Below are 57,671 nucleotides of genomic sequence, written 5' to 3' on the forward strand. Positions count from 1 at the left end.
GTATCTGGCGATCATGTTCTTCATTCACTATGTACGCATTTATCTAAACGAGAGAAGCGGATATTTGTTCAGGGGAGTTCGCTGGTTTTCCTATGTGTATCTGGTTTTACTGATTGGGTTTCCCAATGATCACCTTTTGTATCTGTTGTGGCCTGGCGTATTTTTGCAGATAGTGGCCTTCGGGTTTATCTTTGCTTCAATTTTTCGCAATCGCCATCACGGGGTCAGAATTTACTATATTTTGCTTGGTGTGTTCTTTTTGATTATTAGTTGGATTTTCGCACTGACCCGTTATCAATTGGCGCTGGACAGCCCGTATTACATCATCGTTACGCTACTGCTAGTCGTGTTGTCGCAATCATTCCTGATGGGGGACCGGATTCGTGAGGCTCTCCTGCGCAGTGAACGCCTGGCTGATCAATTGCTTATCTATGACCGGCAAAAAGATGAGTTTCTGGCCAAAACGTCGCATGAGCTTCGCACGCCTTTACATGGTATCATCAATCTGTCTGAAGCCCTGCTGGAGAATAAAGAAGCACCGCTTGCAGCGGAGCATCGTGAGAACGTCAGGTTGCTTCACCTGATCGGAAGGCGACTTGCCGGACTGGTGAATGACATCCTTGATATGAATCGGATTCGGTACGGTCAACTCTCCGTGCAAACGAAACCTGTAGACCTTTACATATCAACCGATTTTGTTATGGAGACCTTATCGATCTCGCCCGTTAAGAGCGGAGTCAGGCTTGTAAATGAGCTGCCTCCCAATCTACCTCTTATCATGGCTGATGAGAACCGGCTTCGGCAGATTTTGCATAATTTGTTGGAGAACGGATTGAAGTATACGGATCGTGGAACGGTCTCCATCTCAGCGGAGAGAAGGGCTAATATGCTGGCGATATCCGTTAGCGACACCGGAAGGGGTATTCCTCCGGAGATCATGGACGACCTGTTTCAGACGTTCTTTCAATATAATGAGCAGGGTGCGCATTCGCGGGGCGGTATTGGACTGGGGCTTGGCATATCGAAGCAACTTGTCGAGTTGCAGAGCGGACATATGCAGATAGAGTCTGAGGTCGGCAAAGGTTCCAGGTTTACATTCATGTTACCAATTGCACGGCGCGGGGAGAACCAGGTGGCGGCCACTATTGAATACGCTGGACATACCGAGTTTAAGAATTATACGGAGTGTGAGGCACATATCAAGCCTGAAGAGAACCCAGCGCTGCTCCCTAGGGTTCAGCTAGCTGTGGAGGTGCCAGATGAGGCGCTCCATATTCTGATTGTCGACGATGAACCCTCCAATCTGAAGGTCGCCATGGACGTGGCAGCTTCCATGGGGTACACGTATACGGCTGTGGGAGGCGGCGAAGAGGCACTGGGGGTGTTAAGGCGCAAGAAGCCGGACCTTGTTCTACTCGACCTGATGATGCCCGGCGTATCGGGATTGGACATCTGTAAGGACATCCGGTCGATTCACGGGCTGGCTGAGCTTCCGGTGCTGATGCTGACCGCTTCGGGGCAGACGGGGGATATTCTGGCAGCCTTTGCAGCAGGGGCCAATGATATTGTGCAGAAGCCTTTTGAGCTGGCAGAACTTAGAGCACGAGTGCAATCGCTTCTGGCGATGAAAAGCTCCTCTGAGCAGGCGGTACGCCGGGAGATGGACTTTTTGCAGGCCCAGATTCCGCCGCATTTTCTGTACAATAGCCTGAATGCACTAGTTGGGCTCAGCTATAAGGACGTGGACAAGCTGCGGGAAACGATCCACCATTTGACCACCTATCTCCGCTCCAAGTTCACATTTATCTTCCAGGGTGATGCAGTACCGTTAGAGAGGGAACTGGAATTGGTACGCGCCTACCTTGCCATTGAGCAGCTTCGCTTCGGTCAACGGCTGAACGTGAGCTACACAATCGATGAAGATGCGCACGGTATGGTGCCCCCACTTACCCTCCAGCCTATAGTCGAAAATGCCGTCCGTCACGGGATCGGACAGAAGCCTGAAGGAGGGACCGTGAACATTATTGTCACCCGTAGCATTAACGGTGTGGAGATCGTTGTCGAGGATGACGGGGGTGGAATGGACGAACAAACGCTAAGATTACTGGAGCAAGGCAAGACTGGGGGAATCGGCATTGGTAATGTGAACCGCAGGCTACAAATGAGATACGGGCGGACTCTGGAGATTCATAGTCGCTTGGGCGAAGGAACCCGAATTACAATTTACTTGACGGAGGAGCCTTATGTGGAAAGTCATTCTGATCGATGATGAAGAGATCGCGCTTGACGTCATGGATATTATGCTGGCCGAAGTTGGCGGTGTGAAGGTTGTCGGCAGGTTTCAGCTGGTCGCCGAAGCGCTCGAACAATGTGGCGCGCTGCAGCCGGATTTAATCTTTTTGGATATCGAAATGCCTGGAGTAAGCGGGCTGGAGGTTGCGGAGGAGATCACTGCGTGCTTTCCCTTTGCTAAGATCGTTTTTGTAACGGCACATGATCAGTATGCGATTGATGCGTATGACACCGACGCCATCGGATATTTGCTTAAACCGGTCGCCAAGGACAAGCTGGCCAGGACACTGCACCGTTATTCCAATCTCCAGGCCAAAAATCGGATTCTAAGTAGCAGTCCTCTAGATCTTGACAGGGGAGTTGCCAACGTTGGTTCAAGCGAATTGGACACTGTCGTTGAAGGTAAGGTATTGCTTTCGCTTAAAGTACTAGGCAGCATGGAGCTGTATGCTGCAAACGGAAGGCTATTAACGTGGAGGACCAAGAAAACGAAGGAGTTATTCGCATTCCTCTGGCATCATCGCGGACAGCCCGTTTACAAATACGCCATATTGGAAAACTTATGGCCGAATGATGCGCCGGAGCGCGGGCAAAAATTGTTGCACACTTCCCTGTATTATTTGCGGAGTCTGTTTAAGTCGGTGGGCTATGGCGAAGTAGTAAGGTACGGCGACGAGCGCTACTGGATTAATCCGGTGTTTATCCGAAGCGATCTTGAAGAGTTGCTTGGTCGAATGAAGAGGGGAGTTGCCGGAACCGAAGCCAAGGACATGCTTCATCTATATAGCGGCAATTACTTCGAGATGGAGCATTATGAATGGGCGGATACTTACCGAATCGAGTTGCGTTCCATCCTGATGTCCTACTTGACGAATGCTCTGAATGGGGCGACGAACGAGCCACGGATAGCGATGCTTCGAAAGCTGATCGATCTGGAGCCCAGTCGGGAGGGTTACTACGATCTACTCATTGACTCCTTGAGGCATGCGGGAGATCTGGGCGGAGTCGGAAATGTGCAGGCTTTGAAGAAGCGAATGCTGCTGGAGGAAAATTAGAGTGTGACAAAACCGATCACAAAAAAAGTATGGGTCTTAAGGTTTACGCCTTTAGCCCCTTTTTTTGTCGTTTTATGGGTGGAATGTTGTGAAAATGTTGAGAAGTAATTTGCTAGACTAATGCTGTTGATTGATAGATATCGGACAGCGGTCAACGGATTTGGGATGGGAGCAAAATGAGGGGGAGTGAAAGAAAAAATGATGACATTCAGAAAATGGATCTCGGTGATATTAGCGTTCCTAATAGTAGGAATGCTGGTTCCGCAGTATGCAATAGCCGAGTCGTCCGCATGGGAACTTCGAAGTCCTCTGCCGACGTCTCAGACGATGAACACGGTGGCCTATGGAAATAACATCTTCGTGGCAGTGGGCGAGTATGGAACGATTGTTACTTCCACAGACGGTGTAAGCTGGGCGAGTCCCAAGAGCAATACGTTATTCACTTTGTATAGCGTTGTATATGGCAATGGGAGATTTGTGGCAGTGGGAAGCAGTGGAACGGTTCTCACCTCAACCGATGGAGTGACCTGGCAAAGTCAAAAGGTGGGGAATACCAATATGTTGAGTGTTACTTTTGGTGCCGGCAAATTTGTGGCAGTAGGAGAAGCGGGATTAATACTGCTGTCAAGTGATGGTTCCACCTGGGTTAGCCAAACCAGTAGCGCAACGGGCTATCTCTGGGACGTAACCTATGGTGGAAACTGGTTTGTTGCTGTTGGTTTATCTGGTACGAGGATTGTCTCGAAAGATGGAGTGTCCTGGAAGGCGTACAACAGCACCAATGGAGATTCATATATCGGCGTGACTTATGGGAACAACCGCTTCGTGGCAGTTGATAACCAGGGAGCTATCGTATATTCGCAATCTATCTCGGATTCATCATGGACCTGGGCAATAGGCAAAAATAAAGGTAGTTCCGCTTCAGAGGGCTTTTCTGATGTCAGCTATGGCAACGGAAAGTTCGTGGCGGTAGGACATGGTGGTAAGGTGTACACTTCTTCCGATTCAGCCAGTAGCTGGCAAGTGCAGACTAGCGGCACGGGCAATAATCTTAACGGTGTTGTCTATGGCAGCAACAAATTTGTGGCAGTGGGCATTCGGGGAGCCCTCTTTAGCTCGGCAGATGGGACGATATGGACGAATCGGCTTCAAGGCTCCAGGCAAGCCATCAGAGAAATTAGTTTCATTAATAACCATTTTGTAGCGGTCGGTCCTTACGGAGAGTTGTTTTCCTCTACAGACGGTACATTCTGGGACAGAAAATTGATCGACTCCTCCGTTGGTTTAACAAATATCGAGTATGGTAATGACACTTACGTAGGGGTGGGGTTTAATGGGGCACTCCTTACTTCGACGGACGGAACAGTCTGGGCAAACAGGGCGTCAACCTGGACAGATGCTATATATGGCTTGAGTTATGGGGCTGGGAAGTTTGTAGCGACAGGTAATGCCGGTAAAGTTTGGACTTCGGCTGACGGAGTAATCTGGGCCTCCATTACGAGTCCTACATCGAATACGCTAAATGATACGATATACGCACATGATCGGTTTGTGGCGGTGGGGGTGGGAGGAACGATTATAACTTCGCCTGACGGGGAGAACTGGACGCTCCAAACGAGCGGTTCCCAGGTGAATCTGAAAAAATTAAGCTACGGAAGTGGAAAGTTTGTGGCAGTTGGTGAGTCCGGGACAATCCTGACTTCTGTCAACGGAATGGATTGGGTCGTGCAAGCAAGCGGGACAGCGAACACGCTTAATGGCGTGGGTTACGGCAATGGAACTTTTATAGCGGCAGGAAAAAGTGGGTTACTCTTAACATCAACGAATGGTACGAATTGGACAACTCAAGCGAGCGACAGGCAGGAAGAGCTTAACAGTGTAGGCTATGGTAACAATACCTTTGTGGTGGTTGGGCAAGATGGCATTATATTAAAGAAAATAGTAGAAGCAAACAGCATGATCAATCCGTTGGAGGAAAACTTCGACAAAAATACTACATCAGCGGGTTATGTCAATGTGAATGTTACGCTGACGTTGAACGGAAACATGTTAACCGGTATTGATAATCAGGCATCCTTATTGACTGCAGGCGAGGACTACACAGTTAGCGGTAATATAGTTACCATCAAAAAGGCGTATCTAGCGACACAAGTAGTAGGGACGACAAGTCTGAATTTCACGTTCAGCGCAGGAACATCCCAGACGCTGGACATTTCAATTCGTGATACGACACCGCAAGTTGCTACTGTCAGCTACGGATCAGGCGCTCATGGCACGATCAGCGGAACGAGTGAACAGGTGACAATTGGTGGGCATCCGGTGGCAGTTCCAACAGTGACGCCTGCAAGCGGCTACCGATTTGCAGGATGGAGCAGTGACGGTGGAGTTACGAAGTTCAGCAGTCAGCAGGTAGCGGCTACTAAGATAACTGCGGATGTTACCTACACGGCGCATTACACGTCGTTTGTCATGGGTGACGCGGATGGGGATGGTGTAGTTACGCCTGCTGATGCGCTGTTGTTGACAATGCATATTAAGGGCAAGATCACGCTGACGCCGGAGCAGTTGCAAGCGCTCGATATGAATGGCGACGGACAATGGGACGAAGCGGATATAAAAGCGATTCTCGCCATTGCCGCAGGAAAGGGCTGATTTTATGCTTTGGAAGAGATTAATATCGATTTTACTGACGGTTAGTATGATCTTGCCTTTTGGTACGTTTGTCAGCGCTGGTGCACCAGCTTCTAACTCGATGAAGGTGAGTGGTGGTGAAGGCTACCCTGGAGATACCGTTGACGTGGAGGTATACCTGATACCGAATCTTATCATCAACGAATACGATATTTCGATTGGTTTTGACACTTCTTCGTTGGAACTTGTGACTGGAAATGAAATTACGAATAATCTAGGTGTGAGTTCAAATGGAGATAGCTTCAATACGGATTTCTCCAGTGATGGGACTATCAATGTACAAGCTGATCTGGTGAACTACTCGATTTTTGATGAAGCGAAGGTATTCACTCTTCATTTCAAGATCAAGGATACCGCACAGCCTGGGGAACTGACGCTGAGTGTACCTACGCACAATCTCTATGAAGGGGGGACACTTTCGTCGACAACGGTTGAAATGGGCAAAATTCAGGTTAATGCTGTAAAGCATACTGTGGCGTTTGATGCACAGGGAGGTAGCGCCGTTGGCAGCATTACAGATGTAAGCAGCGGCACAACGATCAGTGAGCCGCCAGCGCCGACAAAGGCCGGTTATACCTTCGCAGGCTGGTTCAAGGAGGAAGCAGGCACGAATGTCTGGAACTTCGCAACAGATAGGGTAACGTCCGATGTGACGCTATACGCAACATGGACGGCTGTTCAGTTGGCACAATATACCGTTACGTTCGATTCAAAGGGAGGCAGCGTTATTGACAGCACTGCCAATGTGAGTAGTGGAACGACGATTAGCGAACCGCCAGCGCCGACGAAGGCCGGTTATACCTTTGCAGGCTGGTTCAAAGAAGAAGCAGGCACAAATTCCTGGAACTTCGAAACGGATATGGTAACGTCCGATGTGATGCTATACGCAACATGGAAGCGTCATGCAGCAGAGATTCAGATCGGCTCGGTGAGCGGAACGCCCGGAACTACGGTAAAAGTACCTGTCTCCGTAGCCAACTCAACATATGGAATCGGAGCCTATGGAATACAAATTGATTTTGATACAGAAGCGTTGGAAGTAACGAAGATTGAAGGGGAAACGGGCAATAACTTCGACTCCAACTTCGATAACGTAGCAGGTTGGTTGAAAGCGATGTGGGCAGACAGCGATGCAGGTGACACACCGATTGCATCGGGAGAAAAACTGTTCACCGTCAGCTTCAAGATCAAAAGTGGAGCAACAACAGGGAGCAAGAAATTAACAGTAGAAACGGAAGAATTGAGCCATTTCTCCATAGCTAACTCGTTCGCGGTTGGAATGGAAAAAACACTGATGCCTGGTAAGGTTACGGTTAATGATGGACCGGTGCAATACACAGTGACGTATGATTCGCAGGGAGGTAGCACAGTTCCTGGGCTTACCCAGGTGAACAGTGGCACCACGATAAGTGCTCCGACAGAACCAACAAAGGTTGGCTTTATGTTTGCGGGATGGTATAAGGAAGTAGCGGTAACGAATGTGTGGAACTTCGCAACGGATAAAGTAATATCTGATGTGACGTTATACGCAAAGTGGACGAGTAGTACTTCCAACAATTCAAATAACTCTGGTGCGCCTTCAACAAACTCAAGCACAACAACAGTTGAGAAACCTGCTGGTCTGCAAATCATCGTCGATGGTGTCTTGAAAGATCAGATTGCGACAGGTTCCCTCACTAAAGAGAACGGTAAGACTGTACTGAGGGTCACAGTCGATCAAGCCAAACTGGTTGATCAGCTGAAGCAAGCAGCAGACAAGTCCACCGTAGTCATTCCCGTGACTACTAATGTGGAAAAGGTATCGGTGGTATTGACTGGCGATGCTGTGAAGAGCATGGAAACCAAGCAAGCCGTTTTGGAGGTTCAAACGCCAGGCGGAATCTACAAACTTCCTGCAGGGCAAATAGCCATCGACAAGATTTCCTCGACACTTGGGATACAGGTCAAACTGTCCGACATTGTCGTTCGTGTAGAGATTGCCAAGAGTGATGAGGCTACGGTCCTTCTTGCAGAGAAGGCAGCTGTTCAAGGAAACTATGCTGTTGTAGCTCCACCAGTCACTTTTAATGTAACGGCTTCCTACAATGGCAAAACGGTAAACGTAGAACAATTCAGCAGTTATGTGGAACGAGAAATTCCACTTCCCGCAGGTCTTAATCCAAGCAGGGTGACAACGGCTACGGTGCTCAATCCAGACGGCAGTGTTCGTCATGTGCCTACGTTCATCACGACTAGAGAAGGGAAATATTATGCGGTCGTGAACAGCCTTACCAATAGCGACTACTCGCTGATTTGGCATCCAAAGACATTCGCGGATGTAGAAGGTCATTGGTCGAAACAGGCTGTAAACGATATGGCTTCACGAATGATCATCAAGGGGATAGATGAGAATCATTACAATCCGAATGCGGTCATTACACGGGCGGAATTCGCAGCGATTATGGTGCGCGCGCTGGGATTGGCCGACAATGGAAGCCAAACCACATTCATAGATGTGAAGTCCAGCGAATGGTATGCAGGAGCTGTTGCGAAGGCTGTGGAATACGGTTTGATCGAAGGCTACCAGAACCAGACATTTGCGCCTGCTCAGACGATTAGTCGTCAGGAAGCATTGGTGATTATGTCCCGGGCAATGAAACTCACATCGATTGAAACGGAAGGGGCAGATGTGGAGTCTGTGCTATCTCCGTTTGCAGATCAGACGGCGATTTCTTCTTGGGCCAAGTCGGCAGTAGCCTCAGCTGTGAATAACGGACTTGTGGAGGGCTCAGAAGAAGGTTTGATGCCGACAGGCAAGCTTACTCGGGCCGAAACTGCGGCGATTGTTCAGAGACTTTTGATCAAGGCCAAGTTGATCAATAACGGCGATTCTATCTAAAGTTAATCGAAAAAATTAAGACAGTTCAAAACCAGCCTCTTTTCCGATTAAGGTGGAAGTGAGAGCTGGTTTTGTCTGTTTATCGATGAATGGCATTCTGATTAGGAAAGGGACAAAGCATTAGACTCGGAGAAGGCCGTTATCTGGAAATCATCTTCCTGTGGGTGACCCGATATTTTCTTGCCTAATTCGACAACTTCATATACTATTTTCACATTACATAGTGCTTCAAGCATGTAGTTTTTGGGTAGTCGTAGTCGAAAAGGCTTACATACAGGTGTGAGAGGAAGAGGATTGGATGGTCGTTTTTTTCAAGAAACGTTTGGTTGTTCGCATTGTTGCCATTGTTACATTGGTCATTGTGATTATATCTGCGGGAAGCATGCTGCTTCAGCTGGCGAATATGAAGCTAGCCGCGCAGGAGGCCATATCGAGTTATAATATTCAAATTGCCGAGAGTTATGTGAAACAGCTGGATGCAGAGCCGTATGTGGAATTTGCCAAAGATCCCAAGGAAAATGACGCGTTCTTGAAGATTCGTAATGAGCTGGATGATTTTCGTGTGAGCATCGGTGCGATGTATGTGTATTTTGTAAAAATAGATGATACAGGCACACCTCTCATTATGGTGGACGGCATGAAAGATGCAGATAAAGCATCACCGATCAATGAAGTGACGGATATCCCAGGTGATGCAGTCCAAAAGCTCCTGCAAGGGAAAACAGCCAGTTCCCCTATCATTCATAATGAGGAGTATGGTGAATATATTTCCTCATACGCTCCGATTTTGGACAGTAATGGAGCTTTGACAGGTGTGATTGGAATTGATACGGCTGTGTCGGTCATTGGAAGTATTGAGTCAGATATTATGAAATCCAGCATTCCGCTGTATGCCCTGTTATTATTCATTACGCTTGCAGGCATCGCGGTTGTATTGTGGTTCATCGTAAGAGGCCTGCGACCGCTGAAACCGTTGAAGGCAAGCGTCGAACAAATGGCGCAAGGTGAGCTGGCGGAAGCTAACCGAATCCTGACAGCCTATCGGCTGCAGAGTGAGGATGAGATTGGCAGCACATTCAAGGCGATGATTCATATGTCTGGGGACTTAAATAAAATGATCGGCGACATGGTCGCGGGTGTTTCGGTAACCACTGATATTCTCGCGGAATCAACGGAGCAATTCAATCGTGATGCAGAAGACATGCTTGAGATGAATAAGAGCGTTGACCAGTCCGTGCAGCAGATCAGACAGGGAGCACATACCCAGAAGCAAGGTGCTAGCGACAGCGCTAATGCGATGGAAGAGATCGCAAAAGGCATTACCGATATTTCAGAGTCCTCTACAGCCGTGTCCGACGCTGCAACAACTGCACTTGCTACGGCACAATCAGGTAAGCAGAGCATGACGCAAATGAAGAAACAGATGGAGAGCATTTCGGCTGTATCTGCTGAAGTTGTAGCCATGGTCCAAGTGCTTAACAACTTCTCGCAGCAAATCGGCGGTGCGCTTTATACGGTGCGGGATTTTGCGAGTCAGACTAAGCTGCTGGCGCTGAATGCTTCAATTGAAGCCGCTCATGCAGGAGAACATGGAAAGGGATTTGCCGTTGTAGCGGATGAAGTACGAAAATTGGCGGAGGCTTCAGGCACATCTGTGCAGACAATATCGGATTTGTTAATCGGTATTCAGCAGGAGTCACAGCATATCGGATTACAGATGGATGTTACCTCGCAAGAGATCGGCCAGGGGGTGACGAGCACAGCAGAAGCAGAGCTTGCCTTCACGCATATGGTTGAGGCGTTTCGTGTGGTGACACGTCGTATCCAGGAGGTTTCCGCAGCAGCGGAAGAGATATCGGCGGGTTCCGAGGAAGCGGCAGCATCGGTCAACACCATCTCGCAAATTTCATCCGGCGTTTCAGATCATTCAGATGACATTTATCGCTTAACAGGGGAGCAGTCGAGCATGTTCCAGAAGGTGGCACAAACGTCCACGCTGCTGAGGCAGCAAACGATTGAGATGAGCGAAGCTGTAAGAAAAGTAAAGGTATGACCGACAAGAGCCATGCAAAAATTCTGGTGGAAATCGGCTGTTAATAGTGTGGAAAATGGAGCGAATAGCATTTGCTGCTCGATTCCGATTCTTTAGATTAGAATAACGCTAAAAAGGGATACCCTCGGTCGTATTAATGACTTATGGGCATCCCTTTTTGTGTTATCCACGCTTATTACCATTTGCGAGAATTATGAATCATAACGGTAGCAGATCGCTTTGCCTCCACCACTCTCGGAACTGAATTCCGGGTCTTCTACAAAACCGAAACGTTCGTATAATCGGATCGCGTTGACCATCTGGCCGCCCGTATATAAATACACCGTATTTTTGCCCATGTCTTTGGCAGATTCAACACATTGTTGAAGCAGTTCTCTGGCAATGCCGTGACCTCTCCATTTGGGATCAACACCCAACAGTCGAATAAACGGATAATCAATAGGCAACTCGAAGTTCGGGTAAGCCTTATGCGCGGTCTCAAACAATTGCACCGTTCCGACAATCTGATTATCAATTTTGGCAATCCATAATTGCTTAATATAAGGATTGCTCGGCGATTCCCGAATGTCCTTCAAATAATGTTCCCATTGTTCCTGTGTTTGGAACGTGTCCCGGTACTCGGAGTAACTTTCAATGAGAATATGTACAATTTCTTCATGGTCAGCTTCTGTAGCGGGATGAATCTTTACTGCCGTTGTCATCTCAAGTTCTCCTTCTGATCTTGGTTTGATAAGAGATATAGTTGACTTGAATTGTATCACACCCAATGGTACTGGATTAATTCAAATTTTCTATATATGACTCATGAAATTCTATGAGTTGGTATAATCCGCACAAGCACATCCAAGGTTCGCACGTATAAGGTTCATTATAGGCGATTGAGCTGTGTGGAATACAAATTATTGCGATATTCGGTGGGGGTATTGCCTTCGTATTGTTTGAACATGCGCAGGAAAAGTTTGTAATCCGAAAAACCGCATTGCCCAGCAATTTCTTTCACACTGGCATTGGTATTGAGCAGCATCTGCTTGGCCCGGCGAATCCGTTCCGTGAGGATATAGGTTTTGAGCCCAATGCCTTTCTCACGTTTCACCATTTTGGAAATATAGTCCTTGTTAAAATTAAAAGTCTCGGCAATCTTACCAACCGTAATGTCGGTATGCAGATGAATATCCACCCACTTGCAGATGTGGTCAACGATTGCATTGTGCGGTCGATAACCCGCCTGTGTATTGCGTTCCAGTTCTTTGAGCAGCAGCAGCAATGCCGCGTCTGCTTCTTCTGGTGAGAACGATGAACTATGCAGCAATTGCTTGAACAGCTGATTGGCGGTGGACGGAACCTGAATAGTCGCATGGGTGGGATACTGGTCGAACTCTTTCTCAATCGAATCATAATGAACCCAGTAAAAGCTGACGGGAGCATCGCTAACCTGATAGCCGTAATGGGTGCGTCCAGCTCTCAGAAACAGCAGATCATTTGCACGAACCACGAACTGCTCGTCCTCCTCCGCAATGTACATCTCGCCTTCCAACATCAAAATGACCTCGTGAACAGGCATGCTGCGCTTCATGTGGCTCCAATTACCTTCGGTTATGAACTTGCCGCACAGGTAATGTTCCAATGGCTTTTGCATAGGACGGATTTCTCCACCTTTTCTTGGATTATGAGTCTGATGTAGTTGTATTTTATTTGATAATATGAGGATATTCAAGGCCTATATGAAGAAAGTTCGTAAAGGACACATGAATTTCAACACGGATTTTACCCTTTGTACAATTATATAAGTACTTCTAAATATCCACTACATACCGAGGAGGAGCGAGCAGAATGATTGAAACCAAAAAGGGTTTTCTGGGACCGGAGCATGTAGATCTGTTAAATGGCGTTTTTCAAACGTCACAGGAAGTTGGAGAAAAGTATTTGTTATCACTGGACATTGATCGTTTTCTGGCACCATGTTTTGAGGCCCATGGGCTACCGGTGAAAAAGGATCGATACGCGGGTTGGGAGGCGCGCTCGATTAGTGGGCATTCCCTTGGACACTATCTGTCTGCCTTGGCAGTGACCTATCAGGCGACAGGTAATGAAACGTTAAAGCAAACGCTGGACTACGCGGTCAGCGAGCTTGCATCCATTCAACAGCATACAGGCAGCGGGTATGTCGGCGGCCTGTCCGAAGAAGCTTTCCGTATTGCATTTCGGGCAGAGCATATTGGTGGTTTTAACATCGGCGAATACTGGGTGCCTTGGTACAGTGTGCACAAAATCTATCGTGGTCTGATTGACGCTTACAAATTAACGGGCAATCAACAGGCTCTTGAGGTGGTAACACGGTTTGCGGATTGGGCGGTAGAAGGTCTAAGCCCGATGACAGAAGAACAGATGCAGGTCATGCTTCTATGTGAACACGGCGGTATGAACGAAGTGTTTGCACATTTGTATGGAATCACCGGGAAGTCTGTATACCTTGAGATAGCCAACAAATTCACACATCAATTAATCCTCGAACCGTTGGAGCACAAGCAGGACGATCTTCAGGGCAAACATGCGAATACGCAGATTCCGAAAGTCATCGGTGCAGCCGAAATATACAATCAGGATCATAATCACGAGAGCTACCGGACAGCGGCGGAGTTTTTCTGGGATACCACGATCCATCATCGGTCTTATGTATTTGGTGCAACGAGCATTTCGGAGCATTATGAAGCGAAAGGCATGGAGAGTCTGGGCATTAAAACCGGAGAGAGTTGCTGTACCCACAACATGATGCATCTGACGAAGCAGCTCTACACCTGGAATCCCGACAGCGCATACATGGACTATTATGAAAATGCGATCTACAACCATATCCTGGGCACACAGGACCCGGACACAGGCAACAAAACGTATTTTGCATCAACACTGCAAGGTCACTACAAAATCTACGGTACTCACGATACCGCCTGGTGGTGCTGTACAGGATCTGGCATGGAGAACCCGGGCAAATACGCCGAGGCGATCTATTTCGAGGATGAGCAGGATCTGTACGTTAACCTGTATATTGCTTCCCAGTTGGACTGGAGATCCCAAGGCATGTCGCTGAAGCTCGAAACTGACTTTCCTTATTCGGAAAAGGTAACCCTTACGATCACCGAAGGCAGCGCCTCGGCCAATCTTAGACTACGTGTGCCCTCATGGCTACAGGAGCCAATGACGGCAACGGTCAACGGGGATACGGCCCATCCGCATACCCGGATGGAACCCGGATACCTCGACATCGAGCGCACATGGACCGCTGGCGATGTCATCATCATCACGCTGCCGATGTCGCTCCACCAATACACGTCCAGGGACGATGCACACAAAGTGGCATTCCTGTACGGTCCGATTGTGCTGGCAGGGGCTTTGGGAAGCGAAGGGCTGCCCGAGGATACCATCGTGGACGAAACGGCACTGAATCCCAAAACCGCACCTGTACCTGTGATCTGGACAGAGCAGGAGGATGTGCAAGAGTGGATCAAGGTTGTAGACGTGAGTACGTTGACGTTTGAGATCAGCAAGGACGTCACCTCGGACGGCAACCCGGTGAAACTGATTCCGTTCTATGATGTGCATCATGAGTTCTATACGGTCTATTGGCCGTTTAACGATGAAGGGGATGCACTGGAGAAGGAATTGAATGATATCACCATCGACAGGGTGCAGCCTGACGGTCAGCAGGATGAGATTGGACATCATCTGGATAGCAATTGCCGTGCAGAACAGCATAACGGTTCATATACAGACAGCCGCAACAAGCTGCATATGTGGCGAGAAGCATATGGTGTCAGCGGGGCTTACTTCAGCTACCAGCTGGCGGTGGATGGTTCTGCACCGAACTATGTATGCGTGGCATACTGGGGCGGGGATCATTCTCCTTTTGAACGGGAAGGAACACGGCATGAAAGAATATTTAGTATCGCCGTCGATGGAAATGTGGTCGGTGAACAGCGGATTCATATGAACAAGATCGGTGAAGTGTTCTTCGTTACCTATGATATCCCTCAGACGGTTACGTCAGGTAAAGACAGTGTGCGAGTTGCATTCCAAGCGTTGGACGACAACGGATGTGCTGGAAAAGTGGTGGAGGTACGTACAACGCGCAGCAAACCGGAATCTATCTTTTCGTAAAAGAGGCATTGTATGAAATTGGGCAAACACAATGGTATAATAATAGTAAAATGCTGATTAGGTAAAAGAGGAGGATGGAAGTGTGGCAAAACCGGATAATAAAGGCATCTATAGTTTTCAGGATTGGTTAACTTGGGAGGGGACTTGGGAGTTAATTAACGGCAAAGCGTTCAATATGTCTCCAGCCCCCACCTCATTACACCAGTTTATTGTAGGTGAACTGCACTTCTCCTTGCGTACTTTTTTTCAGAATCGGAAATGTATCGTCTTTGTTGCTCCCTTTGACGTGTATTTCAGCGAGAATGAACAGTATGACGTACCTGATCATGTTGTCCAACCGGATTTATCGGTGGTTTGTTCCAAAGACCAAATAACCAAAAACGGCTGTCAAGGTGCGCCGTCTCTAATCATAGAAGTACTTTCTCCTTCAACTGCGCTGAAGGATTTTAACGAGAAGTTTAATCTGTATCAGAAATACGGTGTGAATGAATACTGGATTGTTGACCCTGGCAATCAGACCGTTCATGTGTACACATTGGAAGAAGGCAGTTACCAGAACCGTCATCTGTACACGGAGCAAGAAACGATTCAATCGGTGTTATATCCGGAACTGGAAATTCCGCTTCGGAATTTATTCAAGCTGAATTAGATTAGACAACAACAACATCATCACTCCGGCGCTGGCGTCGGGGTGTTTTTTTTGATTTTTATCGTATCGAATAAGCCCTATATAAAAAATGACACGCACAGCAAATTTCCACGTATTACCTGATAACATTTCTTTTTCCGCCACCGATTGTTCAAGGGTATCAGGCTCATTTCCCAGAGGTTACAAAATCTTATCCACGTTGTCCCTCTAAAGATGAAATGGGATAAGCCCAAGCCACGTATATTATGAATATCCATATTAATCCACCCGAGTGCGGCAACATCATGTACAATGAAATAAAGTTCCAATGGTAAATATCGACATAAAGGTCCAACATATAGCGCGAAAGGAGGTCTGATGATTTACATGATAAAGTACATAAAACTGCTGGGGCTGATCTTCGGCGTTGTGGTCATGAATGTTCTATTGTTCTCACCCGGATTCATCGGACTGGAGTTTGGCGGGGGAGCATTTACAACAGCGCTCTCGGTGACATTTCTGTTCGGTAGCGTGATGGCTCTTTTCTATGGAAGCTACACTTTATTGTTCAGACAGCCGGTAGTCTTGCCTGTGAAGAATATCGAAACCCATGAAGATTATGTGGAAGCGTTATCCTTTTATCGACGAATTAAAGTACTTGAGGAAGATATCACACTGGGATTATCTCAACTAAGCCGCATGAAGAAAAAGAAAGAAACCCTCCTGAACGTGCTGAATCAGCGATTTGATCCGGGAGAACTGAGTTACAAGAAATTTGCTTCGGTCACCCTCGAAGTGGAGAAGCTGTTATACCTCAACATCCGAAGTGTACTTAACCGACTCAATGTGTTCGATGAAGCGGAGTACGCCAGCCTGATGAAGTCCAAATCCGCAACACTTCCCCAGAAGCTTTTTCAAGAAAAGACCAAAGTATATAACGACTATCTGAGCTATGTGAAAAACTCGCTTCATACCAATGAGGAAATTCTTTTGAAGCTTGACCAATTGATGCTGGAAATCTCCCGCTTGGACAGCTTTGAAGCAGGAGATATTGAACAAATGCCATGTATGCAAGAAATTGACCAATTAATCAAGCACACCAAATTATACAGACAGTGAGGGGTTGTACGTATGGCTAAGAAGGGAAAGTTTTTTTTCATATCGATCGTGATGCTGGTACTCGTGTTTGGCCTCGTATATGCAGGGATTACGCTGACGTCGAACGTTGGTAAATCCAGCACACAGGTAACGACAGAGAATGCAGGCAAAGAGTTAGGCAAGCTGTATGCGGACATTGCGCCGGCAACGGCTGAACCCGTGAAGGGACAGATTGATCTCGACCCAGTGGATGTGGCTGAATCACTGCCGGACATCTCCAAATTCCCGATCACGGTCGAGAATACAACGAATGATTATGTAGAGATCTTTTCTTCCATCGAGAAGGCGGGAACCGGAGCGGATGGCTGGTTAACCGAAGTAACCGAAGAGTTCAACAAGGCTAACATTACCGTTGGCGGCAAACAGGTTTCAGTGAAATTACGTAATATCGCATCCGGTACGGCTGCTGATTATATTAAGTCTGGTAAATATGTGCCTGATGCGTTTACCCCTTCGAATGAGTTATGGGGCGAGATGGTGGCCGCGAGCGGTGTAAAGACAGATCTCGTATCCAAAAGACTGGTGGGGAACGTTCCCGGTATCGTGATCTCCAAAGCCAAATATGATGCACTGGTCGACACGTACGGCTCAGTTAATGTAAAAACCGTGACCGAAGCGATTGCCAACAATGAGCTCGCGATGGGGTACACGGATCCATTTGCCAGTTCCACGGGCCTAAACTTTCTCGTGACGGCACTCAACACATACGACAGCTCCAATCCGCTTGGTGAGAAAGCGATTGAGGGTTTTGAGAAGTTCCAAGCGAACGTACCGTTTACGGCGTCCACAACCATTCAGATGCGTGAGGCAGCCAAGTCAGGCCGACTGGACGCATTTGTACTGGAGTACCAGACTTACGTAAACACCGCAGATCTGAAAAGTGGATACGTCTTTACCCCTTTTGGCGTAAGACATGACAGCCCGCTGTATGCACTGGGGCAACTGCCGCAGAACAAGCAAGAGATCATTAAGAAGTATGCAGAATTCGTAACCCAAGCGAAGTATCAGCAATCGGCTGAGGAATTCGGCTTCAACGGCTTGCAGGACTACAAGTCTGAATTGAACACAGTGGATGGTGGCACCTTGTTGTCCGCTCAGAAAGTATGGAAAGAGAAAAAGAACGGCAGTAAACCGATTGCCGCCGTATTTGTAACCGACGTATCCGGGAGTATGGACGGCGAACCGCTGAACCGACTCAAGGAATCATTGCGCAAAGGCCAGAAGTTCCTTGGCGCAGATAACAGCATCGGCCTCGTCTCCTACTCTAGTGGAGTAACGGTGAATCTGCCAATTGCCAAGTATGATACGAATCAGCAGTCGATGTTTGTTGGTACGGTGGATAGCCTGCAAGCGGGTGGCGGTACGGCAACCTTTGATGGGATCGTCGTGGCGATGAAGATGCTTGAAGATTATATGGCTACCAATCCAAATGTGAAACCACTGATCTTTGTCCTAAGTGATGGAGAGACCAATGAGGGTCATACACTGAAGGATATTCGTGATCTGGTTGAGACGTACAAAGTGCCAATCTACACGATTGGTTATAACGCGGACATCAAAGCTTTGGAGAGCATCTCCAGCATTAACGAAGCGGCGAGCATTAACGCGGATACAGACGATGTTGTATACAAAATCGGTAACCTGTTCAACGTGCAGATGTAGCACGGGGATTGCACTCAAATTGACCTAATGTAAGGTACATTATTCCATTTTGTATAGTACGTAATTGAAGGGGGAACTTGGATGTCGTTTTCGATGGAGATACCTAGCCAGAAGGAAATTCAGAAGGTGATTGAGGAGGAAATAAAGCCCGTACCTGCCGAGGTGGCGGAGCTGCAGCAAGTCGCAAATGCCAACGTGGAGATGATCATGACACTGGATCTCGAATCGTTGGAGAAACGCAAGGAGATTCTGCAATCCATTGATGGCTTTGGCATGAATACGATGAGATCCTCTTCCGAGAAAAACGCGTTGCTTCAAGTCTCCGTTGGACATCTGTCCAAGACGGGAGACGAGGGCGGTCAGGTCGCCAAAGGCTTGACCGAGCTGCATATGCAACTGAAGGATCTAGACCCCAGCGTGGTCGATTTCGCCAAGACCGGATTTCTCGGCAAATTGTTTAATCCGCTGCGGGCGTATTTCCTGAAATACCAGAAGGCTGACGCGGTCATCGCCGATATTGTGACCTCGCTGGATAAAGGCAGAGCGACCTTGAGAAACGACAATACAACACTGGAAATTGAACAGCAAAATCTTCGGGAGCTCACCAAACGACTGCAAAAGGAAATTCAGCTTGGGGTGCTGATGGATGAGTCGATTGACGCACAGATCGAAGCCGCCAAGGTGCGTAATGAGGACCCGGAGAAAGTTCGCTTCATTACCGAAGAAGTGCTGTTCCCGCTACGTCAGCGGGTCATGGATTTACAGCAAATGCTGGTGGTGAACCAGCAGGGCATCATGGCGATTGAAGTTGTCATCCGCAATAACAAGGAATTGATCCGCGGTGTGGATCGGGCCAAAAATGTAACGATCTCGGCATTGAAAATTGCCGTCACCGTTGCGAGTGCACTGTACAATCAGAAGATTGTATTGCAGAAAATTGAACTGCTTAACCGGACGACCAACGACCTGATCGCAGGTACGTCCAAAATGCTGAAAGATCAGGGCATTGCCATCCAGAAGCAAGCTTATGAGGCCAGCATTTCCGTGGATACGATGAAGCAGGCCTTCACAGATGTGCTTTCCGCGCTCGACTCCATCAGTCTCTATAAGCAGGAGGCTTTGCCACGGATGCGGGAAACTATTAATCAATTCCGTGAACTGGCGGATACCGGGGAGCAGCAGATTCAGCGGTTGGAGAAAGGGCAGAAGCTGGGGCTGTAGTTTGAAAGGCAGTTAGAAGAACACAAGGAGGTTCCATGCATGACCTCAAAAAACGGTTGAACTCAGATAAGATCTGGTTCGACCGTTTTTTTTTGCCTTTCTGCTGCTTAGGTCAAATCACGTTGAACATGGAGGACGTAGGGGATCAGCAGAAGAAGCAGAGCCAGTGAAGCTATCAGGGCAAGCAGCAGGCTTCCTTGGGTTAATAGCAATGCTCCCAGAGCTGCACCGATCACAAAAATAACCCAGGACAGAGCGAGTACTGCCCATTCGGAAGCAGGAGCCTTACCCCGAACGGCTTTGGCCAGTGCCTGTCCAATACCGAATAATGTGCCTGTCACAAATCCTTTGCCCACATCAGCATGAGCAACCATCTGGTGCATGGTGTTTTGCATACCCATGGCAACTGCAATCGGGAAAAGCACGCTCTGTGTATGGAGGAACAGCAAGAATACAATGGCGCCGGCAAACAGCAGGGATTCAAAGCCCAAGATGCCCGCCAGTCGCCATTTTCCCAATCGATCTGTGATCAACGTACCGATAAAGGCGCCTACAACGAATAAAAAAATGACCAGGCCTATATTCGTTAATACAGCGGAGTCTCCTTCAAATAGCGCGATGCCAAGCTTGGTACTGTTACCACTCATGAAAGAAAGATAGATTTTCCCCAGCTGCAGATAGCCGACGGCATCAATGAAACCGGAGATCAGCACAAGTGCACATGACAGTAGAAGCCGGGAAAGACCCGGCTCCAGTCGTTCTACGGTATGTCCCACACGTTTGCGATCACTGGTCGAATCGGAAGCAGAAGCCATGATGTCCAACCCCTTTTCCATGATACTCGAGTGGTTTAGTGATAAATGACAGAAGGATCATTTTTCCAAACCTATATTCAATAGGTACCGGTAGTGGTTGGACTATGACTTCGATTTATTCGGGTCCGGTGCGATAAAAAGAGTGTCATTCGGAAGCTGTTCGGCTTCCTCTTTGGACATTTCCAGATTTGTGGACAGCACATCATCCGGATTGCCCGCGAGCCACTCGCTCAGATCAATAGCTTCATAGTGTCCGCTGTTGAACCCGATTAACACACGGCAAACCTCATCTCCCGTATTTTTGATATAGTGACCTGCACCCATCGGTGCATAGCCCACATCACCTGCTTCGAATTGTTCTGTCACCGCATGACCTTCTGCGAGAAATACCGTCATTTCTGCAGTGCCGCTAATGTAATACTGCCATTCGTCGGCGTTGGGATGCCAATGCATCTCTCGTAATGCGCCTGGTTGCAGCTCGATCAATGATCCGGCCATCGTGGTGGAGATGGGGAAATCTTCGACAGTAACCGTGCGCTGGGTTCCGCCGCCTGGCGCGCGTCTTGGCTGCTTGGCATGCAGCGGGTATCGGTGGGGAGTCGTCAGCTCCGAATTGCGGCGATAAGTTCCGGAAGAGGAGCTGTCATTAGGGACAGGCCCTTTGACGAAATAGGCTTCTCCCTGAGGCAATTTCGCTGCACGCTCTGGGGTAATTCCAAGATTCTGGGCAACAATGTTGTTCGGTGTATGAGACAGGAAATCGGTAATGCTGAACGTATGATCTTCCGAGAAATCACCATTATCAAATATCAGAATAAAATGGCATTCGTCCGGTCCCAATCCCTGAATGGAGTGTCCGTAACCACGCGGAAAATACCATACATCTCCTGGCTCAAATGTATCAGTGTACGCATGTCCGTCCGGGTGAATGACAGTAGTGCGACAGGAGCCGCTGATCACATAAGCCCATTCTGCCGCATTGGCATGCCAGTGCAATTCACGCATGCCTCCCGGTTCGAGGCGCATGGATACGCCCGCTATTCCAATGGACGCAGGAAAATCCCGAACGGAAGCACCGCGGGTAATACCGCCTGGGCCCGTACGGGGTTCTTTTTGTTCAAGCCGATATTTGAAAGATGTCATCATGATTCCTCCTCATATTATATTAGGTACACATGTAAATAGTTAAATATGGCGTTCATATCTTTTACCCATATTTTGCGAAACTATTCAATTGATTCCTGATTAATATGAGGCAAAAGAGAGACTTTCATTCAAACTTTATGCTGATTTGTGTGTACATATTGTACTTAGGGTGCCTTATACGAGGTGTGATACGCTACATTTCCAGGTTTGTAATTAATGATTTTAAATAACTCATCTGCCATATAAGTGGGACTATGCTTGAATTCCTGCCGAATCCATTCAATAATCATGCCAAAGATCGCATGGGATTGATAACTTGCCAGCAGCTCGCGATTGATGTGGGACGGAAATATTTCGTTGAGGTCCTGAAGAGCAAGGTCACGCAGAACATCGCAGATCATTTGCTGAAAATTGGACGATGCCTCCGATTTAACGACAAGGGTGTAGAATTGCGCATGCTGATGCACATGTTCGAAAATTTTGATTGCAGAAGAGGGCATATGACTTACTTCAAATATTTCTTTATCCAGATAGGGCTCACGATAGGATAAGACCAGATCCTTAATGATGTCATCAATAATCTCATTGAACAGGTCTTCTTTGTATTGATAGTGTCTGTAAAAGGTTCCCCGATTCAGATCTGCCAGCTGCACAATATCGGTAATGGATATTTCTTTGAATGACTGCTTTTGCATTAATTGAATGAGGGCATCCTTCAGGGCCGCTTTGGATTTCTTGATTCTTCGATCCATGGAACTCGGAATTTCGGTCATATGCAGTACTCCTCGTAAATAGGTATTTTAAGATAAAGTACATTCGGAATTAGAAGTGTTGATTAACGTACAATTGGGCAAGCTTTTACTGATTGAACAGGAATGCTATGACTTATTATACTAAGGATAAGAGTTAATGAACATTTGTTTGTTAACTTATTGTAAACGAATACATGGAGGATGATACAACATGAGACTTCAAGATAAAGTGGCTGTAGTAACAGGTGCGGGTTCTGGCATGGGCAAAGCAATTGCAACACTGTACGCGCAAGAAGGTGCTAAGGTGGTTGTATCGGATATCAATGAAGCCTCAGCGCAGGCGGTGGCAGAGGATATCAAGGCAAATGGTGGAGAAGCGACGTTTGTGGTTGCGAATGTGGCGAAGGAAGAAGATATTCAGAACCTGATCGATACGACAGTTAACACATATGGAACAGTGGACATTCTGGTCAATAATGCAGGCATTATGGACAGTATGGAACCAGCTGGTGACATTGTGGATGACAAGTGGGAGCGTATCTTTGCAATCAACACAACAAGTGTCATGCGTGCTACCCGCAAAGTGCTGCCAATCTTCCTGGAAAAACAAAAAGGCGTTATCGTCAACATCGCTTCAGCCGGCGGATTGCATGGTGCACGTGCAGGCGCGGCTTACACGGCTTCCAAACATGCAGTTGTGGGATTCACCAAAAATACAGGCTTCATGTATGCTCAACAAGGTATTCGCTGTAATGCAATTGCTCCGGGTGGGGTTGAAACCAATATTGCTTCCACAATGACAAACATTAATCACTTCGGTGCCAGCAGACAACAGCTGGGAATGGCGATCAATCCGCGTGCAGGTAAAAGTGAAGAAATTGCACAGGTGGCCCTGTTCCTTGGTTCGGACGAATCCAGCTTCGTGAACGGAACAGTCGTAACGGCAGATGCAGGATGGAGTTCATACTAATCCGTCGTCCGTAACTGAAATATTCAAAGAAGCTCATACCAGTGTATGGGCTTCTTTTTGCATGTCCACAACAGGCGAGAATGTGGAACATTAGGCCAATAGGACAAACGTTTGCACAAACATGTCTACGCGTTCCCGGATAACGTAAATAGGGACGAATCCCGAACAATCAAGCGGTGCGGAATAATAACTGGATTCTGAGGCAGGTGTTCACCGTTTAGAATTTTTAACAATACCTGAACCGCAGTATAGCCCAGCTGATAAGTTCCGATATCAATGGAACTAAGCGGCGGCGAAGCAAGTTCCGATAAAGCAATATTGTTAAAGCTCACAACACTTATATCTTCAGGAACGTTATATCCCAGCTCGGCCAGAGCACGAAGCACGCCAAAGGCAACATTGTCGTCGATGACAACGAGGGCGGTTGGTCTGTCGGGTAGCGACATGAACAGGGACATCGCCCGGAAGCCGCTTTCCTGCAGGAATTCTCCTTCCACGATCCAGTCATTGTTAGCATCAAGACCGGCTTCTTCAAGCGCATTTTTGTATCCGAGCATGCGATCATGAGACAACGTCAAATCTGGTGGTCCGCTAACAAATCCGATTCGTTTATGCCCTTGGGCAATCAGATGTGTGGTTGCATCGAATGCTGTTTGTACATTGTTATTGTCCACCATCGGTGCATCGGGATGTGTTTCGCTACGGCCAATCAGCACAAAAGGAAACTTTTCCGCCTCCAAAAACGAAATAATCGGATCTTCCCTTTTGGAGCCAAGCAGCAAAATACCATCCACGCGTCGCCCATGTACCAGGCGGGATATAGCATTCAACTCATCGCTGGAAGACGTTTCGGTGGAGAGAAGAAGTTCATAATTCATGCGGGTGGCATGCGTAATGATTCCCCGAAGCAATTCTCCGAAAAAGTAGTTCTGAAACAGCTCTTCAGCAGGTCGGGGCAGCATGATACCCAAGGTTTGAGTCGTTTTGGAAACAAGGCTTTTGGCCATCATATTTGGATGATAATTCATTTCTTTCATGATTTGCTTCACTTTGAGTGACGTTTCCGAACTGATTCTGGGATGGTTGAAAATAACCCGTGAGACCGTAGAAGGGGATACACCCGCCAATTTGGCAATATCTTTGATTGTAATCATGTGAAAAATCCCTTCTGTACAAGCATTTCAACATGTCTCCTATGTTAATTCAAAGACTTCGATAAATCAATTGCTAACTGCATCATGGTGAAGAGGGGAAAGCAAAACAAAGGAAGACGGCGGGAGATCAAGCAAATCGGAAATTACAGGAACATAATCCATAAAAGTGAAGGAAAATGGACGAAAATGACTTGTGCAAACGTTTGTGCAAATAAAGTTCGCTATTGTATGATGTGATTGTTATTATAGCGCTTACATGACTTGAATCAACATACTTCCTAGAAAATTCATCCCGATTACATAAGGATTGTACCCATCTGAGGTTAATATGAGCAAACGTTTGTATTACGTTCAAACGGATATAAGCCGAACTTCGGAATACAGGAACAGTACACAGAAAAACGGGTGAAAAGCGCGAGTACAGCATCGATCATGACTACGAAAAGGGGGAAATTCAATGAGAAAATGGCAGCAAGCAGCACTTGCAGGATTCATGGCACTCACACTTACCGCGTGTTCAAGCGGAGGTGGAGGCGCTGCGCCAACCACAACAGACAGCGGTGAGACTGGAGAAACCACAGTAACCGCGGAAAATATTCAGCCAGAAGAGGGCGCAAGCCTTGTCATATGGGAGGATAAAAATCAGCGCAGCTTTATTGAAGAACGGGCGAAGAAATTTGAAGAGAAATACGGCGTTTCTGTAAAAATCGAGGAATTGCCGCCGACGGATCAAGTGACCAAGCTCACTACGGACGGACCCGCGGGATTGGCTGCGGATGTGGTCGTTTTCCCACATGACAAGATTGGCAGCGCTTCAGAAGCTGGACTGATTTTGCCGAACGATATTTTTGAGCAACAGACTACACAATCCACTAGTGACAATGCGGTTAAAGCCGTAACCTTCAAAGACATCTTATACGGCTATCCCTACAGCGTAGAAACCTATGCGTTGTTCTACAACAAAAAGCTTTATCCCGAAGCACCGAAATCATTTGATGACATTATCAGCTTTGCCAAAACCTTTAATGACACCAAAAACAACAAGTACACTTTGATGTGGGAGCTACAGCAGTTCTATTACAACTTTGCTTATCTGGCTTCCCAGGGCGGATATATCTTCGGTGATGAAGGCATGAACAGCGAGGATATTGGCCTCAACAATGAGGGAGCCATCAAGGGCGGTCAGTTCTTGCAAACGCTGAAATCGGAAGTACTGCCTGTGAAGATGGGCGATGTGAACTATGACATCAAGAAAGGTCTCTTCTCAAGCGGGAAACTGGCCATGGATATTAACGGACCTTGGTCCATCGCCGATTATCGCAATGCTGGCATTGACTTCGGTGTTGCGCCACTTCCGGCTATTGAAGGCAAACCGATGACCTCCTTCTCTGGAGTCAAGGCATATTACGTCAATGCATTTACAACCTATCCGAATGCTGCCAAGTTGTTTGCAGCTTATCTCTCCAGTGCCGAATCCCAGATGGTCAACTTTGAGATGAACGGCACTCTCCCAGCCAATAAAGACGTGGCGGCAGATCCGAAGATTCAAGGGGATGAAATCACGAAGGCATTCCTTGAGCAATTCAACAACTCTACCCCAATGCCTTCGCTTCCTGCCATGGATAGCGTATGGGGTCCCATCAGTGCAGCAATTACCGACATATGGGATGGAGGCAAGGATGTGAAAACCTCTCTGGATAACGCAGTCAAACAAGTCAAGGAGAGCCTTGCAACTGTCCAATAAAAAAGAAAGAGCAGGTGCAGAGGAAGTCAACATGTCCTCTGCACTCTGCTATAACTGATCGGTAACTTCGCTTGCCGGGAAGGAGTAGGAATGAATGAAACAACAGCATGTTCCAGTCACTGTTAAACCGAATCGAGAAAGACAGCATCGCATGACAGCGGCTGTGTTGTCCCTTGTCCTGCAAGGACTTGGACAGTTGTATAACCGTCAATGGATTAAGGGAATCTGTTTTCTGATCCTAGAGGGAGTAGGACTCGCATATCTGATTCCCCGTTTGAATCAGGCTGTATGGGGAGTATGGACGCTGGGCGAGCAAACGCAGCGTTTCGTCAAGGTCAATGGATCAACGGTGCTGCAACAGGGCGACCACTCCATCTTTTTGCTGCTCAACGGAATCATAGTACTTTTGGTATTTTTCGTTTTTCTTCTTCTATATATTTTCAATATTCGGGATGCGTACATCACGGGAAAATTAAGAGAGGAAGGCAAGCAGGCCACCGGAGCTTCTGCTTCCCTGAGATATCTGCTTGATAAACAATTTCCGTATCTTTTCCTATCCATCCCTGCGCTTGGAATCCTGTTTTTCACCATTATGCCGATTTTATTTACGATTACCCTGGCCTTCACCAATTACTCGGCACCGGATCATATTCCGCCCGCCAAGCTGGTGGACTGGGTCGGTTTCAAGACTTTTACGGATCTAATTCAGCTTAAATCGTGGAGCCATACCTTCTTTGGAGTATTAACATGGACCGTGATCTGGGCCATTCTGGCAACGGTGACTACGTATTTTGGTGGGGTGCTGGTTGCACTTCTCATCGAGCAGAAGGGTATTCGTTTCAAAAAGCTGTGGCGGACGATCTTCATTCTTCCGTATGCCATTCCGCAGATTATCTCACTGCTTCTGATGCGTAACCTGTTCAACGGACAGTTTGGTCCCATTAATACGTATATGAAGGCTTTTGGCCTTGAGGGGTTGCCATGGTTAACCGATCCATTCTGGGCAAAAGTTACAGTCGTCATTGTAAACATGTGGATCGGAATCCCGGTCAGCATGGTGCTCATACTGGGCGTGCTAACGGCGATTCCACGGGATTTGTATGAAGCGGCTGAGGTAGACGGGGCGTCTGGCTTTCAGAAGTTCCGCATCATTACGCTTCCTTTTATCATGTTCGCTACGACACCGGTGCTCATTATGCAATTTGCCGGGAATTTCAACAACTTCAATGTCATCTTCCTGTTGACGAACGGTAATCCGCTGCGTGGGGATTATCAGTATGCGGGATCAACCGATCTTCTCGTGACCTGGTTGTACAAACTGACGTTGGATAACAACAAGTTCAATATGGCTTCGGCGGTCGGTATCATTATTTTCCTGATTATTGCGTCGTTCTCCATCTGGAATTTCCGTCGTTCCAAATCGTTCAAGGAGGAGGACATGATTCAATGAAAAAGCGCAATAATCCCATGCGTCTGACGATCAGCTATGTGCTGCTGGTCATCATTGCCATCGTATCGGTGTATCCCGTCTTGTGGATATTTCTCTCGTCACTGCGTCCAGGTGCGGCTCTGTTCAGTGAACGTCTGTGGCCTGAAGCGTTCACGCTGGCCCATTATGGGGAACTGTTTAATAACCCGTCGTTCATGTATGGAACATGGTATCTGAACACGTTGAAGATCGCCTTTTTCACCATGATTTTCTCAACGCTCATGGTCACTTTAGGCATGTATGCCTTATCCCGGTTCCGGTTTCGCGGTCGCAAGACCATTCTATCCACCATGCTGATCCTCGGGATGTTCCCGAGCTTCATGAGCATGATTGCCATTTATATTATTTTGCTTCAGATCAAATTGCTGGACACTCATGCCGCGTTGATTCTGGTCTATTCGTCTGGGGCCGTGCTGGGTGGATTTATTGTCAAAGGGTTCTTTGATACCATCCCGCGTAGTTTGGATGAAGCAGCACGAATTGATGGTGCCAGTCATCTGCGTGTGTTCACCAGCATCATTCTGCCGTTGTCCCGGCCGATGCTGACCTATGTAGCCTTAACCAGCTTCACTGGTGCATGGATGGACTTTATCTTTGCCCGGCTGGTACTTCGGACAAAAGAGAACTGGACACTTGCGGTTGGAATGTGGGATCTGGTTAGCCGCTATCAGGACAGTAACTTTACGATGTTTGCTGCCGGGGCGGTACTGATCGCTATTCCGATTACGTTGTTGTTTGTATTCTTGCAACGCTTCCTGGTGCAGGGGCTGACCTCTGGCGCCTCCAAAGGATAAAAGGATAAGAGGATAAACACCCAAATCGCATAGACAGCCTGTAGAACATACCCAGGCCACCAATCAGGCGCTTCTGAGAGGTTCCATTCATCGCTGGAACTGCTCCGGAAGCGCCTGCCTGCTGTTTGAGATCCGAATGACAAGAGGAGGAAAAGATCAATGGGAACGCTACAGTCCCCAGAACCGGAATTGGGACCGAACGGGGCTCTTACTGCTGCGGAGAGTCAGAAAATGGCCAATAGGGCGCTTTGGCGTAATGTTGCTTATCGCAGAATTTTGTGTGGCTATGGCATCTCCGTATTTGGTGATTGTTTCAACGGCATTGCCATCAGTCTGTGGGTGTTGCAGACCACAGGAAGTGCGAAGAGCATGGCAGCTGTACAAGTATGTAACATGGTCGTCAGTTTTCTGTTCGGATCATTCGCGGGTACGTTTGCCGACAGACTGGATCGCAGAACATTGATGCTGTCGTCGGATTTGTTTCGTGGGGCTATGGCGTTTATCATCGCGGTGAGTCTGTTTGTGCTGCGCGCTCCTTTTCCAATCGTACTGCTCATGCTTTCCCTTTCGATGTTTTCCAGTCTGTTTCAGGCGCCAGCATTTCATGCTTCGGTAACCAGTCTGGTGGGGAGGGAGCATCTGCAACAAGCTACAGGAACCATCCATCTGGTCGATAATATTGCCCGGATCAGCGGACTGGCCGCAGCGGGCATTGCAGTTTCTGCATTTGGAGGATTTACGGCTATTATGATTACGGGTGTGACCTTTCTGCTGTCTGCGATATGTGTGATGTTGGCTGGGCGTTTTCCGGATGTCCAACGCTCTTCCATGCATAGAGGATCGTTCGTAAAGGAGTGGGGCGGTTCATTTTCCTACATCTTCGCACATCCCCTGATTCGTTCAATCGTTATTCTTAATCCGCTGCTGATTCTCTTCTTCATGTCAGCCATCATGCTTGTTCAAGTCATGGCCGTCAAAGTATGGCAGGCGAATCCTGTCCAGTTCGGACTGATTGAGACATGTATTCCACTGGGGTACATGCTGGGTTCCGGAATTCTGATTGCCTCAGGCAATCGGCTGAAACGAAGGGGACGATGGGTGTTCATCGGTCTGCTAGTTCTCGGCCCACTGTATATGCTGTTAGCCAATGTATCTTCTCCTTTGGTGGCCTTGCCGCTGATCATTGCTGGGGGAGCCATGTTTGCGTGCTGTACGATGTTAACTCAAATCATGATGCGTGCCGAGGTTCCCGATGAGCTGCAGGGTAGAATCTACGGGGTGCTCGGAACCATAACAAGTACAGCCCCGATCCTGGGATTAACGGTGGTTTCTGTTTTGGCTGATCAGTGGGGTGCTCAAACCGTGCTGGAGAGCCTCGGAGCATTGCTGTTGGTGGTAGGAATTATTGCGGCAGCAGGATTAAAATCCATTCGGAACTATCGATAGTAAATGCATGCCATAGATAAGGACGAGCCTAATCAAAGAACCCGGAAGCAGGCGCTTGTCGCGTCTGACTCCGGGTTGAATGATAGGACGGTGAAGGAATTAAGGCTGCCAGTCCACTGTAACGGTTGCGGTTCCACTGGTTGGTGTGGTGAAGGTATGATTATTGCCATTTTCCCACGTAATCGTTGAGCCGTTCTTTTTGAAAAACTTGAATTCCAGATTCGTTCCGGCAGGCACGCTGACGTCATAATACCAGGTTGGATAAGAATAGATGACCTGATTGAAGACCGGACCAATGGCGAGAGGGCCTGTAGACCAGTTCCCCAGCTCCGCAACATTGCCTGTCAGATAGAGATTCTGACCGAGTGTAGTAGATGCATTGTTTATGACAAAACGGACGGAAACCTGGTTGCCACTAAGAATCGTGAAATTGTTATAAGTGTTGCTGTTGACTCCGCTCGCTGCGACTTTAACTGCATAGTTGCCGGCGGCAACAGCAGGGATGGTCACTTTGATCTGAGTATCTTCCCACGATGTGATGGCTGAACCGGTAACAGCGGTTGTACCGAAATAGACAGTGCCTTTGGTAGTACCAAATCCACGACCATCAATGGTAACAGTATTACCCGCTTTACCCATTACAGGGCCCACATGCCCGATAGTTGGTGTGGTGGTATTGGCTGTATACTGCCAGACCGCTGTAGCTCCTGCTGCCAAAGTGAAGTTAGCGACGTTACCTCCTGTAGAGGTAATGTTATTACCGCTTAATGCACCTGCAAGAACATCGTTGTATGTACCCGAAGGGAGTGAAGTGGTCAGGCCACTGATGGATGTGGAAGTCGAAAGATTACGGTTAACCGCTACGACAGCCACGTTGTTGCCGAATTTACGTTCATACACATACACATCGTTGTTAATCCAGCGCTGCTGGGTTGTTCCATAGGCGATGGCTGGATTGGTTTTGCGCAATGGAGCCAGCTTGCTGATGACGTTAAAAGCGGTTGTTGTTTTGGAGAACGAAGGCATTTTGGCACGGTTGTTAGGGTCGCCGTTACCTGTCAAATACTGCTCAGTGCCATAATAGATGGCTGGTACGCCCCGCGAGGTAAGTGTAAATGCAAGAGCTTGTTCCAAGCGACGGTTATTGACAGCACTTGTTTTGAAGCGATCCATGTCATGGTTATCAATGAAGGTCACTTGGTCATTCACCTGGGCATAATCAGCGGCTGTGCTGGTGATCATGGAATCCAGGGCAACCATCGTGGATGTGTTATCACGGAACACATTACGTACTTCATTGTTGAAACGGAAGTCGAGCAGACTCATACCGGATTGGTTGGCGAAGTTGGTATTGTCTGCATCGGATGCGGATGAACCCAGGAACCATTCACCAAACGTGAATACCGGTTTGTAGCCATAGATGGAGGACATCCAGTTCTTTTGCCATCCCATCGGCATATGCTTCACCGCATCCACCCGGATTCCGTCAATACCCATATCCAGCCAGAGCTTGATCGCATCCTTGAAGTAGGTGTCAATGGTGCTGTTATTGTGGTTCAGGTCAGCGAGATCATAGAGATTTTTGTAGATACCGTTCTCCAGTGTGGAGAAGTCGGAGCCGCCATTGTGGTGGAATAATTTGTTCGTATCATTGGTGTAGCCACCAAGCAGAGTGCCGTTATTGTATAACTTTCCATTCTCTGCGAACGAGGTGTCGGTTTCCATGGCAGGAGAGGTATGGTTAGGAGCAAAATCAATGATGACTTTAATGCCTTTGGCATGTGCCGTATTGATCAGGTTCTGAAAATCGGTCATCGTACCGAAAGCAGGATTGGTCTTCTTGAAGTCACGTGCCCAATAGCCGTGATAAGCCGTATTGTTGACACCGGAATAGTTAATCAGTGAGTATATGTTCTCCACAGGCTGGGAAATCCAGAGTGCCGTAATGCCCAGATCGGAAAAGTAGTTGTCATTAATCTTGTTGATCAGTCCTTGCCAGTCGCCCCCGCAATAGAGCTTCAGGTTAGAACAGGAGGCGTCATAGGCAGCCCCAGTAGGGTTGTTGGAGGGATTTCCGTCCAGAAAACGGTCGGTAAATACTTGATAAATAACATCGGTGCTGAAGTTCTGCTTGTTGGTTACAGCCGTATCAGCATCTGCAAATACGGAGGCCGCCGGGAATAATGGCAGTGCACTTCCGGCCAGCAAGCTGAAGCTCAGCGTGGTACTGAGGATGATTCGCTTGGTCCATTTGAACATTGGTAATCCACCCTTCGTTTATTAGATGTGAACTCTCTTCCTTGATTAGAAAAGCGCTTTCAATTTGGACGTTGACTAGTTATTCTTAACGTTATCCCCCCTTTATGAATGCCAACAACCCCGGCACCTCCTGCTGGAGTTACCGGGGTTGTCCTAAACCGATTGGGTTTAAAAGCATGGCCCTCTAGTTATAATCACAACGTTATGATAATTAAATAATGGTTTGGTTGTCAATAACTTTTTCTTGAGCATTTTTTTTCTATTTCCATATTTACAAATCAGGCTCAACAGATTTAAACTATTCGCAGACCCACCAATATAAGGGCTATGCATTTTAGAACATTTCGGTGTTTTAAAACAACCCCGTCTCTTCAGAGACGGGGTTGTTTGTCGATGTAGCCGAGGGAAGAACGAAGTAGGACTAACAAGTAAATCCCGGTAGTATAAAGGGAAATCTATAGGAGAGGCGGTTGATGGATCAGTGAACACTCATTCTGTTATCGAATGTGTGGAAGGTTTCAAGGCATCCAGGCTGGACAACACGAGAAAGATTTTTGTCTATTTGCCACCAGGCTATAAGGAGCATGTGGATCAACGCTATCCGGTGTTATACATGCATGCGGGTCAGAGGGCCTTCGGCTCTTCGACTGCGGGAAATGAAACGTGGCACGTAGATCAGGCGGCAGACCAACTGATTGATCAAGGCTTGATGGATGGGCTGATCATTGTCGGAATTGCCCATGTTCGTCCAGTTACACACAATGAATTCTATCATTTCATTGCGCCTGCAAGAGAAGCGGTGAGTGTGGGCTGCTCAGGCCTGGATTATGAACACTTTATCATTCATGAACTGAAACCATTCATTGACGAGCATTACCGCACACTTCCAGACAAGGACAATACGGGACTGCTTGGTTCTTCCGCAGCGGCACTCAGCACCTTCCATATAGGAACACGTCATCCTGATATTTTTGGCAAACTGATCATGCTCTCTCCCTTTTTCGTGGACGTGCAGCTGGATGAAACGTCGGAGAGCAGGTTACAGGAAGAGGATATGTACCTCATGCCTGAGGGCAGTGCTCCCATTCAAATGTGGATGGATATTGGGGACGCAGAAGGATTGTTTCTGCCTTCCCAGGTAAGGAATGTCGTCCATCAGATGCTCGCACTGGGATACAAGCCTGGCAAAGACATCGCATTTCTGGAACAGCCGGATGCAGGTCATCAGGAGGCGGATTGGGGAGAGCGGGTTCACCTTCCGCTACTTTACATGTTTGGCCGAATCGGCGATCCAGTCTCTCTGGAGCTGATGGGAAGGGACGTTATTGGATTGAAGGGCGGCATGAGCGGGCACATCAATGCGCTGCTTCATTACGATAGCGGGTTCACCATGAGTGTGCTTGAAGGGGATTATAGGTCCGATCACCCTGATGTTCTTGAGGTTCGACCCAATGGGGAACTGTTTCCTGTCAAGATAGGTCATTCAGTGGTTACCCTGACGGTGGGAGAGTTGTCGGCATCACGCATGTACACTGTTGTGGAAGAAATATCGGGTCACGTGACTGTCTGCATGAGTGCCGAGGTACCCTTTCAGGACATGTATGATGACTCGATCTACGGAGGCATGGGCATGAAGCTTCTGCACACCGGAGGTGGTCATTATGAAGGCTGTTTCGAGGTTCCACGTGACAGCGGATTTCGGTTCAGGTTCACGCGAGGCTTCCGGCAGTTTGAAACCGATGCAGATGGCAAGGCACTGCCCAATCGGGTGTTTCGTGCCCATGCTAATCTGTCTCTTCATTACAAAATCCAGTCTTGGGGCAGCACGGCTGCCAAAGCCGGGAATAGGAGGTAGCCATGATTAGTCAACCGTTTCAACCAACGATGGATATTCCGTATTATTATCCCTGTAATTTTCCTTTGATTCACGAAATCCTTCAGCGTCAGGGCTCGATAAGCAGTCTCGGCCTGTTGGCTTCCAGCCGCTTGTATAGTCTGACTTCCTGTTCGGATCGTGGCCTGATCAAGCCTTACTTTCATAAGCTGGATTATGAGGAGCCGATGTGGGAAGTGTTTGGAGAACGGGAGTTTGACAGCTTCGAACAAGGAAAGGCCTATATTCGGGAACGGCTTGAAAATGAGGGGCCTTTGGTCGTTACAGGCACAAGTTACTGCTTGCCTTATGGGGATGATTATCGAAATCCCGAGTATATTCATAAACTCGTTAAACAAGACTCACGCCTGCATCTGGTCGATCATTGGCTGGCTGTGTACGGAATGGATGAGGAGCAGTTCTATGTCTATGACCCCGTTCCCTCCAAATACATGGGAGCTGTGTCATCACCTGATTTCCAAGAGTTCTGGAAAGGAAACAAAAATATCTCCGAGCTCGAAATAGCCCGGCGCAAAGAAACATTACGAACATATGGCACGATGGAGATCCGTGCTGTGGAAACACTCGACTCCGCAGGCTATCGGAACATGCTGCGTTCTGCGCTGGCGACACAGGCCCATGAATTCATCGCGGGCAGAACGATCTGGGAGGGCAATCGAAGCTATTATTTTGGACAGGCTGTCACATCACAATTGTTACAAAGATTGCACCCGGATGCCGAGGTGGATCGGGAACAGGAGAAAGCTATCTCCGCGTTCCTGTTCGACATGCGCTGGAGCCGCTACTTTTTCCGCGATTTGCTGGAAGAGGCCGCCCAATGGCTCGATTCTCCTCATGATCAATATGTTGCAGAATTCGGTGCAATGATTGCCCGATGGGAACAGGCGCATAAGCTGTTGCAGATCGCCAGAATGAAACGAAGCCCTGAATGGCGGGAGCAGTTAACGGATATTATCGAACAATTGGCGGCGGACGAATTACGCTGGTACGAAGCGCTAATGACGACACATCAGCATGCCGATCGCTTCAGACAGATCCCATCGACTGTGGAAAATCCCGCGCCTACGCCTTCACATCGGGAAGTCATTGAGCGGATTGTGCTGGACAGCTGCGATGAGCTTAATCGGTACCATAACGCGCCCATTCCTCTAGAGCATGGCTTGCAGGCGCCCCTATATGGAAGTCGGGGAAGACTGGACTCCCTAGAACTTGTAACTTTACTTGCGGTTGTCGAGCAAAGTGTTGAAGATGCGTTCGGTGTAGGGATAACCCTCGCGGAAATGGCGGCAGCTTCCATGCCAGAAAGTCCTTATCGAACGGTGGAATCACTGGTTGAATATCTGGAGGCGCAATTGAAACCTTGCCCAAAGGATGATGAGGGATGAATATCACTTTTCTTCTGGAACGGTTCGCCGCGTATGACCATCTCCCTGCGTTGATATGGAAGGACGAGCAGTATAGTTATAACTGGTTATTGGATCAGGTTCACACCTTTAGCCAGTGGATTTCCAGAGAAGGGATTGAAGGGACAACCGTTGCGCTTGAAGAGGATTATTCTCCTTATGCGGCAGCGGCATTGATCGCTCTACTGGAGCGGAATTGTATTGTGGTTCCGATGGATCGACACTTGGTCGAGGCTAAAAGGAATGAGTATACAGCGCTCGCTCAGGCAGAATGGCGCATGAGTGTTGGGGAAGGGGAAGCTATAGCCAGACGTTGCTCCGTGCAAGGCTCTCGGTCCCCGATTTTGGATAGGCTGAGTCAGGAAAAGAACGCAGGTCTGGTAATCTTCTCATCCGGATCGACAGGGCAAAGCAAAGCTGCTGTTCACAGCGCGGATCGTCTGTTGCACGGGTTCAGGCGGCAAGTTCGGCCGCTCTGTACCATTCCGTTCATGATGTTTGATCACATTGGTGGATTGAATACGATGCTGCAATCCCTGTCTAGCGGAGGCTGTTTATGCGTCATACCGGATCGCTCCCCCCTGGAAGTATGCAAAGCCATTGAAAAGTACCGTGTTCAGGCCTTGCCAGTCTCACCAACGTTCATGAATTTGCTGCTCCTTAGTGGGGTCTATCAGGAGTTCGATCTATCCAGTCTCGAAGTGGTCTCCTATGGTTCAGAGGTTATGCCAGAGGCGCTGCTTACCGCATGGAATAGACAATTTCCGAATGTACGTACGGTGCAGGCTTATGGTATGTCGGAGCTTGGTATTCTGCCGACACGCTCCAAAAATTCCGGTTCATTGCTATTTACGGTTCGTGACGGAGAAGTCCGTTATCGGATTGTGGACGGGTTGCTTGAGATCCAAACAAAAACGGCCATGATCGGGTATCTGAACGCCCCTTCTCCGTTCACGGAAGATGGTTGGCTCCAGACCGGAGATGAAGCGGAGATGGAGGATGGTTACATTCGCATTTTGGGTCGCCGCTCCGAGATCATTAATGTAGGCGGACGTAAGGTTTATCCTGCGGAAGTGGAGAGTATTTTGGAGCAAATGGAAACCATCGAAACGGCTGTGGTGAGCGGGGAATCGAGTGGAATTATGGGGCAGATGGTGAAGGCCACGGTCAGACTTACAGGTGAGCAGCCTCTTACGGAACTGCGCAGACAAATGTGGGATTTTTGCCGAGACAAGCTACCCCAGTACAAAATTCCGCAAAAGATTGTGATTACTCAGGAGACATTAACAAGTCCAAGAATGAAGAAAATAAGAAATTCCGGTCAAATTCCCTCCGTTCGGGATGAGGTTGCGGCAAGCCTGGAGGAGGATTTGGAAGGGACACAATACTGATTGAACGAATGAATAAAGTGACTCATGAATGCTAATGCAGCAGGGGATATCATGAGTTGTAATAGGAGAGGGGAACCTTCGGATGCATGACGCACCGATGGTTCCCCTTTTTTCACTTTGAGAGATAAACATACACAGTATTCTTGCGAATGATCTGGGATAGCATCGAGAAGGGCTGTTCATTAATGTAATTGTTATGCCTTAACGTGTGATTTGACGTCCAACTGCAACAGGGAGAAACCGTACGCTTCCAAGTCCAGCTTCAGCTTGTTCTGCTGAGTTTCCCGAGTTGTGGCTGAGAATACATTACGCCAAGTTCCTTGGTGTAGTGGCAACTCCATACTGCGTGGTTCTTCACTTGCATTCAGGACGAGTACAAATTGTTCCCCGGTCTCCTGATCCTTGCGTCCAATGGCAATGCACGGGTCTCCGGCTTCCGCGTAAATCATGGTGATGTCCGCACTGCGCAATGCAGCGTGTTGTTTACGCAGGGCAATGGCTTGGGTGAAGAAATCTAGCAGATCCTTGTTCTGCTTCTGTTCGTCCCACTCCATACATTTGCGACAACCTGGATCATAGCCACCATCCAGCCCTACCTCGTCACCATAGTAAATACAAGGAGCACCTGGGTACGTAAGCAGCAGAATGACAGCTAGCTTCATCTTGCGTACATCCCCTTCACATAGGGTGAGCAGTCTTGGCGTATCATGACTTCCGAGCAGGTTGAAAGCAGCTTCGGTTACAGGCTGTGAATACGCAGCAAGCAGTTTGCCAACCTCGTTGGCGAATCCGAGGCCATCCAGCTTGCCAAGCACAGCGTAATCCATGACTGAATTCGTGAAAGGGTAGTTCATGACTGCATCAAACTGATCCCCCTGCAGCCACATGATGGAATCATGCCAGATTTCGCCTAGTAGATAGGCATCCGGGTTAAGTGATTTGACCGTTTGCCGGAATTCACGCCAGAATTGATGGTCTACCTCATTGGCAACATCCAGCCTCCAACCGTCGATACCCATATCCTGAATCCAGTAGCGGGCCACCTCCAGCAAATATTCCTTAACCTCGGGATGCTCTGTGTTCAGTTTAGGCATAAGAGGTTCGAAGGCAAAGGTATCATATGTGGGAATACCATCCTCGATACGTGCCGGCCATTCTCTGACATGGAACCAATCCGCATAACGGGAAGCAGACCCTTTTTCAAGCACATCCGCGAATGGAAGGAACTCTCTGCCTGAGTGGTTAAACACCGCGTCCAGAACTACCCGTATCCCACGTGCATGGCATGCATCCACAAGTTCCTTCAATTTCTCATTGGTGCCAAAGTGCGGATCGACCCTCAGGTAGTCTGCGGTATTGTACTTATGGTTGGTTGTAGCCTGGAACACCGGGCAGAAATAAATGGCGTTAATGCCAAGTGCGCTCAGATGATCGAGGTGGTCCAGAACGCCTTGAAGGTCACCTCCGAAAAAATTGACAGGCGTCGGTTCACCGCCCCAGGGTTCAGCATTCTTTGGACTGATCGACGGATCACCATTGGCAAAACGTTCAGGGAAGATCTGATAGAATACAGCATCCTTAACCCAAGCAGGTGCCTCGAAGAAATCCACCGGATTCATAAATGGAAAATCGAAAAATTCCAACGGATGATCAGGCAGAGCCTGTTCGAATCCTCGTTCCGTCATCCAGACCGATTTCTCTCCCTCGATCAGTTGGAAGCCGTAGCGTAATCTGCGGTAGGGTGGTTGCGCTTCCACTTCCCAATAATCGAACAGGGCATCACGGGCAAAGATTCGCATCGGAAGGTGGAGAACCGTACGATCCCATGCATATTTATCCCCGATGATGGCGATAACAGCATCCAGGTCGCCCCGCTTGGAACGGAGCCTCAGGTGCATGGTGGAACGGTCATATACGTAGGACCAATTCATTTTGGGACGATGATAAATAGCTTCAAGTAACATAGCATTCACTCCTTATCTGGGATGGATCATATGGCTATAAACGCAAAAAAGGCACAACCCCAATGTTCACGAGGTTGTACCTTTCGGCAGCATAGCCTTTTGATTATAGTGCTATTATACGAACTAAATTGGAAAAAGAAAACACTTTTTTTTCCTGGAATCTCAATATATCGAATTCGAAACGCAGGGTGCTTTTCGCTTCATATATGAGGTAAAGGTGACTTGAATTCACCGTTTAAATTTAGGTACTATTTTTTAAAACTCATACCCGAGTTTATTGGCATAGGCAGACAATTCTTTTTGGAACTTCTCGATATTTTTCTTGCCAGTATCAATTTTGGCGTTGGCTTGTTTCAGGACAGCGCTGTTTACCGTTGTTTTGGAGACCGCTTTTTTCGCGAGTTGGAATCCTTCCAACTGAGTATAGCTTCCTTTGATCAAGTTGGCATGAATTTTTTGCAGCTCCGTATTTTGTGGTTTAATCAATTTCAGCTTGGATACATATTTGGTGTAGTTAGGAATCGCTGTGTTGGTCAATTTGAGGAAAACGGACTTGCGATTGGAAGATGTAATGTAAAATCCCCCGCCCAAAGCATCGAAAGCTTTCTCCTCATATACGGATGCGCTATCCAGTTGATCCATGTAGTTCAAGAAATCTGCTTCGTCGGCTGTAAGTTCCGGCTCTTCTTCTGTTGTGTCAACTTCGGAGTATGCGTCTTCCGAATATGTAGTAGTTGAGTCATCCGCAGCAGCGGCATAGGACCCTGCAGGTGCAAATACCCCGCCAAGCAAAACAAAACTCATAATGATGGATAGTACCCATGATTTCTTCACGTTCTAATTTCCCCTATCTATATATGTGATATTATTCCAATGGATAATCTAACATAGCACGACAAGAAATTACAGGAATCGATTGACAGTAAATTGGTTGTTTTATATTGTTTCATGCATTTTCATATTGGTACACCATCATAGAAAGCTGTAATGACGGGGGTGATTAAGTAGGTATAAAGAGATATCTCGATGTTTAAACGTGTACATTTGTTCGGGAAAAATGAGGCATCTGGTTCTTTCAGAATATTTTCAGAAAGGATATATATGAAAAATTATAATGAATTTTGGGTTTATTTATTAATACTTTAAACCTATTTCCGTTTATAACGGTACGCCCGATAAATAGCATTGGAGTTGATTCATACATATTGGAGGAATAATTCATGAGTAGAAACAAACGATTTACCAAAATGATAATCCTGGCGTTAAGCATAAGTCTTGTGCTCTCGCTTGGGCTGATTCATCCCGTTCAAGCGGGTGGATGGATGCAGGATTCCTTTGAGAATGGGGATGCCGAATGGACGTCCACGAGTGGCAGTTGGTCTGTCGTTCAGGATCAGGGAAACGCAGTATATTATCAATCGGGCAAGAGCGAGGGCAGAAGTTCGGCGGGAGATGCGGAGTGGAGTAACTATGCCATTGCAGCGGATGTGAAAGTCGTCGATTTCAACGGATCGACTCGCACGTATGTAGCAGGCCGATATGCGGATGCCAACAATTATTATGCAGCGTCCTTGTACAACAGCAGTGGCGGGAAACTTGAAATTCGGAAAAAAGTGAATGGTTCTACCACAACGCTCGCCACAAAATCCGATTATAAGCTGGCTGTGGATACATGGTATAACGTCAAACTTGAAATGAACGGTTCATCCATTAACATGTACGTGAATGGTGTATTGGAGCTGTCTGCTACAGATACAGACATGACCAAGGGGAGTGCAGGGTTGGTGACCTTGAAGTCTCTTGTCATGTACGATAATGTGAATATCTGGAATATCGGAGATCCAACAACAGTCACACCACCGACCGATCCAACAACGGAACCATCCACGGGTACACCAAGCGATCCGTCAACAGAAACACCACCGACCGATCCTGGAACTGAACCTACGGAGCCAGATCAGACAACAGAATGGGCTGCGTATAATTTGACTGGTTTTGCCGCAGCGAATACGACCGGTGGTGGTATCATCTCGGATACTGATTCACGTTATATGCGGGTATATACCGCCAGTGATCTGGCTCTGGCCTTGAAGAAAGGCTCCAAAACCAAAGTAATTGAGATCATGAATGATCTGGATCTGGGATGGAACGAGCTTCCTGCGGCAGCTCAGGCTGCTCCTTTTAGCGCACATAATAATGCGCTGACACATCCTGTTCTGATGAAGACAGGGGTTAGCAGAGTGAGCATTGATAACTTCGATGGCCTGACCATTTTCTCGGCTAATGGAGCAACAATCAAGCATGCAGCGTTCACGTTCAAACGGAGCAACAACGTAATTATTCGCAACCTGGCATTCGATGAACTTTGGGAGTGGGATGAGGCTACCAAGGGCAATTATGATAAAAACGATTGGGACTACATTACCGTTGAGAATAGCAGCAACGTCTGGATTGATCATGCCACATTCCACAAAGCATACGATGGACTTGTTGATGTGAAAAAGGGCAGTACAGGCGTCACTATTTCCTGGTCATCCTTTGTAGGGGACGATCAAGGCCCTAATAGCTGGGTCACCCAGCAGATCAATGCGCTGGAAGCCAATAAATCGGTCTACCCGATGTATGCCTATCTGAGAAGCAATGCTGTTGGCATGAGTATGGAACAGATCATCGCAGTGGCGGCGAGCCAGAAGAAGGGACATCTAATTGGCGCTACTGAGTTCGCAAGTGACAATGCTGATCTGGAAGTCACCCTACACCACAATTACTACAAGGATATCCAGGATCGTATGCCACGCCTGCGTGGAGGGAATGTGCATGCATACAATATCGTCATGGATAATGCCTCTACCTGGGATTTGAAGAAAAACATCACGTCCAGTATGTCTAAAGCTATCTCGGCCAAAGGGTATCATTTTGGGATTACCAGCAATGGTGCAATTTCTACGGAAAGTGGTGCGGTGCTGTTAGAGAATTCGGTCATCCTTGGCGTGCAATATCCGCTGCGTAATAATCAGGCCGATGAGTCGAAAAGTAATTACACGGGGAAGATTGCAGCGATAGATACGATCTATTCATTGGATGGAAGCATCTTTAGAGGCAACAGCGACGATGCCAAAAGTCCACTTTCACCAGTACCGGCATCCTTGAAGCCGTTCTCCTGGAATGGATTAACTGCGCTGCCATACAGCTACATGGCAGAAGATCCTGCCGGACTTCAGGCTAGACTGAAGTCTACATCCGGCGCAGGGGCAGGACAACTGTCTTGGACTCCAGCCCAGTGGCTGGCAACGAGTTATAATTAAGTTCACCAATTAAAATAGTAACAGACCAGGGGCTGCCTTGAAGTAGATTTTTCTACGGATGAGGCAGTTCTTTTCTATTGTCATATCTATTTTGAATGTAGTTTTTTTCGATATAAATTCTCTGAGAAGTGACGTATAGAGGCGGTCAGGTGATATAATCAAGTGAAGTGTTATTGTCTCACCAAGTATTTTCGAAAAGGTTTTCGAGAAATGTTCTATTTTTGTTTGTAACCGCAATCATTAATACACACAGAAAGTGAGAGCTGAGATGAATCAGAAAAAGCTTTTTACGGATGGATGGCAATTTGCGAAAAGTAAGCTGGATGTTACGGAGCCTGTGGGGTTACCGTTTGAACCGGTTGAGCTTCCTCATGATTGGCTGATCTATAATACGCTTGAACTGTATGAGGACAGCATCGGATGGTATCGCAAGACATTTCCATATACGAAGGATGAGCAGCAGCTTCTGCTTTGCTTTGACGGGGTGTACATGGATTCTTCCGTATATGTAAACGGGCAACTTGTCGGGGAATGGAAGTACGGCTATTCGGCTTTTGAGCATGAGATCACGAGTGCTTTGGTGAAGGGTGACAACGAAATTGTAGTCAAAGTTGTGCATCAGAGTCCCAACAGCAGATGGTATTCCGGGGCCGGAATTTACCGCAATGTGTGGCTCAAAACGAGAGATCGGAATCATATCGTCACAGACGGTACTTATGTTTCGATTCAGCAGCAGCCAGAAGGCTGGCAGGTTGAGGTGGATACGGAGCTAAGTCTCAATCAGAACGCACAACTTGTACACACGATTTGGTATCAGGGTAATAAGATCGTATCCAGCAAAGAGGACGTTACAGCTACAGCGGGTCAAGACGCCGGACATGGAAAGATACAATCCAACAGCCAACAGCTGACGGTCGATCTTCCGAATTTATGGAGCCCGGATGAACCGAATCTGTATGATCTGGTAACGGAACTGCAAGTAGCTACAGGTGAGCAGGGCTATGAGACGATCGAGACCGCCACACAGCGGATTGGTTTCAGGAATATCAAGCTGGATGCAAACGAAGGATTCCACCTGAATGGGGTCAAGATGAAGCTGAACGGCGTGTGTGAACACCATGATCTTGGGGCGCTGGGGGCCGCTTTTAACCTAACTGCGCTGCGCAGAAGATTTGTGCTGTTGAAGGAAATGGGCGTTAACGCCATCCGGACTGCTCATAACATGCCTGCCAAAGAGTTCATGGAACTTGCGGATGAGATGGGTATGCTGATCGTTTCGGAAGCGTTCGATATGTGGGAGAGAGCCAAGACCCCTTACGACTATGCGAGATTTTTCCCGGAATGGGCACATACCGATGTGAAGAGCTGGGTGAAGCGTGACCGTAACCATGCAAGTCTGATTATGTGGAGTATCGGTAATGAGATTTACGACACTCATGCGGATGAGCGGGGGCAGGAAGTAACCCGCATGCTGATGGAGTATGTATTGGAATTTGATCCAAAAGGGAATGCAGGCGTGACGATCGGTTCGAACTACATGCCATGGGAAAACGCACAAAAATGTGCAGACATCGTGAAGCTCGCAGGTTATAACTACGCGGAGAAATACTACGACAAACATCACGAAGAACATCCGGACTGGATTATCTATGGTAGTGAAACGTCGTCTGTAGTGCAGAGCCGTGGGATCTATCACTTCCCGTTCGAGCAATCCATACTGGCAGATGATGATGAGCAGTGTTCGGCACTTGGGAACAGTACGACAAGTTGGGGCGCGAAGTCGGCAGAATACTGCATTTTGGCAGAACGAGATACGCCGTATTCCTTGGGGCAGTTCCTGTGGACCGGATTTGATTATATTGGAGAACCAACACCGTATCATACAAAGAATTCGTATTTTGGACAGCTGGATACAGCAACGTTCCCGAAAGATTCCTACTATATCTACCAAGCAGCCTGGACGGATTACAAGAAAAGTCCGATGGTTCACCTGTTCCCTTACTGGGATTTCAGTCCTGGTCAGCTGATCGATGTACGCGTGTGCAGTAATGCGCCGAAGATTGAATTGCAGCTGAATGGCAAGATAATCGGCACGTATGATATCGACCATGCAAAGGGAACCCAGCTGGCAGGCTGGTGGAAAGTGCTATATGAAGAAGGCGAGCTCAAAGCGATCGCTTATGATGAACACGGAAACGTAATTGCAACGGATGTGCAAAGATCCTTTACAGATGCGAAGAAGATTCGTCTGCAAGCCGATCGGGAGCAGCTGCAAGCGGACGGTACAGATCTTATTTTCGTGGAAATTCAAGTGGAAGATGAAGCGGGCAATCCCGTGCAAAATGCAAACAACCGTGTGCAGGTCCAAGTGAAAGGTGCAGGTCGTCTGTTGGGTCTCGATAACGGGGACAGCACGGACTATGATCCATACAAAGGTCTTAGTAGAAGATTGTTCAGCGGCAAGCTGATGGCAATCATCGGGGCAACGAACGAATCGGGAACGGTACGGATCGAGGTGACTTCGGAAGGATTGGAAAGTGCAGATGCCGAGTTCGAATCGCGAGCTGTTGTAGGCGCAGGAGATCGTACCTTAGGTGATTCCGAGGCCGCTGCAAGTCAGGAGCAAGACGTACTCATGAGTAATACAGCACGTCCGGTTCTGACGGGACGTCCGCAGGAGATTCCTTTGCGGAAAATCGAGATTATCAGCGAAGGTGGGCAGTTATTCGATCCATCGAAACAGCAGATGACGGTGAGCGCCAAGCTGTATCCGGAGAACACATCCTATTGGGATATTGAGTGGGCAGTTGTGAACGACGCAGGTATCGAATCCAACATTGCCAAGGTCGAAGCCAACGGTCTGGAAGTCAACGTATCCGCTCTGGGCGATGGGGAATTCCGTCTTCGTGCGACGAGCAGTAATGGTACAGATAAAACGAAACTGATTTCTCAACTGGAGTTCAAAGCAACAGGTCTGGGTACGGCTTACAAAGATCCATACGGCTTTATTACAGGCGGACTGTACGATTACACCAAAGGGGATGTCGGTAACGGCAATGAGCGAGGGGTAGCGACAAGCCGGGACGGGGAGACACATGTGGGCTTCCGCAATATCGATTTCGGGCCGTACGGCTCCGATACCATTACGATTCCAATCTTTGCGTTGTCCAGTGAAGAGTACTTCATTCAGATCTGGGAAGGTATGCCAGATGAAGAGGGAAGTACACTGCTGGCAGATGTGGTGTATGACAAAGAATCCAGATGGAATGTGTATCAGGAAGAGACGTATCAACTGTCCAAGCGGCTGAGCGGGATTACGTCGATCTGTTTTGTACTGAAGCAGAAGATTCATATCAAAGGCTTCTCATTCGAGCGCCAAAGCCGGGCATTTGAACAGAATACGGCTGCATCATGCGATCATCTCTACGGGGATACGTTCAAGATCGAGGGTGATCATGTCGAGGGGATCGGAAACAATGTGTCGTTGGAGTTTGAAAATATGGACTTCACAGCAGAAGGCACGTCCAAGCTTGTGATCTATGGACGTTCAACAATCGATAAAAACACGATCCATATCCGCTTTGCAGGTGAGGATGGACAGAGCAATCAGCTGGTCGAATTCACACAGTCCGATGGATATGAGGAGCGGGTGTTTGAGCTTGAGCAGGTTAAAGGTGTGCAAAAGGTAACCTTTATTTTCTTGCCGGGTAGTCAGTTTGACTTTGGCTGGTTCCGGTTCGAGAAGTAGAGTAACAGATATAGTAGTTCAGATATGGTAGTTCGGGGATAGAGATGATTTATACGATTTATATCAATCCCCTTTAAGTAAACGGTGTTCTTTAAGAACAGGACGTTTACCTGAAGGGGATTTTTTTGTATGTTAAACGATTCGTTTAGCTTCCTGAATCTTTCTTATCAGCATCGTCAATGGTCAGCATCGCTTTCTCTGAATCCCAGGACAGGTTCAATCCCAAACCACGCAATACCTCAAAAGGTACTGTAGTTGCTCCCGAGTAGTTATTTATGGGTTCAGGTATCTGCATGACTCGCTCCTCAGATGCATCTGAGGAAGTTATAACATACTGTGTCTCGTTAGGTCGGATTGTGATTGTCCGATTGTCATAATTCAACGTATAGTGGTTCGGGCTACCTTTCACCTGATGAATCTCAAATTTTGCTCCAAGTGCTGTGGCGATGGCTTTAATTGGCAGTTGCACAGTCTTAGGCGTTTCAACAGCGGCATACATTGACTGGAATAGCTCACCGTTCAGATATACATCTGTGCCAATCTTGGCTTGAACGGGTTTGTAGACCATTCCTCCAGATGACGTTGCAGGTGCACCTGCTTCCTCGTATTTATCACTTCCCCAGCCCCAGACGGTTCCATCCGAGGATAGGGCAAGACTGTGGTAATATCCTGCTGAAATATCGGTAATGCCGGATAAATGGTTTACTTTTCCTTCTTTACCGTTCACGCTCCTTCCGTAGCTGTACACCTCACCGGATGTCGTGAGTAATAACATATATTGCGTATTTCCATCCATCTTTTTCACCTTGAAGTCGTAATGAAAGGCGAATGCTTTCCCTGTCTCGTCCAAACCCCAGACTTTCCCGTTCTTATCCAGTGCAAGCAGGGACGTATTTGTTCTTGTGATCGAAGATATGTTGGTCAGACCTTTTATCTTGGTAGGTTTGGACAGGACTTTATCGGGTTCTTCGGGCTCGTTCCACGTCCATACGGAGCCATCTTTCTTCAAAGCATATCCATGCAGACCTGCGGATCCAACCTGGATAACATCTTTTAGTCCGCTAATCGCATGTGGTTTACGTATGAGATCATCTGAATTGATTCCTTGAGCATTAGGGCGCTGCCATGACCAGACTGTCCCGTTCTGGAGAAGGGCGACATTGAAAGAACCAGTCACTACATCCTTCGCAGAGTTGATGCTTTCGACTTTGCTTGGTAGTTTGCCAGCACCCCACTCCCAGACCGTTCCATCTGCCTGAACGGCTGCGTTGATTCCACCACCGGCGGCTGAAATAGCTATTACATTAGATAGTTCCGGTACGCGGATGGGACTAAATGTATGACGATATCGAATGTTCTCGCTCACACCCAGCTCTCCAAACAGATTGCGGCCCCAGGTCCAGACCGAACCATCACTTCTCAAGGCGACTGTGTAATAATAAGCTCCCTCTACAGCGGTATAGTGAAGTTTCTTCTCTGTGTTTGTTGTAGTCGATTGAATCGAAGCGTTACTGGCGGAATGCTGTACGTTAGTGGCTGCGTGAGCGTTTGGCTCAGCTGTCAGCTCCAACAACAAGCCGGACGCAACTAGTGCTGCAGCCATTGCAATGGCGAATCGTCGGGACGATTTACTTTTACTATTGGGTCTATGATTCAAGCGTGAAGTGGGACGTCGTTTTTCTTTTGCTATGTCATCGGATGGGTTAACCGAACGCATGGGTATCGCCTCTTTTTCAGATGAGATGGACGTGAATGATGCATTGTTATATAAACACTTTATGGTGGGTTGGAGTTACATACAAATGATAAAAATTCTTTTATATTGAAGATCCGTGCTGAGTGTGTTTACGTTATTTCTAACAGCACATAGGTAACATGTACGGAGAATTTAGCGTCTTAATTCATGAGGTGATTGGATGAAAAGAGTACTGCTCACGCTTTTGTTAGCGTTAATGATGTTAACAGCCTGTGAGGCAAATGATCCGACAGTGGATTCTCCAGTGGTTTTGAATTCTTTTCGGCAAATCCATTCAATCGACTTATGATAACTCTAGGGATGCCTATGGTTCCAAACAGGGGATTACGACCAACACCTGCGAAGGGATCGGTACGATGAAGAGTGAGCAAGGACGTGTTTTTAACGTGTTAACCGGTTGTGAGAAGGAAGGCAGTACCTTTTCTATTCCCAAGTGATGAAGAGCGGTATCTAACCGTAAATAGTTGAGCTATGTAATTATTCATGCTATAAATCAAAAAAAGATCCTGCGAGGCCGAGGCTTTTCAGGATCTTTTTGCTGCCATATGGAGAGTGAGAGCTGATGGTTTATGCATATAAAGCATTGGATAGTTCGATCAGATTACCGTCAGGATCACGTATATACACCGAACAGATTGGCCCCAGTGCACCTGTTCTCTTGACTGGTCCTTCTTCGATCTTCGTGTTTTGTCGTGTTAAATGCGCAATGACTTCCTCCAGCGGTGTGCTGACCAGAAAACAAAGATCTGCTGAACCCGGTGTGGGGATATGAGCTTTGGGTTCAAACTCTTTGCCACGTTCATGCAGATTGATTTTTTGCTGTCCAAACTGTAATGCTTTTCGGCCTTGGCCGAATTCGACTACCTGCATACCTAAAACATTCGTATAAAATGCAATCGTTGCTTCCAGATTTTCCACGGTTAACACGAGATGATCAAGTCGTTCTATTTTCATGGATGAGCCTCCTTTGAATTGGATCATTAGCTCCTGTAAAACGAGGGTTGTATATAATAGTATGTCATTTATTATACCTTAGAGCTTGGTGTGGTTAATCGGTTTAGGCAACGCCGATCCTTCGGACATATTAGTGGAAAAGTAGAATATAAAGGGAAGAGCAAGCAAGATAAGACCGATGATTACGGCGGTGATGATACTCTTTTTGTTCAATTTATAGCTCCTTTCGGAAAAATAGAATCTAGCACAATGGGTATATAACCTATATATTAACCAATTGATTGAAATTTGGAGTAATATGCACGAATGCGCAATAGTTCTGACGAAGAGTGTTTACCACGGCGCCGGATGATATATGTGAAAATGAATCCTCCGTTTGATTCCAATCTACTTTCTAACTTGTTAAAATTTAGGTATAACTACTACGGTCAGGTTGGCGGTGAAGATAGATGCAGCGTATTCAGGTACATCCCGATGTATTAGAGGAAAAAGCCCGATTAGTTCAGCAAAAGAAGCTGGAACTGGAGCGAATGGTACGGGAACTTGAAAAATCAATTTACCTGTTGCAGTCCGAATGGTCGGGTATGACAGGGGAACGTTTCTTTTGGGATTTTATGCAGGTGAAAGAAGTTTTCCCAGCCACACTAGGACTTTTGGATAAAATTCAGAATGAATTTATTTTTATAGCGAAGAATTTCAGGACAGCGGATGGTTCGGGTGAGGTTGCTCTATATATACCTGAAGAACTGAAACGAAATTTCGGTGTTGGGTTGCTCGATAAGTCGGTTGGAGAGACCGTAACTGGAATTGGACTGACAGCAGAGGCGCTCTTCCATGATCCATTCGGTACGGTGACCAGTGTGGCCTATGCCTTAACCGTGGGGAAAGTAGTTGATGTTGGACGAGGTATTGGATTCGCATGGGATGCCGCCTGGGGCACAGGAACAGCGAGGTCTGACGTTGAGCAGTTTGTGGATGAGCAGAAGAAGCAGATTGATCAGGATGGACTGGGCTACTATGGTGGAGCCATAACGGGCCAGGCCTTGGCTTATGTTTTGTTTGGTAAAGCTTTTCGTTCGAAGGATGATATTGGATCGGGTGGTGGATCAACAGGAGGTAAAAAAGAGCCTGGAAAGGGAATTGACAGTCCAAGAGATCTAATAAAGCCCAGTGGATTACCTAATCCAGAAGCCTTACCAAGTGGAGCGAGAACAAAAATTCCGAATAATGCGGATAAGGCGACTAAACAGTCTTTAGAATTAGAAAATGATGCTGCTGATCAATTGGCGAAAAGTGGATATCGAATTGAACAGAACCCAAAAGTTCGGGATAGTGATGGAATTGATTCCAACAGAGATCCCGATTTTAGAATTGAAGAGCGTATATTTGACTGCTATGCACCAACTGAAAATAAAGGCATTAGAGGTATTTGGAGTGAGGTTCAAGAAAAGGTTGTGATTAAGCAACAAACCAAGAATGTAGTAATTAATTTAACAAAGTGGTCTGGAGATGACGCTGCGTTGCTTAAGCAATTTAAAGAATGGGAAATCCAAGGTTTACAAGAAGTTATTGCAATTAAAAAGGATGGTAAGATTATATCAGTATTCCCTTAAAGTAGAGGAGACAAGTTATGGAATATTCACTGAAGTTGAATGGAAAACAAGATGCGTCATGGTTAAAAAAATTAATTGAAAGTAAGAATGTTGAAGTGAATTATATGAACCGAAAAAACAATTCATTGTCCATTGATGAGTTTGATCTAAGCAGTGGTTTGAAAATAACTACTTATGATAATAATTTTCCACCTGATCATCCAGCAGCATCTTATGAAACGATGTTTCAAGAAGAGGATTTTATTTATCAACAAACGATATCTTATGAATTGGAGAATAACCAGCAATATGAATTATGGTATAAAACAATGTATGAAATTTCTTTTGCTATATTAGAATCACTTAGAGTAGATGGCGTCTTCTATCACACTTCTGGAGAAGAGATATTTTTCTTTAAAAACGGAAAGTATACGTTCAACGGAACATACCTTGAATTGCTCCAGACGCATTATGGAGAACTTCTTAAGAATATCGAGTATTCGGCTTTTACAAAATCTCACAACTGAATTACAGATAATGCATAAAGGCACTTCTACCGCGTAGAGGTGCTTCTTACTATAAAATCACTAGATTGGACAGATAACGAGATTAAAACCTGAAAAAGGAGAAAAAAATATGTTTGGTAATTTTTATTTTGGAGGTTACTCTGAATACAGAGAATTAAAAAATTCATTAACTAGATTATTTCAAAATGTTGAAATAATAGAAGAGAATAATAAGCTAACGGTCCCTTGCGACGGGTTCACACTATCCATTAATGAGGGAGGGCCTGGTACTATGTTTGCAAGTGAAGATTATAATATTGAATTAAAATTTTGTTGTTACATTGATATTATATCTTCTTATAGTCATTGGGCAGACGATCTAATGGTCTTCATTGGAAAATTAATTAATGGTATGGATGGAGACTGTCTTCTAGAGTTGAATGATAAACCAATATTAATGCGAAAAAACAGTGTAATAACTGTGGATGATAAAAAGCTAAATGGATCAGTTGAATTCCCTTTTCATGGATTAGGACTAAGTTATCAGGTTGGAGATATAATCTAGGGGATGCTCAGAAGTTTGCGTGGGCAACAAAGTCGAATTTGGGGAAGAAAAATAAAATGGATTTCGAATTATTTCTACGATCTAATTTAGATCTTAATTCTCTAGGAAAACTGTTAAAAAGATATACCACTGAATTTGTTAACGGATCGGCTTTTTTTAATAGTAACGATGAAGAAATTGTAATTGGTTCTGATTTTTTCTCATTGACTCTTGAGATAGAGGATATTTCCGATATCGCTTTTGTTAAAAAACATTATAACTTAGATGTTAATGTATGTATTAGGCTTCAATTGTTTGGTAGTACTTTTTATAAAGGGATAGAGTATACTTTCAGAATTATTAGTAAGCTTATAAAACATACTGAGGGTAATCTTTTATTCCTAGAAGATGGTTCTACTCAACTACTTAGAATGAAGAATGGTCTGTTGACGGTCAATAATCAGTTGGATGAATATCAAACTAAATATCTAACTTCAAGCCTTCTTCTTCTACTTGACCGTCCTTATATTGAAAGGGAGCTATCAAGCTAAAAAAATCAGCAGGTAAATGGAATAATGATACTACTTAAAGGCACTTCTACACACAAACGTAGAGGTGCTTCTTACTATAAAATCTTAGGAGAAAAGCTTGCCATGATACTAAAAAAACGACTTTTAATAATCGGATGTTGTATTGCCTTGGTGATCTTACTTGTTCTAACTTATAGCCTCTATAAAGAAAAAAGAATGTATGAGCAGTATCTAACGATGAATGTACGACAAGATATGGTTGATATGAAGAGTGCGATTATAAATAATGATATTTTATTTAACCGAATACTTAAGAATGAAATAATAACAAACGAGATGGTTGAGGATGGAGAACAAGGCAGCCAGCTCTATTACAACTTTACAGATATGACGCAGATTATGGATAAGTATAACTTGATGAATCTAAGTTTCAGCGAAGAAGCCAACTGGCTGGTAAAACCCGCAGCATTATTTACAAACGAATTAGGCCAAGATGACATTTTGCCACTTACACTTCACCGCATGCGAATGACGTTCGAGAGACTGGACATAACCAGTTATCCTGTAAAAGCTGAACTTAAAGCCAGAATCGAGGAGTACCAGCAGTTAAATCATCGATGGCTGAACATTGTTGGGGACTTTGAATCCAAGGAAATTAATGAGAATGATTGGCCCCAAATCTTGAATGATCTGGAGCAAGTGACCCGAGCTTATTTTAGTGAGAAAAAGGTTAATTTCGTGGATGATGACGTTTGGAGAGATGCTTTGAATCCAAGGTACGAATGATAATTATGAGTGTGATTGATGTCTAATAAAATTTAAGAGGTTCTTTAGTATGAAAGGAGATGAGGAGTATATCCATCCTAGAAACAATTAATGAATTAGCAGTGATTCTTTTACTCATTGGTACCTTCTTTTACTTTCTAGAGTTACGTAAAATCATAAGGCAAAGGAAACTAACGGTTATAGAATACATCATGTATGTCACGATTCAATTTGGGTACTTACTTTGGGCAGGAAGCCGATTACTAATGTTAATTTCATAATAGCTCACACCCAAAGTGTAGCACTACTACCGTTCAGAATGGGTAGAGAGTGCTCTTTTTTTATAACCAAACAACTAATGAATTTTCTCCCATGCTGGACGATAATAGAGCAGAGACCATATTTACTAATAACAAGCATCTAATGGTACCACTTACATAAGGCATGCTTGGGGAAGAAGAGTACAATGAATTGCAACTGGATGAGCAGGGGGAAGTACTGACCCATGTGTATTCCAAACTGAACAGCATTCGTGCGGTAGAGAATATGCATAGTGATCTGGGCGGATCGAGTGGAGGTAAGCGGCATAGTGGAGAAATTAAGTCTTTTGACCCGAATTATCAACAGGCTTTAGCTTGGGAGCGATTAATGAAAGGAAGCTATAATAAAAATGACATCTTATTACTCAATCATGAATTATTTAATATTAGGGAGGTAGAACATTGACTACTTATGTTCTGTTAGTTAAAGAAGAAGAGACAAGGGATTTTGTAGTATATAAATTTGGCCCGGATGAAAATTCATTAGGGAAAATTAAGTTAAGTAAGTCGGATGGGGAATGTGAAGAAATCGAAAAGGTTCCGGGTTCAACCACAAATTTCTATTTCTTACGCGCAGCTTCAAAATTAATTAGAATCTTAAAAGAGAATGATGGTATTTTCCCAGATAGAACATCCTACGCCTCTTAAGGGTCTAAGTTCATTTACACTTCAAATAGCATGTTTTTACAATTTACCAACAATCGTGTACTCTAAAAAATCCAAACTTTTTGATTAGAGAAATTTAAAAGCTTATTCCAACTTTTTCGAAGGAGGAATAAGCCTTTTTTATAGAAAAGAGGAGTGTCCTGCCATTCATAGGCAATAAAGAGCGCTCTTTTTTTATATACAAACAACTAATGCATATAAAATGATATCACTTACATATCCACAGCCATCCTAACTCTCGCGAGGTATATTCATGAACCAAGACATATATGAACAGCTTATTAACACTATCACCAGACAGGAGATTTCGGCGCTGAACCCAGATTAGAGCAGATTCGAACGTGTAATGAGATTATTGCTACTCTGAAAGGCACGCTTGGGGAAGAAGAGTACAACGAATTGCAACTGGATGAGCAGGGGGAAGTACTGACCCATGTGTATTCCAAGTTGAACAGTATTCGTGTGGTCCGGGATACCAAATATTAACGGTAAGATTGTCGGGAAAGTTGATACACCTAATGAGTTTGGTGTCTATCAAGCCAATGTTGAAATTAATGGAGTACCAAAAGGACCCAAATCCACATTTTTTCCAAAGGAATGGACACCACAACAGGTAATTGATTCAGTAAATGAAGCTTTTAATAGTAAAGTAAATATAATAAAACAATAAATATATAGGGAAAACAAGCACAGGTATGGAAATAGAGCTTATTTTGAGAAATGATAAGATAATCTCAGCATACCCATGAATTGGAGGGTACATTAGTGAAGATAAAATATAAATATAAATTAAAATATATGGATGAATTTAATTTGGTTGTAATGGATTTTGACGAGGAAAAATCACTTGAGTTCGCCACTATGATAAGTGATCCTTTAGGATCTGATATTTCTTGGAGATTTGAAGATTTGAGAAAAGATATTGAGAATTATTTTGAATTATTAAGGGGAGGAATCTCCGAATATAGACATGGAGGAAATGCATCCAGCGTTATATCACATAAAGACTATACAATAATTGAAGATCCATTTTATGATGAGGAAGAAGATGAAATTGAACCGATCTGTAAATTAGAGACAGTTGAATTTGTGAAAATTATATTACTATGGGCTTACGAAACTTACAAATTTAAAAGTAAAAAGGGAGTGATTGCTTTAAAGGAGGCAGAAATGGTTATGAAATGGGTTGAACAAAAGATGTTAGAAGTTGAGAGTATAGAAAATGAATCTATACAATAGATGATGTAGAGCTCATTCCTAATCATGGTCGGCAAGCAGTGAAGAGTTGTATCATCTTATTATTGGGAGATTTAATTCATGGGGATATCATCTTTTATACTATTTAGACTTGGAAAGAGCATGCGGACTTATCTTTTATCGAGTGCTGCTCGGAACATATGTAGAAAAGAGAAACTTTTCTTTGATAAGGATGAAGAAACTTACAATAGTGTAACCAGTCTTACATATGCTATGACAGTGGGCAAAATTGTGGACGTTAGGCCTGGGATAATTCGCAAATTTCGGAGGGAATTAAGGAATGTCTATTAGTGCTGTGATACATGAACCACAAAATGATTTTGAAAAGAGTTTTTTGTTCCAGTTGCAACAGAAACTTTTTTTAAGGATTGATGGTCACCCGCAGTTGAAGTATTAGATTTAAAATGGATAGATCTCTTCTCAACTGGTGTTGATATAGAAGGGGAAGATGTGCCGATGATTATTGAGGAACTACTTCTGGTAAAGGAATGGGCTATAAAGAATTAAAAAGGTGAGCAAAGGGATAAAATAGTCGAAAGAATAGAGGGACTTCGAGAAAAGTTGCCACTTGCATTTCAAAGACAGGACGTAATTGTTTTTATAGGGTAGAGGATCTAAATTTTAGGAGTTGCAAAATCAACTTCGGAGACGGATTATGAGATCGGGAAATCTAATCGAGAAGAATTGAAAGTGGGCTGTTTGAGATGAGTTCTGTCATATTCCTAAAAAAGATAGAAAATTATGTTCCTGAAAAAGCCATTGAGGATTTTAAGAAAGCAGCGCAAAAAGCGAATATGTTTTGCATCTTGATAAAAGATAAATACCGTGATGATCTCTTTATATCTGCTGAAGGGACTCTATCAGAAGTTGATGAATCTACTTTTAAAACCATAGATAATAAAGACAACTTAAAGTATTTCACATTTAATGTTAATCAAGTAGAAGAAGACTCAATTGATAGTTTCACTTGGCTTACTCAAGACGAAAATTACTTCTGGGCTTTAGATATTGAAAATATAAATCATGAGTACAAATTTATCTTTAGATTCGTTGTAGAGTATTTTAAAGATAACGGCGAGGATTATTTATGGTTTGATGATGCCGAATGGTATTACACCGCTGACGATATTATAAAATTAAGTAAGATGCCATATGACCCGAAGTGGTGTAGTGAAAAGATTGTATAGTCTTATACATCTATAGATAATTCATTTAAAGTGATTAAGCACTTCTACAAGAGAGAACCTAAATTAGAATTGCTTTTCTTCAAGAACGGGTGCAAGAGAAATCAGACATCGTGATGAAAGAACTTACTTTAGCGTAAGGGCAGTAAAATATACTCGACTATATAAGTGACACGCCATTCAAAAAGGTGGGTTGAACAATGAATAAAGATTTTCTTTACACTAAGCCCTATGTTCCCGGGATAATAGACGATACACCAGTGGACCTTGAATCGTGGTTTCTAGATGATTCAAGAGAGAGGATGGAAGAGAAATTAAGAAATATTCCTCTGAATGACCTTATCATTGAGTTAATTAATATATTTAAAGACGGAGATCCGAATTATCAAGTTCTCTTAGGGTTATTAGGAGAAAAAGTGGTTAAGGAGGCTAGAGAAGATAAGATTGTCTATTGTCTAGCTGATATTTTGCGTGCTGACGATGATATACAGAGAATTGAGATCGAAATTGATGATGAGGGTCTGAATATAAAGAAAATGAATGTTTTTGTTATTCCAGCCGAGCTTTTGGTACTACAAAAGGAGATAACTAGCCTGTTTGTTGATATTCAAACTCAAAAAACAAGCAATTACTTATCAATCTCTATTAAAGATAAAATGATAACCTTATTTTCAATTTAAGAGAGTAGACTGTCATACTAACTTATAATCCAATCGTTACAGTGAAAAGATGATATGAGCTGCGCGTATCTATGCATGACTTAAAGTCATATCATTGAGCACTTCTACCAAACCAAAAGTAGAGGTGCTTTTTCCTATGAAATCAAACAACTAATGAAATCTTCCATAGATTGGTCGATAATATAGAAGAAACAATTTTTAGCTCATCATATATATAGAGAACTATCCACAACTATCCTACACCCACACGAGGTATATTCATGAAACAAGGTATATATGAACAGCTTATCAACACAATCACCAGACAGGAGATTTCGGCGCTGGACCCGGATGTGTATAACATTGGGACCGAGAAGCTGGATGCAGAGGAAGCACGTAAATTGCTGTCCACGTATCTGGCGGCGGTGACTCGGCGAGCGCTCAAGATTGTACGGGAACAGACGGAAGATAAGACAGCAGTGTTGGCGCAGATTCGAACGTGTAATGAGATTATTGCTACCCTGAAAGGCACACTGGGGGAAGAAGAATACAACGAATTACAACTGGATGAACAGGGGGAAGTGCTGACCCATGTGTACTCCAAGCTGAACAGCATTCGTGCGGTCCGGGATACCAAAATCGTTCGTCCTGATACGCCAATCTCCCAAAGTTCATTATTCACAGGCGCGAAGTCCGAACCGAGTATGTTACTGGAGTTGCAAAAGGAGATCGTGACCGCCGATCGGATCGACTGGTTGGTGTCATTTATCAAATTCAGCGGGCTTCGCCTGCTTCTGGAACAGCTTCAGCATTTTACAGCAGGCGGCGGGAAGCTGCGGATCATCACAACCACCTATATGGAGGCAACCGACCT

At 45.9% G+C, this 57,671-nt stretch carries 45 protein-coding genes and 1 pseudogene (2 of these 46 cut by a window edge); 33 read left to right on the plus strand and 13 right to left on the minus strand.

Annotation, left to right across the window (positions count from 1 at the left end; translation table 11 throughout):
* From BLV50_RS11115 to BLV50_RS11135, 5 genes are all read left to right on the plus strand, one after another.
* Nucleotides 1-2,269: the 3' portion of an ATP-binding protein gene (locus BLV50_RS11115; protein WP_090807671.1), read on the plus strand. 833 nt of this gene lie to the left of the window's left edge; only the last 2,269 of its 3,102 coding nucleotides appear in the window; its start codon lies off the left edge, out of view; it ends in the stop codon at nt 2,267-2,269.
* Nucleotides 2,244-3,347, plus strand: a complete 1,104-nt coding sequence (locus BLV50_RS11120; protein ID WP_090807673.1) for a response regulator — start codon at nt 2,244-2,246, stop codon at nt 3,345-3,347. Before BLV50_RS11115 ends, BLV50_RS11120 begins: the two co-directional genes overlap by 26 nt.
* Before the next feature lie 201 nt (nt 3,348-3,548).
* The gene (locus BLV50_RS11125) at nt 3,549-5,999 is read left to right on the plus strand and encodes a X2-like carbohydrate binding domain-containing protein (protein WP_218135387.1); all 2,451 of its coding nucleotides are present in this window, start codon (nt 3,549-3,551) and stop codon (nt 5,997-5,999) included.
* Nucleotides 5,980-8,916, plus strand: a complete 2,937-nt coding sequence (locus BLV50_RS11130; RefSeq protein WP_218135388.1) for an InlB B-repeat-containing protein — start codon at nt 5,980-5,982, stop codon at nt 8,914-8,916. The genes BLV50_RS11125 and BLV50_RS11130 overlap by 20 nt, the downstream gene beginning before the upstream one ends.
* 298 nt (nt 8,917-9,214) lie before the next feature.
* On the plus strand, nt 9,215-10,969 hold the full coding sequence (locus BLV50_RS11135; protein ID WP_090807678.1) for a methyl-accepting chemotaxis protein: 1,755 nt from the start codon (nt 9,215-9,217) through the stop codon (nt 10,967-10,969).
* A gap of 191 nt (nt 10,970-11,160) precedes the next feature.
* Here BLV50_RS11135 and BLV50_RS11140 read toward each other — a convergent pair whose 3' ends face one another.
* Together BLV50_RS11140 and BLV50_RS11145 are read right to left on the minus strand one after the other, a co-directional pair.
* The gene (locus BLV50_RS11140; protein WP_072735062.1) at nt 11,161-11,670 is read right to left on the minus strand and encodes a GNAT family N-acetyltransferase; all 510 of its coding nucleotides are present in this window, start codon (nt 11,668-11,670) and stop codon (nt 11,161-11,163) included.
* A gap of 167 nt (nt 11,671-11,837) precedes the next feature.
* Nucleotides 11,838-12,605 carry an AraC family transcriptional regulator gene (locus tag BLV50_RS11145; protein ID WP_143038109.1) on the minus strand — a complete coding sequence of 256 codons (768 nt, stop codon included), beginning with the start codon at nt 12,603-12,605 and terminating at the stop codon, nt 11,838-11,840.
* A 194-nt stretch (nt 12,606-12,799) separates the two neighbouring features.
* On the opposite strand from BLV50_RS11145, the gene BLV50_RS11150 reads away from it, so the two are divergent.
* Together BLV50_RS11150 and BLV50_RS11155 are read left to right on the plus strand one after the other, a co-directional pair.
* Nucleotides 12,800-15,121 (plus strand): glycoside hydrolase family 127 protein, encoded by a 2,322-nt coding sequence (locus BLV50_RS11150; protein ID WP_090807680.1) that lies wholly within the window; start codon nt 12,800-12,802, stop codon nt 15,119-15,121.
* Nucleotides 15,122-15,203: 82 nt separating this feature from the next.
* Entirely contained in the window at nt 15,204-15,770 is a 567-nt protein-coding gene (locus BLV50_RS11155) for a Uma2 family endonuclease (protein WP_090807682.1), read from the plus strand.
* Here the strand turns inward: BLV50_RS11155 and BLV50_RS33075 are convergent.
* The gene (locus BLV50_RS33075; RefSeq protein WP_218135389.1) at nt 15,753-15,914 is read right to left on the minus strand and encodes a hypothetical protein; all 162 of its coding nucleotides are present in this window, start codon (nt 15,912-15,914) and stop codon (nt 15,753-15,755) included. The genes BLV50_RS11155 and BLV50_RS33075 overlap by 18 nt on opposite strands.
* 222 nt (nt 15,915-16,136) lie before the next feature.
* Between BLV50_RS33075 and BLV50_RS11160 the strand changes: the two genes are divergently transcribed.
* From BLV50_RS11160 to BLV50_RS11170, 3 genes are all read left to right on the plus strand, one after another.
* Nucleotides 16,137-16,868 carry a hypothetical protein gene (locus BLV50_RS11160; RefSeq protein WP_063566066.1) on the plus strand — a complete coding sequence of 244 codons (732 nt, stop codon included), beginning with the start codon at nt 16,137-16,139 and terminating at the stop codon, nt 16,866-16,868.
* Nucleotides 16,869-16,880: 12 nt separating this feature from the next.
* Nucleotides 16,881-18,569: a vWA domain-containing protein gene (locus tag BLV50_RS11165; protein ID WP_090807684.1), complete on the plus strand. Its 1,689-nt coding sequence runs from the start codon at nt 16,881-16,883 to the stop codon at nt 18,567-18,569.
* An 81-nt stretch (nt 18,570-18,650) separates the two neighbouring features.
* Entirely contained in the window at nt 18,651-19,790 is a 1,140-nt protein-coding gene (locus BLV50_RS11170; protein WP_063566020.1) for a toxic anion resistance protein, read from the plus strand.
* Nucleotides 19,791-19,897: 107 nt separating this feature from the next.
* On the opposite strand, the gene BLV50_RS11175 is transcribed toward BLV50_RS11170, so the two are convergent.
* From BLV50_RS11175 to BLV50_RS11185, 3 genes are all read right to left on the minus strand, one after another.
* Nucleotides 19,898-20,605, minus strand: a complete 708-nt coding sequence (locus BLV50_RS11175) for a YoaK family protein (RefSeq protein ID WP_177031168.1) — start codon at nt 20,603-20,605, stop codon at nt 19,898-19,900.
* A 102-nt stretch (nt 20,606-20,707) separates the two neighbouring features.
* The gene (locus BLV50_RS11180; protein WP_063566019.1) at nt 20,708-21,748 is read right to left on the minus strand and encodes a cupin domain-containing protein; all 1,041 of its coding nucleotides are present in this window, start codon (nt 21,746-21,748) and stop codon (nt 20,708-20,710) included.
* Nucleotides 21,749-21,915: 167 nt separating this feature from the next.
* Complete coding sequence (locus BLV50_RS11185) at nt 21,916-22,524, minus strand: TetR/AcrR family transcriptional regulator (protein ID WP_072735068.1); 609 nt, start codon at nt 22,522-22,524, stop codon at nt 21,916-21,918.
* Between the two features lie 190 nt (nt 22,525-22,714).
* Here BLV50_RS11185 and BLV50_RS11190 point away from each other — a divergent pair, with 190 nt between their 5' ends.
* Nucleotides 22,715-23,473, plus strand: coding sequence for an SDR family oxidoreductase (locus BLV50_RS11190; RefSeq protein ID WP_064640518.1), 759 nt, complete (start codon nt 22,715-22,717; stop codon nt 23,471-23,473).
* A 125-nt stretch (nt 23,474-23,598) separates the two neighbouring features.
* Here the strand turns inward: BLV50_RS11190 and BLV50_RS11195 are convergent, their stop codons facing one another.
* Complete coding sequence (locus BLV50_RS11195) at nt 23,599-24,627, minus strand: LacI family DNA-binding transcriptional regulator (RefSeq protein WP_090807687.1); 1,029 nt, start codon at nt 24,625-24,627, stop codon at nt 23,599-23,601.
* 457 nt (nt 24,628-25,084) lie between these two features.
* Between BLV50_RS11195 and BLV50_RS11200 the strand changes: the two genes are divergently transcribed.
* The 4 genes from BLV50_RS11200 (at nt 25,085) to BLV50_RS11215 (ending at nt 30,100) form a co-directional block, all read left to right on the plus strand.
* Nucleotides 25,085-26,371: a sugar ABC transporter substrate-binding protein gene (locus tag BLV50_RS11200; protein ID WP_063566015.1), complete on the plus strand. Its 1,287-nt coding sequence runs from the start codon at nt 25,085-25,087 to the stop codon at nt 26,369-26,371.
* 94 nt (nt 26,372-26,465) lie between these two features.
* Nucleotides 26,466-27,821: a carbohydrate ABC transporter permease gene (locus BLV50_RS11205; RefSeq protein ID WP_063566014.1), complete on the plus strand. Its 1,356-nt coding sequence runs from the start codon at nt 26,466-26,468 to the stop codon at nt 27,819-27,821.
* Nucleotides 27,818-28,654 carry a sugar ABC transporter permease gene (locus BLV50_RS11210; RefSeq protein WP_024628944.1) on the plus strand — a complete coding sequence of 279 codons (837 nt, stop codon included), beginning with the start codon at nt 27,818-27,820 and terminating at the stop codon, nt 28,652-28,654. The genes BLV50_RS11205 and BLV50_RS11210 overlap by 4 nt, the downstream gene beginning before the upstream one ends.
* Nucleotides 28,655-28,813: 159 nt before the next feature.
* A complete protein-coding gene (locus BLV50_RS11215) occupies nt 28,814-30,100 on the plus strand; it encodes an MFS transporter (RefSeq protein WP_090807690.1) in 1,287 nt (428 codons plus the stop codon).
* Between the two features lie 99 nt (nt 30,101-30,199).
* Here the strand turns inward: BLV50_RS11215 and BLV50_RS11220 are convergent, their stop codons facing one another.
* Nucleotides 30,200-32,359 carry an alpha-amylase family glycosyl hydrolase gene (locus BLV50_RS11220; protein ID WP_063566012.1) on the minus strand — a complete coding sequence of 720 codons (2,160 nt, stop codon included), beginning with the start codon at nt 32,357-32,359 and terminating at the stop codon, nt 30,200-30,202.
* 481 nt (nt 32,360-32,840) lie between these two features.
* Between BLV50_RS11220 and BLV50_RS11225 the strand changes: the two genes are divergently transcribed.
* The 3 genes from BLV50_RS11225 to BLV50_RS11235 are packed head-to-tail and all read left to right on the plus strand — an operon-like array spanning nt 32,841 to nt 37,047.
* Nucleotides 32,841-34,214: an alpha/beta hydrolase gene (locus BLV50_RS11225; RefSeq protein WP_090807692.1), complete on the plus strand. Its 1,374-nt coding sequence runs from the start codon at nt 32,841-32,843 to the stop codon at nt 34,212-34,214.
* Nucleotides 34,215-34,216: 2 nt separating this feature from the next.
* Nucleotides 34,217-35,638 (plus strand): cysteine peptidase family C39 domain-containing protein, encoded by a 1,422-nt coding sequence (locus BLV50_RS11230; RefSeq protein ID WP_090807693.1) that lies wholly within the window; start codon nt 34,217-34,219, stop codon nt 35,636-35,638.
* Nucleotides 35,635-37,047 carry an ANL family adenylate-forming protein gene (locus BLV50_RS11235; protein WP_090807695.1) on the plus strand — a complete coding sequence of 471 codons (1,413 nt, stop codon included), beginning with the start codon at nt 35,635-35,637 and terminating at the stop codon, nt 37,045-37,047. Before BLV50_RS11230 ends, BLV50_RS11235 begins: the two co-directional genes overlap by 4 nt.
* Before the next feature lie 194 nt (nt 37,048-37,241).
* On the opposite strand, the gene BLV50_RS11240 is transcribed toward BLV50_RS11235, so the two are convergent.
* A complete protein-coding gene (locus BLV50_RS11240; protein WP_090807697.1) occupies nt 37,242-39,011 on the minus strand; it encodes an alpha-glycosidase in 1,770 nt (589 codons plus the stop codon).
* 255 nt (nt 39,012-39,266) lie between these two features.
* Nucleotides 39,267-39,845, minus strand: a complete 579-nt coding sequence (locus tag BLV50_RS11245; RefSeq protein WP_063566008.1) for a hypothetical protein — start codon at nt 39,843-39,845, stop codon at nt 39,267-39,269.
* A 386-nt stretch (nt 39,846-40,231) separates the two neighbouring features.
* Here BLV50_RS11245 and BLV50_RS11250 point away from each other — a divergent pair, with 386 nt between their 5' ends.
* Nucleotides 40,232-42,316, plus strand: a complete 2,085-nt coding sequence (locus BLV50_RS11250; RefSeq protein WP_090807699.1) for a pectate lyase family protein — start codon at nt 40,232-40,234, stop codon at nt 42,314-42,316.
* Between the two features lie 268 nt (nt 42,317-42,584).
* Nucleotides 42,585-46,064: a glycoside hydrolase family 2 TIM barrel-domain containing protein gene (locus BLV50_RS11255; protein ID WP_090807701.1), complete on the plus strand. Its 3,480-nt coding sequence runs from the start codon at nt 42,585-42,587 to the stop codon at nt 46,062-46,064.
* Between the two features lie 145 nt (nt 46,065-46,209).
* Here the strand turns inward: BLV50_RS11255 and BLV50_RS11260 are convergent, their stop codons facing one another.
* The 3 genes from BLV50_RS11260 to BLV50_RS33430 all read right to left on the minus strand — a co-directional run bounded on the left by BLV50_RS11260 (nt 46,210) and on the right by BLV50_RS33430 (nt 48,987).
* A complete protein-coding gene (locus tag BLV50_RS11260; protein WP_090807703.1) occupies nt 46,210-47,781 on the minus strand; it encodes a stalk domain-containing protein in 1,572 nt (523 codons plus the stop codon).
* Between the two features lie 606 nt (nt 47,782-48,387).
* The gene (locus tag BLV50_RS11265) at nt 48,388-48,774 is read right to left on the minus strand and encodes a VOC family protein (protein WP_079695010.1); all 387 of its coding nucleotides are present in this window, start codon (nt 48,772-48,774) and stop codon (nt 48,388-48,390) included.
* A 78-nt stretch (nt 48,775-48,852) separates the two neighbouring features.
* On the minus strand, nt 48,853-48,987 hold the full coding sequence (locus BLV50_RS33430; RefSeq protein ID WP_256336499.1) for a hypothetical protein: 135 nt from the start codon (nt 48,985-48,987) through the stop codon (nt 48,853-48,855).
* A gap of 236 nt (nt 48,988-49,223) precedes the next feature.
* Between BLV50_RS33430 and BLV50_RS11270 the strand changes: the two genes are divergently transcribed.
* The 13 genes and pseudogenes from BLV50_RS11270 to BLV50_RS11340 all read left to right on the plus strand — a co-directional run.
* On the plus strand, nt 49,224-50,387 hold the full coding sequence (locus tag BLV50_RS11270) for a CdiA C-terminal domain-containing protein (protein WP_090807705.1): 1,164 nt from the start codon (nt 49,224-49,226) through the stop codon (nt 50,385-50,387).
* A 17-nt stretch (nt 50,388-50,404) separates the two neighbouring features.
* The gene (locus BLV50_RS11275; RefSeq protein WP_090807708.1) at nt 50,405-50,893 is read left to right on the plus strand and encodes a hypothetical protein; all 489 of its coding nucleotides are present in this window, start codon (nt 50,405-50,407) and stop codon (nt 50,891-50,893) included.
* 109 nt (nt 50,894-51,002) lie between these two features.
* Nucleotides 51,003-51,437, plus strand: a complete 435-nt coding sequence (locus tag BLV50_RS11280; RefSeq protein WP_090807709.1) for a hypothetical protein — start codon at nt 51,003-51,005, stop codon at nt 51,435-51,437.
* Between the two features lie 38 nt (nt 51,438-51,475).
* Complete coding sequence (locus tag BLV50_RS11285) at nt 51,476-51,967, plus strand: hypothetical protein (RefSeq protein WP_256337937.1); 492 nt, start codon at nt 51,476-51,478, stop codon at nt 51,965-51,967.
* 216 nt (nt 51,968-52,183) lie between these two features.
* Complete coding sequence (locus tag BLV50_RS11290) at nt 52,184-52,732, plus strand: hypothetical protein (RefSeq protein ID WP_143021547.1); 549 nt, start codon at nt 52,184-52,186, stop codon at nt 52,730-52,732.
* 423 nt (nt 52,733-53,155) lie between these two features.
* On the plus strand, nt 53,156-53,437 hold the full coding sequence (locus BLV50_RS11300) for a hypothetical protein (protein ID WP_090807715.1): 282 nt from the start codon (nt 53,156-53,158) through the stop codon (nt 53,435-53,437).
* Nucleotides 53,434-53,679 (plus strand): hypothetical protein, encoded by a 246-nt coding sequence (locus tag BLV50_RS11305; protein ID WP_090807717.1) that lies wholly within the window; start codon nt 53,434-53,436, stop codon nt 53,677-53,679. Before BLV50_RS11300 ends, BLV50_RS11305 begins: the two co-directional genes overlap by 4 nt.
* Nucleotides 53,680-53,950: 271 nt before the next feature.
* Nucleotides 53,951-54,177 (plus strand): annotated as a pseudogene (locus BLV50_RS33785) (hypothetical protein); the annotation flags it as partial.
* A complete protein-coding gene (locus tag BLV50_RS11310) occupies nt 54,158-54,367 on the plus strand; it encodes an EndoU domain-containing protein (RefSeq protein ID WP_256336500.1) in 210 nt (69 codons plus the stop codon). The pseudogene BLV50_RS33785 and the gene BLV50_RS11310, both read left to right, overlap by 20 nt.
* Before the next feature lie 128 nt (nt 54,368-54,495).
* Nucleotides 54,496-54,936, plus strand: coding sequence for a hypothetical protein (locus BLV50_RS11315; RefSeq protein ID WP_090808755.1), 441 nt, complete (start codon nt 54,496-54,498; stop codon nt 54,934-54,936).
* A 722-nt stretch (nt 54,937-55,658) separates the two neighbouring features.
* On the plus strand, nt 55,659-56,141 hold the full coding sequence (locus BLV50_RS11330) for a hypothetical protein (protein WP_090807721.1): 483 nt from the start codon (nt 55,659-55,661) through the stop codon (nt 56,139-56,141).
* Nucleotides 56,142-56,338: 197 nt separating this feature from the next.
* Complete coding sequence (locus BLV50_RS11335) at nt 56,339-56,818, plus strand: hypothetical protein (RefSeq protein WP_090807723.1); 480 nt, start codon at nt 56,339-56,341, stop codon at nt 56,816-56,818.
* 260 nt (nt 56,819-57,078) lie between these two features.
* Nucleotides 57,079-57,671: the 5' end (the start) of a DUF3427 domain-containing protein gene (locus BLV50_RS11340; protein ID WP_090807725.1), read on the plus strand. It continues 2,545 nt past the right edge of the window; only the first 593 of its 3,138 coding nucleotides appear in the window; the start codon lies at nt 57,079-57,081; its stop codon lies beyond the right edge, outside the window.

Source organism: Paenibacillus sp. 276b (genome assembly GCF_900107875.1).
GTDB lineage: Bacteria > Bacillota > Bacilli > Paenibacillales > Paenibacillaceae > Paenibacillus > Paenibacillus marchantiae.

Excerpts from the sequence above, each read along its gene's own strand:
- BLV50_RS11175 (WP_177031168.1), bottom strand. The coding sequence starts at position 20,605 with ATGGCTTCTGCTTCCGATTCGACCAGTGATCGCAAACGTGTGGGACAT.
- BLV50_RS11275 (WP_090807708.1), top strand. The coding sequence starts at position 50,405 with ATGGAATATTCACTGAAGTTGAATGGAAAACAAGATGCGTCATGGTTA.
- BLV50_RS11145 (WP_143038109.1), bottom strand. The coding sequence starts at position 12,605 with ATGCAAAAGCCATTGGAACATTACCTGTGCGGCAAGTTCATAACCGAA.
- BLV50_RS11120 (WP_090807673.1), top strand. The coding sequence starts at position 2,244 with ATGTGGAAAGTCATTCTGATCGATGATGAAGAGATCGCGCTTGACGTC.
- BLV50_RS11280 (WP_090807709.1), top strand. The coding sequence starts at position 51,003 with ATGTTTGGTAATTTTTATTTTGGAGGTTACTCTGAATACAGAGAATTA.
- BLV50_RS11170 (WP_063566020.1), top strand. The coding sequence starts at position 18,651 with ATGTCGTTTTCGATGGAGATACCTAGCCAGAAGGAAATTCAGAAGGTG.
- BLV50_RS11200 (WP_063566015.1), top strand. The coding sequence starts at position 25,085 with ATGAGAAAATGGCAGCAAGCAGCACTTGCAGGATTCATGGCACTCACA.
- BLV50_RS11330 (WP_090807721.1), top strand. The coding sequence starts at position 55,659 with ATGAGTTCTGTCATATTCCTAAAAAAGATAGAAAATTATGTTCCTGAA.
- BLV50_RS11125 (WP_218135387.1), top strand. The coding sequence starts at position 3,549 with ATGACATTCAGAAAATGGATCTCGGTGATATTAGCGTTCCTAATAGTA.
- BLV50_RS11240 (WP_090807697.1), bottom strand. The coding sequence starts at position 39,011 with ATGTTACTTGAAGCTATTTATCATCGTCCCAAAATGAATTGGTCCTAC.
- BLV50_RS11150 (WP_090807680.1), top strand. The coding sequence starts at position 12,800 with ATGATTGAAACCAAAAAGGGTTTTCTGGGACCGGAGCATGTAGATCTG.
- BLV50_RS11315 (WP_090808755.1), top strand. The coding sequence starts at position 54,496 with ATGGATGAATTTAATTTGGTTGTAATGGATTTTGACGAGGAAAAATCA.
- BLV50_RS11220 (WP_063566012.1), bottom strand. The coding sequence starts at position 32,359 with ATGTTCAAATGGACCAAGCGAATCATCCTCAGTACCACGCTGAGCTTC.
- BLV50_RS11300 (WP_090807715.1), top strand. The coding sequence starts at position 53,156 with ATGCTTGGGGAAGAAGAGTACAATGAATTGCAACTGGATGAGCAGGGG.
- BLV50_RS11185 (WP_072735068.1), bottom strand. The coding sequence starts at position 22,524 with ATGACCGAAATTCCGAGTTCCATGGATCGAAGAATCAAGAAATCCAAA.
- BLV50_RS11265 (WP_079695010.1), bottom strand. The coding sequence starts at position 48,774 with ATGAAAATAGAACGACTTGATCATCTCGTGTTAACCGTGGAAAATCTG.
- BLV50_RS11290 (WP_143021547.1), top strand. The coding sequence starts at position 52,184 with ATGAATGTACGACAAGATATGGTTGATATGAAGAGTGCGATTATAAAT.
- BLV50_RS11195 (WP_090807687.1), bottom strand. The coding sequence starts at position 24,627 with ATGATTACAATCAAAGATATTGCCAAATTGGCGGGTGTATCCCCTTCT.
- BLV50_RS11140 (WP_072735062.1), bottom strand. The coding sequence starts at position 11,670 with ATGACAACGGCAGTAAAGATTCATCCCGCTACAGAAGCTGACCATGAA.
- BLV50_RS11180 (WP_063566019.1), bottom strand. The coding sequence starts at position 21,748 with ATGACATCTTTCAAATATCGGCTTGAACAAAAAGAACCCCGTACGGGC.
- BLV50_RS11270 (WP_090807705.1), top strand. The coding sequence starts at position 49,224 with ATGCAGCGTATTCAGGTACATCCCGATGTATTAGAGGAAAAAGCCCGA.
- BLV50_RS11260 (WP_090807703.1), bottom strand. The coding sequence starts at position 47,781 with ATGCGTTCGGTTAACCCATCCGATGACATAGCAAAAGAAAAACGACGT.
- BLV50_RS11215 (WP_090807690.1), top strand. The coding sequence starts at position 28,814 with ATGGGAACGCTACAGTCCCCAGAACCGGAATTGGGACCGAACGGGGCT.
- BLV50_RS11230 (WP_090807693.1), top strand. The coding sequence starts at position 34,217 with ATGATTAGTCAACCGTTTCAACCAACGATGGATATTCCGTATTATTAT.
- BLV50_RS11335 (WP_090807723.1), top strand. The coding sequence starts at position 56,339 with ATGAATAAAGATTTTCTTTACACTAAGCCCTATGTTCCCGGGATAATA.
- BLV50_RS11160 (WP_063566066.1), top strand. The coding sequence starts at position 16,137 with ATGATAAAGTACATAAAACTGCTGGGGCTGATCTTCGGCGTTGTGGTC.
- BLV50_RS11190 (WP_064640518.1), top strand. The coding sequence starts at position 22,715 with ATGAGACTTCAAGATAAAGTGGCTGTAGTAACAGGTGCGGGTTCTGGC.
- BLV50_RS11255 (WP_090807701.1), top strand. The coding sequence starts at position 42,585 with ATGAATCAGAAAAAGCTTTTTACGGATGGATGGCAATTTGCGAAAAGT.
- BLV50_RS11235 (WP_090807695.1), top strand. The coding sequence starts at position 35,635 with ATGAATATCACTTTTCTTCTGGAACGGTTCGCCGCGTATGACCATCTC.
- BLV50_RS11165 (WP_090807684.1), top strand. The coding sequence starts at position 16,881 with ATGGCTAAGAAGGGAAAGTTTTTTTTCATATCGATCGTGATGCTGGTA.
- BLV50_RS11210 (WP_024628944.1), top strand. The coding sequence starts at position 27,818 with ATGAAAAAGCGCAATAATCCCATGCGTCTGACGATCAGCTATGTGCTG.
- BLV50_RS11250 (WP_090807699.1), top strand. The coding sequence starts at position 40,232 with ATGAGTAGAAACAAACGATTTACCAAAATGATAATCCTGGCGTTAAGC.
- BLV50_RS11135 (WP_090807678.1), top strand. The coding sequence starts at position 9,215 with ATGGTCGTTTTTTTCAAGAAACGTTTGGTTGTTCGCATTGTTGCCATT.
- BLV50_RS11205 (WP_063566014.1), top strand. The coding sequence starts at position 26,466 with ATGAAACAACAGCATGTTCCAGTCACTGTTAAACCGAATCGAGAAAGA.